The 57,671-nt window shown below is 74.2% G+C and carries 45 protein-coding genes and 1 pseudogene (2 of these 46 running past the window's edge); 16 read left to right on the top strand and 30 right to left on the bottom strand.

What is annotated here, in order from left to right; translation table 11 throughout:
- A protein-coding gene (locus tag ABZX40_RS20615) for an L-threonylcarbamoyladenylate synthase (RefSeq protein ID WP_355733904.1) crosses the window boundary here: on the bottom strand, positions 1-107 show its start. Its footprint begins 514 nt before the window's first position; 107 of the gene's 621 nt are visible here — the first part of the coding sequence; it begins with the start codon at positions 105-107; its stop codon lies beyond the left edge, outside the window.
- A gap of 175 nt (positions 108-282) precedes the next feature.
- On the opposite strand from ABZX40_RS20615, the gene ABZX40_RS20610 reads away from it, so the two are divergent.
- Positions 283-1,953 (top strand): helix-turn-helix domain-containing protein, encoded by a 1,671-nt coding sequence (locus tag ABZX40_RS20610; protein ID WP_355733902.1) that lies wholly within the window; start codon positions 283-285, stop codon positions 1,951-1,953.
- A gap of 212 nt (positions 1,954-2,165) precedes the next feature.
- Here the strand turns inward: ABZX40_RS20610 and ABZX40_RS20605 are convergent, their stop codons facing one another.
- The 14 genes from ABZX40_RS20605 to ABZX40_RS20540 all read right to left on the bottom strand — a co-directional run bounded on the left by ABZX40_RS20605 (position 2,166) and on the right by ABZX40_RS20540 (position 19,809).
- On the bottom strand, positions 2,166-3,395 hold the full coding sequence (locus ABZX40_RS20605; protein WP_355733900.1) for a cytochrome P450: 1,230 nt from the start codon (positions 3,393-3,395) through the stop codon (positions 2,166-2,168).
- Between the two features lie 8 nt (positions 3,396-3,403).
- Entirely contained in the window at positions 3,404-4,636 is a 1,233-nt protein-coding gene (locus ABZX40_RS20600; protein ID WP_355733897.1) for a cytochrome P450, read from the bottom strand.
- Positions 4,633-5,256, bottom strand: a complete 624-nt coding sequence (locus ABZX40_RS20595; protein ID WP_355733895.1) for an ATP/GTP-binding protein — start codon at positions 5,254-5,256, stop codon at positions 4,633-4,635. The genes ABZX40_RS20600 and ABZX40_RS20595 overlap by 4 nt, the downstream gene beginning before the upstream one ends.
- The gene (locus ABZX40_RS20590; RefSeq protein ID WP_355733893.1) at positions 5,231-5,590 is read right to left on the bottom strand and encodes a DUF742 domain-containing protein; all 360 of its coding nucleotides are present in this window, start codon (positions 5,588-5,590) and stop codon (positions 5,231-5,233) included. The genes ABZX40_RS20595 and ABZX40_RS20590 overlap by 26 nt, the downstream gene beginning before the upstream one ends.
- Complete coding sequence (locus tag ABZX40_RS20585; RefSeq protein ID WP_355733891.1) at positions 5,587-6,009, bottom strand: roadblock/LC7 domain-containing protein; 423 nt, start codon at positions 6,007-6,009, stop codon at positions 5,587-5,589. The genes ABZX40_RS20590 and ABZX40_RS20585 overlap by 4 nt, the downstream gene beginning before the upstream one ends.
- Positions 6,006-7,451, bottom strand: coding sequence for an ATP-binding protein (locus tag ABZX40_RS20580; protein ID WP_355733888.1), 1,446 nt, complete (start codon positions 7,449-7,451; stop codon positions 6,006-6,008). The genes ABZX40_RS20585 and ABZX40_RS20580 overlap by 4 nt, the downstream gene beginning before the upstream one ends.
- Before the next feature lie 324 nt (positions 7,452-7,775).
- Positions 7,776-8,366, bottom strand: a complete 591-nt coding sequence (locus ABZX40_RS20575; RefSeq protein WP_355733885.1) for a TetR/AcrR family transcriptional regulator C-terminal domain-containing protein — start codon at positions 8,364-8,366, stop codon at positions 7,776-7,778.
- Between the two features lie 67 nt (positions 8,367-8,433).
- A complete protein-coding gene (locus ABZX40_RS20570) occupies positions 8,434-9,474 on the bottom strand; it encodes an NAD(P)-dependent alcohol dehydrogenase (RefSeq protein ID WP_355733882.1) in 1,041 nt (346 codons plus the stop codon).
- A gap of 32 nt (positions 9,475-9,506) precedes the next feature.
- Entirely contained in the window at positions 9,507-10,286 is a 780-nt protein-coding gene (locus tag ABZX40_RS20565; RefSeq protein WP_355733879.1) for an SDR family NAD(P)-dependent oxidoreductase, read from the bottom strand.
- A complete protein-coding gene (locus tag ABZX40_RS20560) occupies positions 10,283-10,966 on the bottom strand; it encodes a TetR family transcriptional regulator (protein ID WP_355733876.1) in 684 nt (227 codons plus the stop codon). The genes ABZX40_RS20565 and ABZX40_RS20560 overlap by 4 nt, the downstream gene beginning before the upstream one ends.
- Before the next feature lie 93 nt (positions 10,967-11,059).
- Positions 11,060-12,736, bottom strand: a complete 1,677-nt coding sequence (locus ABZX40_RS20555; protein ID WP_355733873.1) for an ABC-F family ATP-binding cassette domain-containing protein — start codon at positions 12,734-12,736, stop codon at positions 11,060-11,062.
- A gap of 247 nt (positions 12,737-12,983) precedes the next feature.
- Positions 12,984-15,785, bottom strand: coding sequence for a SpoIIE family protein phosphatase (locus tag ABZX40_RS20550; RefSeq protein ID WP_355733871.1), 2,802 nt, complete (start codon positions 15,783-15,785; stop codon positions 12,984-12,986).
- 169 nt (positions 15,786-15,954) lie between these two features.
- Positions 15,955-18,441: a SpoIIE family protein phosphatase gene (locus ABZX40_RS20545; protein ID WP_355733869.1), complete on the bottom strand. Its 2,487-nt coding sequence runs from the start codon at positions 18,439-18,441 to the stop codon at positions 15,955-15,957.
- A gap of 501 nt (positions 18,442-18,942) precedes the next feature.
- Complete coding sequence (locus tag ABZX40_RS20540; protein WP_355733867.1) at positions 18,943-19,809, bottom strand: fructosamine kinase family protein; 867 nt, start codon at positions 19,807-19,809, stop codon at positions 18,943-18,945.
- A 718-nt stretch (positions 19,810-20,527) separates the two neighbouring features.
- Here ABZX40_RS20540 and ABZX40_RS20535 point away from each other — a divergent pair.
- From ABZX40_RS20535 to ABZX40_RS20525, 3 genes are all read left to right on the top strand, one after another.
- Positions 20,528-22,978: a discoidin domain-containing protein gene (locus ABZX40_RS20535; protein WP_355733865.1), complete on the top strand. Its 2,451-nt coding sequence runs from the start codon at positions 20,528-20,530 to the stop codon at positions 22,976-22,978.
- Between the two features lie 228 nt (positions 22,979-23,206).
- Positions 23,207-24,778, top strand: a complete 1,572-nt coding sequence (locus ABZX40_RS20530) for an amidohydrolase (protein WP_355733862.1) — start codon at positions 23,207-23,209, stop codon at positions 24,776-24,778.
- A gap of 198 nt (positions 24,779-24,976) precedes the next feature.
- The gene (locus ABZX40_RS20525) at positions 24,977-26,200 is read left to right on the top strand and encodes a phytase (protein ID WP_355733941.1); all 1,224 of its coding nucleotides are present in this window, start codon (positions 24,977-24,979) and stop codon (positions 26,198-26,200) included.
- A gap of 117 nt (positions 26,201-26,317) precedes the next feature.
- On the opposite strand, the gene ABZX40_RS20520 is transcribed toward ABZX40_RS20525, so the two are convergent.
- Positions 26,318-27,367, bottom strand: coding sequence for a medium chain dehydrogenase/reductase family protein (locus ABZX40_RS20520; RefSeq protein WP_355733859.1), 1,050 nt, complete (start codon positions 27,365-27,367; stop codon positions 26,318-26,320).
- A 112-nt stretch (positions 27,368-27,479) separates the two neighbouring features.
- Positions 27,480-28,046: a TetR/AcrR family transcriptional regulator gene (locus tag ABZX40_RS20515; RefSeq protein ID WP_355733856.1), complete on the bottom strand. Its 567-nt coding sequence runs from the start codon at positions 28,044-28,046 to the stop codon at positions 27,480-27,482.
- Positions 28,047-28,164: 118 nt separating this feature from the next.
- On the opposite strand from ABZX40_RS20515, the gene ABZX40_RS20510 reads away from it, so the two are divergent.
- The 5 genes from ABZX40_RS20510 (at position 28,165) to ABZX40_RS20490 (ending at position 32,878) form a co-directional block, all read left to right on the top strand.
- Entirely contained in the window at positions 28,165-28,572 is a 408-nt protein-coding gene (locus tag ABZX40_RS20510) for a VOC family protein (RefSeq protein WP_355733854.1), read from the top strand.
- A gap of 231 nt (positions 28,573-28,803) precedes the next feature.
- Positions 28,804-29,814 carry an alpha/beta hydrolase gene (locus ABZX40_RS20505; RefSeq protein WP_355733851.1) on the top strand — a complete coding sequence of 337 codons (1,011 nt, stop codon included), beginning with the start codon at positions 28,804-28,806 and terminating at the stop codon, positions 29,812-29,814.
- Positions 29,815-29,924: 110 nt separating this feature from the next.
- A complete protein-coding gene (locus tag ABZX40_RS20500) occupies positions 29,925-31,373 on the top strand; it encodes a glyceraldehyde-3-phosphate dehydrogenase (RefSeq protein WP_355733938.1) in 1,449 nt (482 codons plus the stop codon).
- Positions 31,374-31,444: 71 nt separating this feature from the next.
- Positions 31,445-31,867: an MFS transporter gene (locus tag ABZX40_RS20495; protein WP_355733848.1), complete on the top strand. Its 423-nt coding sequence runs from the start codon at positions 31,445-31,447 to the stop codon at positions 31,865-31,867.
- A gap of 93 nt (positions 31,868-31,960) precedes the next feature.
- Positions 31,961-32,878 carry an MFS transporter gene (locus ABZX40_RS20490; protein ID WP_356162608.1) on the top strand — a complete coding sequence of 306 codons (918 nt, stop codon included), beginning with the start codon at positions 31,961-31,963 and terminating at the stop codon, positions 32,876-32,878.
- Between the two features lie 7 nt (positions 32,879-32,885).
- Here ABZX40_RS20490 and ABZX40_RS20485 read toward each other — a convergent pair whose 3' ends face one another.
- Together ABZX40_RS20485 and ABZX40_RS20480 are read right to left on the bottom strand one after the other, a co-directional pair.
- On the bottom strand, positions 32,886-34,241 hold the full coding sequence (locus ABZX40_RS20485) for a hypothetical protein (protein ID WP_355733843.1): 1,356 nt from the start codon (positions 34,239-34,241) through the stop codon (positions 32,886-32,888).
- Positions 34,238-34,954 carry a hypothetical protein gene (locus ABZX40_RS20480; RefSeq protein ID WP_355733840.1) on the bottom strand — a complete coding sequence of 239 codons (717 nt, stop codon included), beginning with the start codon at positions 34,952-34,954 and terminating at the stop codon, positions 34,238-34,240. The genes ABZX40_RS20485 and ABZX40_RS20480 overlap by 4 nt, the downstream gene beginning before the upstream one ends.
- Positions 34,955-35,125: 171 nt before the next feature.
- Between ABZX40_RS20480 and ABZX40_RS20475 the strand changes: the two genes are divergently transcribed.
- Both ABZX40_RS20475 and ABZX40_RS20470 read left to right on the top strand, forming a co-directional pair.
- Positions 35,126-35,722, top strand: coding sequence for a WHG domain-containing protein (locus ABZX40_RS20475; RefSeq protein ID WP_355733837.1), 597 nt, complete (start codon positions 35,126-35,128; stop codon positions 35,720-35,722).
- Positions 35,719-36,906 (top strand): GDSL-type esterase/lipase family protein, encoded by a 1,188-nt coding sequence (locus tag ABZX40_RS20470; RefSeq protein ID WP_355733834.1) that lies wholly within the window; start codon positions 35,719-35,721, stop codon positions 36,904-36,906. Before ABZX40_RS20475 ends, ABZX40_RS20470 begins: the two co-directional genes overlap by 4 nt.
- Before the next feature lie 7 nt (positions 36,907-36,913).
- On the opposite strand, the gene ABZX40_RS20465 is transcribed toward ABZX40_RS20470, so the two are convergent.
- From ABZX40_RS20465 to ABZX40_RS20450, 4 genes are all read right to left on the bottom strand, one after another.
- Positions 36,914-38,503 carry a HEAT repeat domain-containing protein gene (locus tag ABZX40_RS20465; RefSeq protein ID WP_355733831.1) on the bottom strand — a complete coding sequence of 530 codons (1,590 nt, stop codon included), beginning with the start codon at positions 38,501-38,503 and terminating at the stop codon, positions 36,914-36,916.
- A 91-nt stretch (positions 38,504-38,594) separates the two neighbouring features.
- Positions 38,595-39,467: a F510_1955 family glycosylhydrolase gene (locus ABZX40_RS20460; protein ID WP_355733829.1), complete on the bottom strand. Its 873-nt coding sequence runs from the start codon at positions 39,465-39,467 to the stop codon at positions 38,595-38,597.
- Positions 39,468-39,700: 233 nt separating this feature from the next.
- The gene (locus ABZX40_RS20455) at positions 39,701-40,387 is read right to left on the bottom strand and encodes a DUF3105 domain-containing protein (protein ID WP_355733826.1); all 687 of its coding nucleotides are present in this window, start codon (positions 40,385-40,387) and stop codon (positions 39,701-39,703) included.
- A gap of 90 nt (positions 40,388-40,477) precedes the next feature.
- Positions 40,478-40,900, bottom strand: coding sequence for a hypothetical protein (locus tag ABZX40_RS20450; RefSeq protein ID WP_355733823.1), 423 nt, complete (start codon positions 40,898-40,900; stop codon positions 40,478-40,480).
- Between the two features lie 514 nt (positions 40,901-41,414).
- Here ABZX40_RS20450 and ABZX40_RS20445 point away from each other — a divergent pair.
- Positions 41,415-41,948: a DUF2269 domain-containing protein gene (locus tag ABZX40_RS20445; RefSeq protein ID WP_355733820.1), complete on the top strand. Its 534-nt coding sequence runs from the start codon at positions 41,415-41,417 to the stop codon at positions 41,946-41,948.
- Between the two features lie 177 nt (positions 41,949-42,125).
- Here ABZX40_RS20445 and ABZX40_RS20440 read toward each other — a convergent pair whose 3' ends face one another.
- From ABZX40_RS20440 to ABZX40_RS20430, 3 genes are all read right to left on the bottom strand, one after another.
- Positions 42,126-43,409 (bottom strand): VWA-like domain-containing protein, encoded by a 1,284-nt coding sequence (locus ABZX40_RS20440; protein WP_355733817.1) that lies wholly within the window; start codon positions 43,407-43,409, stop codon positions 42,126-42,128.
- Entirely contained in the window at positions 43,406-44,632 is a 1,227-nt protein-coding gene (locus tag ABZX40_RS20435; RefSeq protein WP_355733815.1) for a MoxR family ATPase, read from the bottom strand. The genes ABZX40_RS20440 and ABZX40_RS20435 overlap by 4 nt, the downstream gene beginning before the upstream one ends.
- A 96-nt stretch (positions 44,633-44,728) precedes the next feature.
- Entirely contained in the window at positions 44,729-46,093 is a 1,365-nt protein-coding gene (locus ABZX40_RS20430; protein ID WP_355733812.1) for a hypothetical protein, read from the bottom strand.
- Positions 46,094-46,270: 177 nt separating this feature from the next.
- On the opposite strand from ABZX40_RS20430, the gene ABZX40_RS20425 reads away from it, so the two are divergent.
- The 4 genes from ABZX40_RS20425 to ABZX40_RS20410 all read left to right on the top strand — a co-directional run bounded on the left by ABZX40_RS20425 (position 46,271) and on the right by ABZX40_RS20410 (position 51,121).
- Positions 46,271-47,044: a PIG-L family deacetylase gene (locus tag ABZX40_RS20425; protein ID WP_355733810.1), complete on the top strand. Its 774-nt coding sequence runs from the start codon at positions 46,271-46,273 to the stop codon at positions 47,042-47,044.
- Positions 47,045-47,519: 475 nt separating this feature from the next.
- Positions 47,520-47,963 (top strand): helix-turn-helix transcriptional regulator, encoded by a 444-nt coding sequence (locus ABZX40_RS20420; protein WP_355733807.1) that lies wholly within the window; start codon positions 47,520-47,522, stop codon positions 47,961-47,963.
- Positions 47,964-47,973: 10 nt separating this feature from the next.
- Positions 47,974-48,381, top strand: a complete 408-nt coding sequence (locus ABZX40_RS20415; protein WP_355733805.1) for a VOC family protein — start codon at positions 47,974-47,976, stop codon at positions 48,379-48,381.
- Between the two features lie 352 nt (positions 48,382-48,733).
- The gene (locus ABZX40_RS20410; protein WP_355733803.1) at positions 48,734-51,121 is read left to right on the top strand and encodes an excinuclease ABC subunit UvrA; all 2,388 of its coding nucleotides are present in this window, start codon (positions 48,734-48,736) and stop codon (positions 51,119-51,121) included.
- 59 nt (positions 51,122-51,180) lie between these two features.
- Here ABZX40_RS20410 and ABZX40_RS20405 read toward each other — a convergent pair whose 3' ends face one another.
- The 4 genes and pseudogenes from ABZX40_RS20405 to ABZX40_RS20390 form a co-directional block, all read right to left on the bottom strand.
- A complete protein-coding gene (locus ABZX40_RS20405; protein ID WP_355733800.1) occupies positions 51,181-52,710 on the bottom strand; it encodes an alpha/beta fold hydrolase in 1,530 nt (509 codons plus the stop codon).
- 117 nt (positions 52,711-52,827) lie between these two features.
- A complete protein-coding gene (locus ABZX40_RS20400) occupies positions 52,828-54,930 on the bottom strand; it encodes an ABC transporter substrate-binding protein (RefSeq protein WP_355733935.1) in 2,103 nt (700 codons plus the stop codon).
- Positions 54,925-55,722 (bottom strand): annotated as a pseudogene (locus ABZX40_RS20395) (serine/threonine-protein kinase); the annotation flags it as partial. The pseudogene ABZX40_RS20395 and the gene ABZX40_RS20400, both read right to left, overlap by 6 nt.
- A 66-nt stretch (positions 55,723-55,788) precedes the next feature.
- Positions 55,789-57,671: the 3' portion of a bifunctional serine/threonine-protein kinase/ABC transporter substrate-binding protein gene (locus ABZX40_RS20390; protein WP_355733797.1), read on the bottom strand. It continues 250 nt past the right edge of the window; the window shows 1,883 of its 2,133 coding nt (coding positions 251-2,133); its start codon lies off the right edge, out of view — the gene reads right to left on this strand; it ends in the stop codon at positions 55,789-55,791.

Genomic DNA, 57,671 nt, shown 5'->3' with positions numbered 1-57,671 from the left:
GAGTCCGTCGGGTACGCGATCAACGCGTCCGCGCGGATGCTGTCGGCGATCTGGCCGATGGTCCGCGGCTGGGGGTTGTCGGGGTGCACGTCGTAGTACTTCGCCATTGGCCGAGCTTATGCGGTACCGGGGAGCCGGACGGTACGGGCCGTGCCGGTACCCCCGCGACGCCGCTCCGGCACGGCACTGCCGTGGTCCGCACCACAGCACCCGTCCCGGAGCCGTGAGGTACCGTCCCTGGGCAGGACCGGGCCGACACCAGGGACGAGGAGTGGGATATTCATGGCCGGCCAGGAGGACGGCGGCGTCACCGACGGCGACAGAGGCGACCACGACAGAGGCGACGGCAGATTCAGCCACAGCGGAGACAGCCGCGGCTGGGACAGCCACAGCGGGGACGACCGCGGCAGAGTCAGCCACAGCCGGGACGACCGCGGCGGAGACAGCAACAGCCAGGACGGCCGCCGCACGGACAGCCGCGACGGGGACCGCCGCGCCGTGGACTGGGCCGGGGAACTCCTCGACCAGCTGCGGCCCTCCGGCCGTGACCCCGGGCGGGTCGCCGCCTGGCTCGCGGACGCGGTGGACGGCACGGTCTGCGTCCAGGACGCCTCCGGCACCCTGCTCGCGGGCCGCCGTATCCCGCTCGAACCCGGTCTGACCAGGGCGATCGTCGACGGCCGGATCGCCTCGGCCGCCCTGGAGGACGCCGGACGCCATCTGCGGCTGGTCCACGTCGACCTGCCCCCGCCCCTCGGCGGCGGGGTGCTGGCCGTCGCCCGGACCGCCCCCTTCGACCGGCGTGCCTCCGAGGTCGTCACCCACACCGCGTCCGTCCTGGAACTGCTGCTCCGGGCCAGGGAGTCGACCGTCGCCGGACGCCGGCTCCAGCGCGCCGCCGCCGATCTGCGGCTCGCCATCCTTCAGCTGCTGATGGTGCAGGACATCGTCGCCGCCCGCCGTGTCGCCGCCGGTCTGTGGCCCGGCCTCCTCGACACCGACTCGGCCTTCGTCTATGTCGCCGAGAGCACCCCCGAGGAACGCGACCGGCTCGCCGAGGCCTGTCTGGACGCCACCGGCGAACGGGCCCTGGTGGTGCGCTGCCCCGCCGTCGACGAGCATGTGATCGTCGTCCTCCCCGGCGACGACGAGGTCCGCGAACTGCGCGCCCTGGTCGGCTCCCGGCCCGGCACCTTCCTCGGCGGCAGCGTCCGCCAGGACCTCGCCCGCACCGCCACCGCCTACAGCCAGGCCGTCAGCGCCCTGGCCGTCGCCCGCTTCCGCCCCGAACAGGCCGCGGTGTACGCCGAGCGCTCCCACCCCGAACGCCTGATGGACCCGGCCGCCCTGCACGCCTGGTCCACCCGGGTCCTCAGACCGCTGGACACCCTGCCCCACCACACCCGCGCCGAACTCCTCGCCACCACCCGGCTGGGCCTGGAGTTCACCGCCGTCAGCGCCGCGAAGGTGCTCGGCGTCAGCCGCAACACCGTCCGCGCCCGGATGGACCGGGTCGAACAACTCCTAGGCACGGACTTCTCCGACCTGTCCGTACGGGCCGCCGTCCATCTCGCGCTGAACACCCACGAAGGGCAGCGCGAGGGACATCCGCGGACCCCGGCGCCCGACCCCCGGCCCGACCGCCCGGAGCTGGGCGAACTGCTCGCCGGTCCCGCGCTGCGCTCCTGGTCCCGGGATCTGCTGGCCCGGCTCGACTCCGACGGCCGTGATCTGCGCCGCACGGTCCGCACCTGGCTCGCCGCCGGGGCCAACGCCGAGCGCGCCGCCCAGCTCCTCGGGGTGCACGCCCAGACCGTCCGCGAACGCGTCCGGGGCGCCGAACCCGTACTGGAGCGGCAACTGCTGGCCTCGGGCAGTGATCTGTACGAGGTGGTGCTGTCGCATCTGGCGCTCGGGGAGCTGACCCCGCCGGATCTCGACCAGGCGATCTGAGCCCCGGTGACAACCCGGGTAGCTGCAAACTAAAACAAACCGGACTCACCTGTGCACGGTTGAGTGTTCCGGCCCGTCGATCGGGCATCGACACGGTTCACAATCAGCCGGTTGTCGACGTAAGTTCAACGAGCCGTGGGCGCAACGACCGGCACGGGGGACCGGTCGGGCGCCCACGGCCCGTATACGGCGGCCTCGCGGCGGCCCGGGTCTCAGCCGTGCAGCCGGACCGGTACTTCCTGCCAGCCGAACGCTATGAACGACGGCACCTGCCGCAGCTCCCCGGCCTCCACCGCCAGCCGCATCCCCGGGAACCGCTCGAACAGCGCCGGCAGCGCGGTGAGCGCCTCCAGCCGGGCCAGCGGCGCCCCGATGCAGCGGTGCACGCCGATCCCGAACGACAGATGGTCCTCCGCCCCGCGCCCCGCGTCGAACACCCCCGCGTCCGCCCCGTAGTGCGCCGGGTCCAGTCCCGCGGCGGCGTAGGTGGTGATGATCGCGTCCCCGGCGGGCACGGTCACGTCCCCGACCTCCAGGTCCTCCACCGCGAACCGCAGCGGCAGCGAGGCGATCGACGGATGCACCCGCAGCGTCTCGTCGATCACCGCGTCCCAGCCCGTCCCGCCCGACCGCACCGCCGCGAGCTGCGCCGGATCCCGCAGCAGCGCCACCACCGCGTTGCCGATCAGATTCACCGTGGTCTCGAAGCCCGCCCCTATGACCAGCAGCAGGGTGTAGAGCAGTTCCTCGTCGCTGAGCCGGTCGCCGTCCTCGTCATGGACCCGGATCAGCTCGCTGGTGAGGTCGTCGCCGGGGTGCTCGGTGCGGTACCCGATCAGCGCGGGCAGCACCTCACCGATCCGCCGCTGCACGAACGCCGCGTGCTCCGGGCTCGGATCGGAGGTGTCCATGATCGCGGCGATCAGCGTCCCGGTCGCGTCCCACAGCTCGTCCGGGACCCCGAACAGCTCGCAGATCAGCCGCATCGGCAGCGGATGCGCCAGCCCCGCCCGCACATCCACCGTCCCCCCGCCCTCCGCCGCCCGCGCCTCCAGCGCGTCCAGCAGCTCCGCGGTGATCGCCTCCACCCGGGGCCGCAGCGTCTCCGTCCGGCGCAGGGTGAAACTCGGGGCGATCAGCTTGCGCAGCCGCGCGTGGTCCGCGCCGTACGTCGAGAGCATGTTGACCACGCCGACCCAGCCGAGCACCCACCCCCACGACGGGTGCTCACCGACCTCGGGCCACAGCTTCCAGTGCAGCCGAGGGTCCCGGCTGACCCGCGGGTCGAGGATCAGCTCCTTGAGGACGTCGTGGCCGGTGGGCGCCCAGGCGGGGATGCCGCCGGGCAGATTCACCGGCACGATCGGGCCGCGCGCCCGCAGCCGGGCGCTCTCGGCGGCTATGTCGGCGCCGAACGGGTCGAGGTCGATGCGATCGGTCACGGAGACGGCTACCCTCCGGGCTGGTCGGGCGAGCGGGGGCTGAAGCGGACGGGCAGCGTGGTGAGCGAGCGGACGAACGGGCCGGGACGCCAGGTCAGCCGCTCGCGGGGCAGAACCGGCCGGAGATCGGGCAGCCACTGGGTGAGCCGCTCGATCGCCTCGGTGGTGATCAGCAGGGCGTGCTGCTTGACCGGGCAGGCGTGCGGCCCGGCCGACCAGGACATGTGCGAGGCGTCCCGGGGCCGGCCGTCCTTGAGATCCGTCTGCTCGGCGAAGTGCGCCATCGCCCCGTACGAGACGACGACCGGCACCGAGGCGCGGATCCAGGTGCCGTGGAAGGTGAGCGCCTTGCGGGCGTAGTGGATGCCGTAGTTGGCGAGCGGCGTCTCATGGTGCAGCACCTCCACCACCGCCTCCATCACCGGCAGGGCGCCATTGGTGAGCGTCGAGTAGTAGAGCGGGTTGCCGAGGATCCGCGACAGGGCGTTGGAGATCAGGTTGGTGGTCGGCTCGTGCCCGGCGCTCAGGGTGAGGAACACCTGGTGGGTGACCTCCTCCGGCGTCAGCCCCGCCGGATGGTCCAGCAGCGCGCTCGGCATGTCCTTACCGCGCCGCTGCACCTTCCCGGCGATCAGCTCCAGCACATACCCGCCGAACTCCTGCTCGCCCTCGGTCGCCTGCGCACCACCCTCCATCATCTTGCCGAGCGCTCCGTTGAGCCGGTCGCTCTGGCTCTCCGGCAGCCCGAACAGGCTGTTGAAGACCAGCGCCATCAGCGGCCGGGCGAAGTCACCCACCAGATCGGCCTCACCGCGCGGCCCGAACCGGCTCACCAGCACCCGCACCGCCCGGTGCACCCGGTCCCGCAGATCGTGCGGCTCCATCAGATCGAACGAGTCGATCAGCGCCGTCCGGTAGCGGACATGCTCGGCGCCGTCCGCGAACAGGGTGTTGGGCCGCCAGCGCATCATGCCGAGCACCGGCGAGTCGTCGGCGACCGTCGACTCCCACGGCCTCGGATCGTGCGAGAACGTCTCCGTGTCGTGCAGCAGATCCAGCGCCGCCCGCCGCCCCGTCACCACATACGCCGGCACCCCCGGCGCCAGCTCCGCCCAGCCCACCGCACCCTGCTTGGCCAGCGCGGCGTAGTAGCGGTACGGGTCGAGGGCGAAGCCGTCCTCCCACAGCCGGACCGGCGCGGACCGGGAGAAGGCGTCCTGGGCGGGGGGATAGGTGGTCACCGGTGCTCCGCTGGATTGCTGTCGATGAGGTGCTGGACCAGGGAGAGCAGCGCGTCGACCGAGGAGTTCTGGTCGCGGGCGTCGCAGATCACCATCGGCGTGTCGATCTCCAGATCCAGCGCCTCGCGCAACTGGTCCCCGGAGTAGTGCCGGGGCGCGTCCGGGAAGGAGTTGAAGGCCACCGCGTACGGCAGTCCGCTCTCCTCCACCAGACCCAGCACATCGAACGAGGCGTCGATCCGGCGGCTGTCCACCAGGACCAGCGCGCCCAGCGCTCCATAGGCGATGTCGTCCCACAGCGAGCGGAACCGCTCCTGGCCCGGGGTGCCGAACAGATAGAGGACGATGCCGCCCGCCAGACTGATCCGCCCGAAATCGATGGCGACCGTCGTCGTCGACTTCTCCCGCACCCCGTCGAGATCGTCGACCTGTGCGGACGCCTCGGTGAGCTGCTCCTCGGTGTGCAGCGGGCGGATCTCCGAGACGGAGTCGATCAGGGTCGTCTTGCCCACCCCGAACGGGCCGGTGACCAGGATCTTGACCAGGTCGCGTGCGGTGTCCGGGAGATGGATGCCGCCGTTGTGGGCGGTGTCGCTAGTGCTTGAGGGCGCGGAGGCCATCGGCCACTCTCTTCAGCAGATCGGGGGCGAACCGTTCGGCGGGCGGGATCGGCGCACGGGCCAGGACCAGGCCCCGGTCGACCAGACAGGCGGCCAGCACCCGTACGGCGGAGACCGGCAGCCGCAGCAGGGCCGCCGCCTCCACCACGGTGAGTGAGCCCTCGTCCAGTACGTCCAGCAGGGCGAGTTGGGCGGCGGGCAGATCCTCGGGAAGATCCGCTCCGCTGCCCGTGAGCACGGACAGCCGCTCCAGATGCGGGCGGCTGGGCCGCGCCACACCTCCCGTCGACAGATACGCGGGAACCAGGGGACGGCCGCCGGGGCGGCCCGTCATGCCGGAGTGCCGCCGTCGGTCCCTCGGGGCGCCGCGGCCATGGCCTTCTCGCCGAGCCGGGCCACCTGCGAGTGGACCCGGTGGGCGAGCAGGTCGAGCCGTACCTCGGCGTCCCCGTAGCCGGCGACGACCGTGCCGTGGTCGGTCGGCACGATCAGCACATAGCCGTGCTCCGACTCGATCACGATCTGCCGTACCTCGGCCCGGTCACGGTCGGCGAAGGCCGCCGCCGCCGTCCGGGCCGCGCCCTGGACGGTACTGATGATGGCGGCCACCCGGTCGGCCGAGGGCCGGGAGAGCGCGTCCGTGTAGCCGGTCACCAGTCCGTCCCGGGTGAGCAGCACGGCCGCCACCACATGCGGCACTTCCAGGATCGGATCCAGCACCCAAGCGGTGTCGCCCGCATCGCGACTGGTCATCGGGGTCCGCCCCCTTCATGGTCGGAATGATCGGTGTCCTGCCCGGCCGATGCGTCGGTGTCATCGGCCGGCTCGCCCTGGGCCGAGGCGCGCGCCGCCGCCGTGCCGGACTGCAGCGCGCCGAGCGCGGCGGCTGCGTCCTCCGGACGGGGCGCGGGCCGTATCGGTGCGGCCGGCGTACGCCGTGGTGAGCCCTGCGGGGGGACGGCGGGCCGGGAGCGGCGCCGGCGCCGGGGCAGTGCGTCCGAGACGGGTCCGCTGTCATGGCCCGGGGCGGACAGGTCCAGGTCATCGCCGTAGCCGTGCGGGGCGCTGTCCGCGGCGGGCGGTTCGGTGTCCCGGATCTCCAGCGGCGGCCGTTCGGTGCCGTTGCGGGTGGAGCGGGGGGCGCTGGCCGCCGGGGGCTTCTGCTCCGGGTCGATCCGGGTCAGCAGATGGCTGTCCACCCGCAGCACGGCCCGGACGCCCCCGTAGGGCGAGGGCGAGGACAGATCGACTCCCAGGTCGAACTGCCGGGTGAGCTGGCCGATCGCGGCCAGTCCCATTCGGGGCGGATCACCGAGGTCGGTGAGGAGGATGGGATCGGTTCCGGCCACCAGCCGCTGGGCGCGGACCCGCTCGTCCTGGGTCATCCCGAGCCCGGCGTCGTCCACGGTGATACAGGCCCCGTGGTGGACGTGCTCCAGATTGACGGTGACCTCGGTGTCGGGCGCGGAGTGCCGCAGCGCGTTGTCGAGCAGTTCCGCCAGGATGATGGCGACCGGCTCCACGGCGTGCGAGACCAGAGCCGTGCCGGCCTCCAGATGGTTGTTCACCCGCACCCGGTGGTAGCCCGCCAGCCGGGACTGCCCGCCCGTGACGGCGTCCACCAGATGGGACTCCTCGCGGGCCAGCCCCACCCACGCCCCGCACACCACCGCCGCCACCTGCGCCCGGCGCAGCGACTGCTCGTTCTCGTGGTCGAGGGCGAAGAGGGTCTGGGTCAGCTCGGGGTCGTCGTAGCGCTGCTGGAGGCCGCGCAGCGCGTCCTGGAGGCGGTACAGCGCGGCCTGGATCTCCCGGGTGGCGCCGCGCATCCCGGCCTGGGCCGCGGCGTCGATCCGGGTGCGCTGGGCCTGGAGCTCGATACGGAGCCCGTTGAGGACGTCCTCCAGGGCGATGCCGAGCGGGGTGCCGGCGGTCTGGGGCCGGGCCGGGCCGGGCACGGCGATATGGGGATGGGTCAGCTGCCGCGCGGCGGACGGCATGCGGTGGTCGGCCAGCTGTTCGAGTTCGGCGATGAACGAGGCCAAGGTGTCGTCGAGCCGTCCCCGTAAGGCGGCGATCTCCGCCCGTTGCCGGGCCTGTCTCTTCCGGGACCGCAGCAGGCCGCCGCCGAGGGCGAAGGCGGACAGGGTGCCGGCGGCGAGGGAGCCGACGGCAAGCTCCGGTAGTTCGATCATCGAGTGCGTTCCAGGGAGGTCGGCGCGAACAACGGGCAGGAGCAGGCCGGGGGTTGGGACGTTCCGCAACCCCTGTCACGTGATGCTCGCAGCACAGTACACATTGTCATCGGCCGGTATGGCCCGTCAGGACGCGACGTCCCCCCGGAATGCCCCCACCGCAGGGCCGGTCCGCGGCAACTGGCGTGCATGGCGGGGAAGTTGAGTGATCGGGTGTGAAGGAGTGACAGCGGCTCACTGACGGGCGCGTTGGCCTGGAACGCACCGGTGGGACGGCTGGGGCGGACCCGGGCCCGCACCGGTGCGGCACCGCTGATGGGGAGGTCAGTCGCCGCGCAGCAGCCTGGTCAGGCCGAACGCGAAGCGGGTGTCGAACGGGTCCTGGGCCATCAGCCGGATCCCGACCTTCGCGAGCGCCGGATAGTCCTCGGCGGGCAGGTCCTCGGCCGGGAAGGGGGTGCCCTCCGGAGGGAAGCTCTGCTCCTCCTGGGTGAGACCGAGCGTGAAGTAGACCAGCGCCCAGCACAGCCGCGCCGCGTCCTCCTCCGAGTAGCCCGCCTCCAGCAGCGCGGCCACCACCACCTCGGCCACCCGCAGGGTGCGGCCGGTCCCGGCGAACGTCCCGGCGACCAGCCGGCCGCCGTCCCGGCGGGCGAGCATCGCCGCCCGGTACCGGCCGATCACCACCCGGACCCGCTCCACCGGATCGGCCGGGAGGCCGTCCGTCGCGACCGTGCCCACCACGGTGTCCGCCATCGTCTCGATCAGGCTCCGCTTGGTCTTCACGTACCAGCTCACCGAATTGAGATGGGCCCCCAGTTCGCGGGCCACCCCCCGGAGCGTCAGCTTGTCGAGCCCCTCCCGCTCCAGAACGGTGAACGCGGCGGCGATGACGTCGTCCTTGGTCCAGCGCATCCGGTCATTTTACAAGTCCGGACACCCCTGGCCCGATCATTTCGATCTTGCGTACGGTACGGAAGGGTCAGCCGTTCGGCACGATCACCGCGCGGCCGTTGATCAGCCCGTGGTGCAGCCGCTCGTACGCCTGGGGCGCCTCGTCCAGCGAGAACGTCTCGGTGTGCACCGACACCGCCCCGGAGCGGGCCAGCGCCAGCACCTCGATCAGTTCGCCGCGGCTGCCCCAGTAGGGCGCCGACACCGACACCTCGAACGCCTGCCGCCCGAAGCCCACCGGCAGCGCGCCGCCGCCGATGCCGATCAGCGTCACATCCGCCTCCACGGCGGCCACCGCGCCCGCCGTGGCGACCGTCGGTCCGGCGCCCACGAAGTCGAACACGGCCTGCGCGCCCAGTCCGCCGGTCAGATCGCGGACCGCGTCCGCCGCCGCGGCGTCCGACAGCACCGTCTCGTGCGCTCCGACCTGCCGCGCCAGCCGCAGCTTGTCCTCGCTGACATCCAGCGCGATCACCCGCGCCGGGGTCAGTACCCGCAGCAACTGGATCGCCACATGCCCCAGTCCGCCGGTGCCGATCACCACCGCCGTCGACCCGGCCGTCAGCTTGGGCAGCGAGCGCTTGATCGCGTGGTACGGCGTCAGGCCCGCGTCGGTCAGCGGCACCGCCGCCACCGGGTCCAGACCGTCCAGCGGCACCAGATGCCGGGCATCGTCCACCAGCAGATATTCGGCCATCGAACCCGGCGCCCCCAGCCCCGGCGGGTGGATGCCCAGCTCGCCGGCGCGCAGACAGTAGTTCTCCTTGCCCTCCGCGCACTTGGCGCAGGTCCCGCAGCCCCAGGGCCCGTACACCGCGACCGCGTCGCCCTCCCGGACGCCGGTCACCCCGGCGCCGGTCGCCGCGACCGTGCCCACCCCCTCATGGCCGAGGGTGAGGGGAAGGGCGTACGGGAACTGGTCGGCGGGCCAGTTCATCACGGCGATGTCGGAGTGGCAGACGCCGGCCGCCGTGACCTTCAGGAGCACCTGGCCGGGGCCGGGCTCGGGGTCGGGGACGGTGACCACCTCGGGGGCGGCGCCGATCGCGCGGTACTGAAGTGCCTTCATGAAAATCTCCTTCCGGGGCTCGTGAGGCCCGCTCAGACGGCCGTGTAGCCGCCGTCGACCAGGTGGTAGCTGCCGTGCACGAACGAGGCCCGGTCCGACAGCAGGAAGACGATCAGCTCGGCGACCTCCTCGGACCGCCCGAGCCGGGCCACCGGATGCAGCCCGACCAGCCCGTCGTACGCCGCCCGGTCCATGTTCTTGAGGAGGGGGGTGTCGATGAAGCCGGGGCCGACGGCGTTGATCCGGATGCCCTTCGGCGCGTACTCGGCGCCGGCCGCCCGGGTCAGCCCGACGACGCCGTGCTTGGCGGCGGTGTAGGCGGGGGACCCGGGGAAGGCGACCGAGCCCAGGATGGACGCCACATTGACGATCGCGCCGCCCCTGCCGCCCGCCTCGATCGCCGGGAGTTCATGGCGCAGGGAGTAGAAGACGCCGTCCAGGTTGGTGCGGACCACCCGGTCGTACTCCGCGATGTCGTAGGCGCCGGTCGGGGCGCTCGGGCCGCCGATGCCCGCGTTGTTCACGGCCAGGTCCAGGCCGCCGAAGGTGTCGGTGGTGAAGCGGACGGCCGCCTCCACCGACTCGGGGCGGGTCACGTCCAGATCGGTCGCGGCGGCCTCGACGCCCTGGTCCTTCAGGTCGGCGGCGGCCTTCCGGGCGCCCTCGGCGTTGTGGTCGGCGATCACCAGCCGGGCGCCGCCGGCGCCGAGGCGGCGGGCGGTGGCCAGGCCGATGCCGGAGGCGGCGCCGGTGACCAGGGCGGTCCGGCCGGCGAACTCGGTGGCGTAGTCGGAGACGGGCAGGGTGCTCATGGTGCCTCTCGGTGTGCGGTGCGGGCCGCGGCGGCGGCCTCGGCGGTCAGGGCGTCATAGGCCCGCTCCACCAGCGCGGCCAGATCAGCGGCGCCGGTGTCGTGGTCGTAGGGGCCGCGCACCCACAGGCGCAGCGCGGCCGTCAGGACCCCGGCGGCGGCGTCGGCGAGGACGGCGGGGCGCAGGTCGTCGGCGCGCTCGCCGCCGAGGCGCTCGGCGAGGATGCGGGCCGACTCCTCCTGGGCGTCCACCCGGATGCGCTCGTACGCGGTGAACAGCGCGGGCTCGGTGTCGACCAGGGCCAGCAGCCGCCGGGTCACCGGGCGGACGTGCCAGGCCGGGTCGGTGCCGTCGGCGAGCCAGTCGGCGACGGCCCGGCGGTAGGCCAGCAGCGGGGGCTCGGCGGCGGGGCGGGCGCGCAGCCGGTCGTTGATCCGCCGGCCGTCGGCCCGGACGAAGTCCAGCGCCGCGTCCTCCTTGCCGGTGAAGTACCGGCTGAAGGTGCGGCGGGTGACATCGGCCCGGTCGGCGACGGCCTCCACGGTGGTCGCCGCGAGGCCGCGCTCCAGTATCAGCTCCAGCGCGGCCGACGCCAGCGCGTCCCGGGTCCGCCGCGCCTTGCGGCGACGGCGGTCCGCCTCCGCGGGGGACGCGGGCGGGACGGGCTCCAGTGCCTTCATACGGCCGAGGCTACATGCCAAATGTCCCGAGGGGACATATGTCCCGGTGAGACTTCTGTCCCACCGGGACATACGATGCCCTCGCCCGGTCGTTCAGCCGGTCCGGTGGCCGTCGCCGGTCGGGTCACCCGCGATGTCCAGCCGGGGCCAGTGCGCGAGGTCCGTCAGCAACTGGCGGTCGTGCGTCGCCACCACCACCGCCGCGCTCGTGACCCGCAGCGCCCGCGTCAACTCGTCGACCAGCGACGCCGACAGATGGTTCGTCGGCTCGTCCAGCAGCAGCAGGCCGGGGCGCCCGGCCAGGGTCAGCGCCAGGTCCAGGCGTCGCCGCTGGCCCTGGGACAGCCGGGACACCGGGGTGCGCAGCGCCTCCGCGTCCAGCAGACCGAGCGCGCCCGCCCCGAGGGCCTCCGGGTCCCGCAGCGCCCCGGCCGCGACCAGACGCCCCACCCGCCGGGCGTACACCTCGTACGCGGTGCTGTCCGGGTGCCGCCCGGCGGCGTCGGCGGTCTCCTGCGTCAGCCGTGCCACCCGGGCGCCCCGCGCGAGCCGCACATACCCCCCGGTCGGGGGCAGCGCGCCGGACAGGACGGCCAGCAGCGTCGACTTCCCGGCCCCGTTCGGGCCGGTGACCAGCAGCCGGTCGCCCGCGTCGAGGGTGAGGTCGACGGGACTGTCGAGCCGTCCCCCGACCAGGACGCCGTGGGCCCGCACCTGCGGCGCGCCCGCCCGGACACCGGGGTCGGGCCAGCGCGGCACGGGCGGCGGGGGCGGCACATCGACGGGGTGGGCCGCCAGAGCCTCCTGCTGCCGCCGCAGCGCCTGGACGACGCCGGGGGCCCTGGACTGGCGCTGGTGCTTCCCGGTGCCCTTCTCCGGCCGCCAGCCGGTGGAGAGCCGGTCCCGGGCCTGCGCCACGGCGTCCGTCAGCCGCCGGTGCTCGGCCCGCTGCTCCTCGTGGTCCTGCTCCCAGCGCTCCCGTTCCCGCCGCCTCGCCAGGCGCCAGGCGTCATAGCCGCCCGGGTACAGACGGGGTCTGCCGTCCCGGCTCGGGTCCAGGTCGAGGAACCGGTCCGCCACCGCGCGCAGCAGCGCCCGGTCATGGCTGACCAGGACCAGCCCACCGGGGTGGGCGCGCAGCCGGTGGGTGAGGAAGTCCAGCCCGCCCGCGTCGAGATGGTTGGTCGGTTCGTCCAGCAGCAGGAAGTCGTGCCGGGCGCCGAGCAGACAGGCCAGCCGGACCCGGTAGCGCTGTCCCACCGACAGGGTGGCCAGCGGGCGGGCGCGGTCCGTGCAGGCGCCCAGCGCCTCCAGGGCCACATCGACCCGGCGTTCCGCGTCCCACGCGTCCAGCAGGGTGGCCGCCTCCAGCGCGGCGGCGTAGCGGTCGTCGGCGGCCGGGTCGCCGTCGGCCAGGGCGCCGGTCGCCTCGTCCAGCGCGGCGAGGGCGGCGCGGGGGGCGGTGAGCGCGGCGGAGGTCAGCGTGCCGACCGTCTCCGCGTCGCGCACGGTGAGTTCCTGCCGAGCCAGGCCGATCGTGCCGGACCGGCGCACGGTCCCGGCGTCGGGCGCGATCAGCCCCGCGAGGACATGCAGCAGGGTCGTCTTGCCCCGGCCGTTCTCGCCGACGACGGCGATCCGCGCCCGCGCGGACACGGTCACCGACACATCGTCCAGCACACGCCGGGCGCCGCGCAGGGCGGTGACGCCCTCGGCCCGCAGGTGGGCGCCGGTGGAAGGGAGGGCAGGGGAAGAAGGGGTGTGGCTCAAGGGTGCTCCGCAGCTCGCAGGGGAGCCGGGCAGCGGAAGAGGCCGCCCGGCGGGAACCGGGACGGCGAGCGCGTACACCGCAGAAGCGAGAGAGGGGCGCCGCCGTCAGCGGGCGGAACGCACCTTCTGGGACCAGATACCTCGTGCCATGCGGGCGAGGCTAACAGGGGGAGAACGCCGATTCGAACGATTTACGGCCCGGCGGCCGGGTGGCCGGGCCCGGGTTCCGTCGCGGCACCGGGCGGCCTCACAGCAGTGGCTGTTCCGCCCAGATCACCTTGCCCGTCGGGAGGTAGCGCGTCCCCCAGCGGTCGGCGAGCTGGGCCACCAGGAACAGGCCCCGGCCGCCCTCGTCGGTCATGGCCGCGTACCGCAGATGGGGGGCGGTGCTGCTGGCGTCGAAGACCTCGCAGATCAGGCTGCGGTCGCGCAGCACCCGGACGCGGATGGGGGAGCCGCCGTAGCGGATGGCGTTGGTGACCAGTTCGCTGAGGATCAGTTCGGTGGTGAACGCGGACTCGTCCAGGCCCCACGCGCTCAGCTGCCGCATGACCGCCGCGCGGACCTCGCCGACCGCCGCCGGGTCGGCCCGCACCACCCACTCGGCGACCCGGTCGGCGCCCAGCGCGCGGGTGCGGGCCACGATGAGGGCGATGTCGTCGCTCGGGCGCTCCGGCAGCCGGGCGTCGACCACCGTGCGGCAGGTGTCCTCCGGGGTGGGCCCGGCCCGCTCCAGCGTGGTGCGCAGGATCTCCAGGCCCTCGTCGATGTCCCGGCTGCGGTCCTCGACCAGGCCGTCGGTGTACAGCACCAGCCGGGCGCCCTCGGGGAGTTCGACGTCCGCCGTCTCGAACGGCAGCCCGCCCAGGCCCAGGGGCGGCCCCGCCGGCAGCTCCACGAACTCGACCGTGCCGTCCGGGCGGATCAGCGCGGGCGGGGGATGCCCCGCGCGGGCCATCGTGCAGATCCGCGACACCGGGTCGTACACCGCGTACAGACAGGTCGCCCCGGTGACCGCCGCCGAGCCGTCGGCCCGCTCGTCCTGGTCGATACGGCTGACGGATTCGTCCAGGAGGTGGAGGAGTTCGTCCGGGGCGAGGTCCAGCGCCGAGAAGTTGTGGACGGCCGTCCGCAGCCGGCCCATGGTGGCCGCCGCGTGCAGCCCGTGCCCGACGACGTCCCCGACGACCAGCGCGACCCGGGCGCCGGACAGCGGCAGCACATCGAACCAGTCGCCGCCGACCCCGGACTGCGCGGGCAGATAGCGGTAGGCGATGTCCAGGGCGTTCTGCTCGGGCAGGGTGCGCGGCAGCAGACTGCGCTGGAGGGTGACCGCCATGGTGTGCTCACGGGTGTAGCGGCGGGCGTTGTCGATGGACACCGCCGCCCGCGCCACCAGCTCCTCCGCCAGCGCCCGGTCCTCCGCGTCGAACGGCTCGGGCGCCGAGGACCGCCAGAAGTTGACCAGCCCCAAGATCAGCGCACCCGCCCGCAGCGGCGCGGTGATCAGCGAGTGGATGCCGTACTCCAGGATCCGCGCGGTCAGTTCCAGGTCCTGGGCCCGCCAGCCGGGCGCGTCCTCCAGCCGGGGTTCCACCACCGCAAGCCCCGTGGCCAGCGCGTACGCCTGCGGGGACGACGGCACGAAGCGGATGGTGCTGCCCACCGGGTACAGCGGCACGTCCTCGCGCACCCCGTTGAACGCGGTCCGGCGCAGCTCGGTGCCCGAGTCGGGCGCGTCCCCGCCGATCACCGCGTCGAACAGGTCGACGGAGACGAAGTCCGCGAACCGGGGCACGGCGACCTCGGTCAGCTCCTCGGCGGTACGGCTGACGTCCAGGCCGGTGCCGATGGCGACCCCGGCGTCGTAGAGCATGTCCAGGCGCTCGCGGGCGATGTCGGCGCGGCCGGACAGGGCGCGCAGCTCGGTGGAGTCGCGCAGGGTGGCGACGCTGCCGGCGGGGCCGCCGCGCAGATCGGTGGGGCGCTGGTTGATGGCGAGCAGCCGGTCGCCGACATGATGCACCTCGTCCGTCGCGACCCGGCCCGAGGCCAGCAGCTCGGCGGTGCCGGGGTCCAGGCCCAGGGCGCTGACATGGCGGCCCTCGGCGTCGGCGGGCAGATCCAGGAGCCGCTGCGCCTCGTCGTTGGCGAGCAGCAGCTCGCCCTCGCCGTCCACGATGGTGACGCCCTCGCGCACCGCGTGCAGCACGGCGTCGTGGTGTTCGTACATCCGGGTCATCTCGCGCGGGCCCAGGCCGTGCGTCTGGCGCAGCAGCCGTCTGCTGACCAGCGCGGTCCCGCCGGTCGCCAGGGCCACCGCGACCGCCGCGGCGAACAGCACCAGCGGCAATTGCTCATTGGCGGCGCCGCCGACGTTCTCGGTGGTGATCCCGGCCGAGACCAGGCCGACGACCCGGCCGTCCGGCCCCTCGATCGGCACCACGGCCTGCACCAGCGGCCCGATCGTCCCGTTGATCTCCTCGGTCACCGGGTGCCCGGCCAGCGCCGGGGCCAGGCTGCCGACGAACTTCTTCCCGATCCGGTCCGGCTTGGGATGGGTGTAGCGGATGCCGTCGGTGTTCATGACGACGATGAAGTCGACCCTGGCCGCCTTGCGGGCCGCCTCCGCGCGCGGCTGGAGGATCGCCGTCGGGTCGGGGGCGCGCAGCGCCGCGCGGGTGCCGGGCGCGTTGGCGAAGGTCTGGGCCACGGCCAGGGAGCGGTCGGTGGCCTCGCGGGCGCTGTCCAGCCTGCCCTGGAGCAGCAGCGCCACCACCGCCGCCGCCACCAGCACCAGCACGATCAGGACCTGGAAGAGAAAGACCTGACCGGCGACGCTGCGTCCGCTCAGCGCCGAGCGCAGCGACGCCAGCGGACCGGGCGGCGCGCTCCGGCCGGGGGCGGGCCGCCGCGGCGGCGGGGAGGGGGTACGGCTCACGGGCGGATCACCGGCTTCCCGGGCCCGGCCGCGCGAACGCTGCGGGTGCACTCCGCCGGGGCGACGGGGCGGCCGGGTCTTCGCGGTACGCCCCAAAAGCCGGACCATGTGCCCTGTTTACACTCCCTCGCCTCCTGAGGCGAGGGGTGTCACGGAAGGTCACCACGCGGGCACCGGTTCCGGTGGTCCCAGGGGTCCCAGGGGCCTCGGTGGTCCCACGGGTGCGGGCGGCTGGAGGGGCGTGGACGGTCTCATAGGCGGTCCGTACGGTCCGTGCTCATGGGCGGGGCCGGTCCTCCCGGCGGCGAGCCGCCAGGAGGAGGGCGATGTCGTCGGGGCGGTCGGCGGTGTGCCGGGTCGCCGCGGTGAGCCGGTCGGCGACCGCCGCCAGCCAGCGGGTCCCGGGGCGGCTCGCCGGGGTGCCGCCACGGGCGAGGGCGATCCGCAGCGCCCCGATGCCGTCGTCGATGTCCAGGCCGGGCCGTTCCACCAGCCCGTCGGTGTAGAGCGCGAGAATCGCGCCGGGCTCCATCGTCACCTCCTCGACCGGATAGCGCGCGTCGCTGAGCACCCCGAGGACCACCCCGGCCGGGGTGTCCAGCCGGTGGGTACGGCCGTCCGGGTGGCGCAGCAGGGGCGGCGGATGACCCGCGCGCGCGATCCGGGCCCGCCCGGTCGCCGGATCCAGCCGTACGTAGCAGCAGCTCGCGAACTGGCCCGGGTCCAGGTCGATGAGGAGCCGGTTGGTGCCCTGGAGCACCTCGTCGGGCGGCCGGTCGTCCAGCGCGAACGCCCGCACCGCGCTGCGCAGCTGCCCCATCGTGGCCGCCGCCTGCACCCCGTGCCCCTGGACGTCGCCGATCACCAGCGCGACCCCGTCACCCGCCTCCACCGCGTCGTACCAGTCGCCGCCCACGTCCATGCCCTGGGTGCCCGGCAGATAGCGGCCCGCCGTCTCCACCCCGGGGTGGGCGGACAGCCGGCGGGGGAGCAGCGCCTGCTGGAGGCCCCGGGCGAGGGCGGCCTCCGTCTCGTAGCGCTGGGCCTTCTCCATGGCGTGGGCGATCAGTCCGGCGAGCGCGGTGAGCACCGTGCGCTCCTCGGTGCTGAAGCGGCGCTCGCGGTCGAAGCCGAGGATGCAGGAGCCGACCCGGCGGCCGGAGGCGATCAGCGGGAGGAAGGCGCGGGCGCCGTCCATGGTGTCCAGGGGGATGCCGGGGTAGGCGGCGGCGAGTTCCCGCATCGAGTCGAAGAACATCGGCTTGCCGGTGGTGAGGGTCTCCACGCCCGGCAGCCGGACGTCCAGGCCCACCCCGTCGAACTGGTCGAGGAACCCCTGGGGGAAGCCCGCCTCCCAGGCCAGGTACAGATGCCGGTCCTGGAGGAGGTAGATCGCCAGCCGGCGCCCGCCGAACGCGGGCAGCAGCTCCTGCATCACCACCGCCGACACCTGCCGGGCCGTCGCCGCCTCGGACAGCGCGATGGCCAGCACGATCGGCCGGTACACGGGCACGGCCGGGACGGGGGAGCGGGCCGGGTCGGCGGCCGGTTCGCCCGGTGGCCCGGCCGGGCTCCCGGCCACCCGGTTGGACGGTACGACGGTGCAGGTCAGCAGCTCCCGGTCGGGGTGGACGGCGAAGGCCAGCCAGTCGCCCTCGGCGCCCTCACCGCCCGGTGCGGGGGGCCGTTCGGCGTGGAAGTGCACCGGGTCGGGCGAGAGCAGGGCGGTGCGCAGATGGTCCTCGCAGACCGGCTGGGCGAGCCACGGGACCGCCTCCCACAGACAGCGGCCGGTGAGCCCGCCGGGGGCGACTCCGAGCAGTTCCTCGGCGCGCGGGTTGGCATAGCCGACCGACCCGAGGCGGTCGACGCAGAAGACGCCCTGCGGCAGCCGGTCGGCGGCCTGCCCCGCCACCGAGCCGCCGTCGACCACCAGCCCGTGCACCAGCCGTGAGCCGTCCGGGGGCCAGAGGTCGACCAGGCGTAAGGAGCCGCCCGCCAGGCGTACCGGCAGCGGTTCGGCGGGCGGCTTGCCGTGCGCCGCGTCCCGCAGCACGGCCGCCAGCCGCCGCGCGTCCGGTCCGGCGAGGACGGCGAGCAGCGCCTCCTCCGTCTCCGGCGGCGGCCCGGCCGCCGGCCCCAGCAGCGCGCGCACGGCGTCGTCCACCGTGACCGCGCCGGTGACGGGGTCCCAGGTGAACCGGCCGATCCGCGCGGCACCGGGCGGCGCGGTCGGCGGCCGGGTGCTCAGCGGCCGGGCGTCCCAGACGGGAGGCGTCCCGGCGCGGGCCAGGGCGCGCAGCCGTCCGCCCAGCTCCTCGGCCAGCCGGGACAGCCGGTCCCGCTCGGCCAGCAGCCCCGTCGCGTCCGTCACGGGGGGCAGCAGGGCGGTGAACGCGCCGCAGACCTCGCCCGCCCCCGGCACCGGCACGCTGAGCACCCCGAAGGGGAACGGCAGGGCCGCCGCGAACTGCGGATAGCGCCGCATCGTCTCCGTCGCGTTCGGCAGCACGATCTGGACGCCGAGCCGGAACGTGTCCGCGATCGGCACCGGGCGGTTGGCGTGCACCTGCCACCAGGGGCGGAACAGGGGACCGGGGACGCCGGTCAGCGCCGCCAACCGCAGTATCTGGGGATCGGCGGAGCGCAGATACAGGCCCACGACACGCGCGCCCACCACGCCCGCCGCCTCCGCCGCGGTCTCCATCAGCAGCGCGGCCAGCCGGTCAGGCGTCCCGTGCGGGTCCTCGGCGCTCGCAGTCATCCGGCCCTACCTCGTCCCTGCGCCGCGCAGGCGACACAGCAAGAATGCGCCACCCGCCGCCGGCTCCGCACCCTGACGCGCATCCACGCCCCCTGCCCCCTCGGCGCACAGCGCCGCTTCCCCGCCCGCCGCGCGGACGGTCAGGCAGGCATCCTGTAGCACCGACGCCGGGGGCGGAAGCCCTCGGACGGGGGGAGTGAGATCAATCCGGGGAGCGTGGGGCTGGGGCGGGGGGTGGGGGTGCGTTGGGTGGGGTGGGGTGGGGTGGGTGGATGTGGGGGGTGTTGGGTGGGGGTGTGCCGGGTGGGGTGTGGGTGTTGCTGCGGGGGCGGGAGGGTGGCGTTGCCGGGGGACGCGCCCGGGGTGCTGACGGGAACGCCGCTCACCTGGGGCGACCCGCCCGGGGGTGCGGCAGCCCTGCACGCGACACGCCGGGGATGTCGGTTAGGGCCCGGTCCTGGGGCCCCCTCAGCCCCGGGTCCCTCTCGGCCTCGGGTCCCCTCAGCCGCCCAGCGCCGCCCGCGCCGCCGCCATCGTCCGTCCCGCGTACGCCCGTCCGAACAGCACCACATGGACCAGCAGCGGGAAGAGCTGGTGCAGGGGGACGCGGGCGGGCCAGCCGTCGGCCAGTGGGGCCCGCTCCTGGTAGCCGTCCAGTACGGCGTCCAGATGGGGGCAGCCGAAGAGGTCCAGCATCGCGAGATCCGTCTCGCGGTGACCGCCGTGCGCCGCCGGGTCGATCACCCACGCATGGCCGTCGGCGCCCCAGAGCACATTGCCGTTCCACAGATCGCCGTGCAGCCGCGCGGGCGGCTCCGCGGGTCCCGCCAGCTCCGGCAGCCGCGCGCAGACCCGCTCCACCACCCGTCCCTCGGCCGCGCTGAGCGTCCCCCGGTCCACCGCGCTGCGCAGATACGGCAGCACCCGCTCGGCGGCGTACCAATCCGGCCACGCCCCGGCCGGGCTGTTCCGCATCGGCGCCAGCCCGATGTAGGCCGCGCCCGGCCCGCCCGGCGGTGCCGCCCCGAACGCGGGCGCCCCGGCGTCGTGCAGCGCGGCCAGCTCCCGCCCGAACCGCAGGGCCGCCGCGACGCCGGGCGGGCCGGAGTCGACCCGCTCGGTCACCAGCCACTCCCCGTCCAGCCCCAGCACCGCCGGCACCCGTACGGTCCCGGCGTCCGCCAGCCATCGCAGCCCCGCCGCCTCGGCGCGGACCGCGTCCGGGCCCGAACCCCGCTTGGCCATCACCGACCGGCCGTCGTCGAGACCGGCCTCGGCGACCGCCCCGGACACCCCGCGCACCCGCTCGACCCGGCGTCCGGTCAGCCGCCGTACCGCTTCCGCGGCATCCTCGTCCGTGCTGCTCAAGGTCCCGAGGCCCTCCTCGCTCGGCGCCGTCCGCCTCAGCCTAGGCAGCCCCGGGTGCCCTGTTCCATGAACAGCTCTCCCACGCCTTCCGCGTCGGGGTGAACCGGGGTGAATCGGGGTGAGAGGTGCCGGGGTGGTGCGCGGGGAGGCGCCCGGCGCACACGAATCGCTGCGAATCCGTACCAAGGGCTTGCCGGATGGTTGCGTCATCACTTAAATCACGTCCTGAAGTAAGCCGCGTGGGTGAGGCGTTCGGACGATGCCGGGACGCCGTGGCCCGCTGTCCGGCGTGCCGTGAACCCTGCCGCACGCCCCGCACGCGCAGAGCGCTCGGCTCCGCCGGGGTGGCTCTGGTTGTTGCGTCCGTGTCCGGCCGACTGCGGCGCAGCACGGGAGCTGTGCCCGTTCAGCCCGCGCACGGCCACCAGCACCACGGCAGCACCCCCGTACCGCCCGCGTTTGGCCACCCCGCACCACAGCCAGCCGCTCAGCCCGCGGACGGCCACGAGTACCACCGCACCGCAGCTCCGCCTGTTCCGCCCGCGCGAGCCACCCGCACCACCGCACGGCACCACAGCCCCGCCCGAGCACATCGCGTGCCCGGCGGGGCCGACCCCGCACACCCGAGTGTCACCTCACGCCCCATCAGAGGAGCCGCATGAGACGCCGTACGAGAGACCAGGCGAGAAACCGGACCGGAAGCCGGACGGGAAGCCGGATGGGAGACCGGACCGCAAGCCGGGCGGGAAGCGCGGCCGGAGACCGGACCGGAGGCCGGACCGCAAGCCGGGCGGAAGGCGCGACCGGAAGCCCGACCGGAGACCGGACCGGAAGTCGGACGGAAGGCGCGACCGGAAGCCCGACCGGAACCCCGACCGGAGACCGGACGGGAACTCGGACGGGAGGCGCGACCGGAACCCCGACCGGAAGCGCGGCCGGAGACAGGACCGGAGGCCGGACGGGAAGCCGGACCGGAAGCCGCACCGGAAGTCGGACGGGACGTCGGACCCGGCTCGGGTGTCTGGGGGCCGTCCTCGTCGCCACCGCCGCGCTGCTCACCCTGCCCTCCTCCACCGCCACCGCCACCGCGGCGGTCCCCGCCGACGCCGCCGTCGCCTGTGACAGCGCCGACGCCGCCCGGGGGCGGCCCGCCACCGCCTCCTCCGTCGAGCACGCGGGCACCCCCGCGTCCGCCGCGTTCGACGGGGACGCCGGGACCCGCTGGTCCAGCCAGTTCAGCGACCCGCAGTGGGTCCAGGTCGACCTGGGGTCGGTCAAGGAACTGTGCCGGATCGACCTGACCTGGGAGACCGCCCACGCCCGGGACTTCACCCTCCAGACCTCCACCGACGGACAGGGCTGGACGACCCTGCGGACCGTCACCGGCGGGACCGGCGGGCAGGTGTCGTACGACGTGGCCGGATCGGGCCGCTATCTCCGGGTGCACGGCACCGCCCGCGCCACCGGCTGGGGTTACTCCCTGTGGGACGTGGCCGTGCACACCACCACCGGCGGCACCGGGCCCATCCAGGGCGGCGGCGACCTCGGGCCGAACGTGATCGTCATGGATCCCTCCACCCCGGGGATCCAGCAGAAGTTCGACGAGGTCTTCGCCCGGCAGGAGTCCGACCAGTTCGGCTCCGGCCGCTACCAGTTCCTGCTGAAGCCGGGCACCTACCACGGCATCAACGCCCAGCTCGGCTTCTACACCTCGGTCTCCGGTCTCGGACTCAACCCCGACGACACCCAGATCAACGGTGACATCACCGTCGACGCGGGCTGGTTCAACGGCAACGCCACCCAGAACTTCTGGCGCTCCGCCGAGAACCTCGCCCTCACCCCGGTCAACGGCACCGACCGCTGGGCCGTCGCCCAGGCCGCGCCCTTCCGCCGGATGCACGTCAAGGGCGGCCTCAACCTCGCCCCCAACGGCTACGGCTGGGCCTCCGGCGGCTATATCGCCGACTCGAAGATCGACGGCACGGTGGGCCCGTACTCCCAGCAGCAGTGGTACACCCGCGACAGCTCCGTGGGCGGCTGGACCAACGGCGTCTGGAACCACACCTTCACCGGCGTCGAGGGCGCCCCGGCCACCAACTTCGACACCGGCCCGTACACCACCATGGACACCACCCCGATCTCCCGCGAGAAGCCGTTCCTGTACCTGGACGGCGGTGAGTACAAGGTGCGGGTGCCCGCCAAACGCACCAACGCGCGCGGGGTGTCCTGGCCGGCCAACGCGGGCGGCACCTCGCTGCCGCTGGACCAGTTCTACGTGGTCAAGCCCGGCGCCACCGCCGCCACCATCAACGCCGCCCTCGCCCAGGGCCTCCATCTGCTCTTCACCCCGGGCGTCTACCACCTCGACCGGACCATCCAGGTCAACCGGGCCGACACCGTCGTCCTCGGCCTCGGTCTCGCCACCCTCGTCCCGGACAACGGCATCGACGCCCTGCATGTGGCCGACGTGGACGGCGTGCGGCTCGCCGGGTTCCTCATCGACGCCGGGCCGGTCAGGTCCGACACCCTGCTGAGGGTCGGCGAACCGGGCTCCTCCGCCGACCACGCCGCCAACCCCACCACCATCCAGGATGTCTTCATCCGCATCGGCGGCGCCGGACCCGGCCTCGCCACCGACTCCATGGTGATCAACAGCGACGACGTCCTCATCGACCACACCTGGATCTGGCGCGCGGACCACGGCGCCGGCGTCGGCTGGGAGACCAACCGCGCCGACTACGGCCTGCGGGTCAACGGCGACGACGTCCTCGCCACCGGCCTGTTCGTCGAACACTTCAACAAATACGACGTCTACTGGAGCGGCGAACGCGGCCGGACCGTCTTCTTCCAGAACGAGAAGGCGTACGACGCCCCGAACGCCGCCGCCATCACCCATGACGGCATCGTCGGGTACGCGGCCTACAAGGTCGCCGACAGTGTCACCACCCATGAGGCGTGGGCGCTGGGCAGCTACTCCAACTACACCTCGGATCCGAGCATCGTCCAGCACCACGGCTTCCAGGTCCCGGTCAGACCTGGGGTCCGGATGAACCATCTGATGGTGATCTCCCTGGGCGGCATGGGTCAGTACGCCCATGTCATCAATGACACCGGGGCGCCGACCTCGGGCACCAACACGATCCCGTCGAAGGTGACGCGCTTCCCCTGACCCGCGCCCACCCTGCCGCCGTGCCGCCCCGCCGCCGTGCCCCGGATCCGTCTCCATGACAGGTCCGGGGTACGGCCCTGCTCCGCCGTGGGTGGGCCCACCAGGCATGCTGGGACCGCCGGCCAGCATCAGCCGCAGCTGTTCCACCACACCGCCACACCGTCGTACCGCCACACCGACATACCGCCACACCGCCGTTCCGCCGCACCGCGCAAGGGAGTCCACCGCATGCCCACCGCCGACCTGATCCTCGCCGGCGCCCGAGTCCGTACCCTCGACCCCGCCCGGCCCGCCGCCACCGCCGTCGCCGTCACCGGCGGTCTGATCAGCGCGGTCGGCGACGAGGCGGACGTACGCGACCTGCGCGGACCCGGCACCGAGATGATCAGGCTGGACGGCGCCCACCTCGTCCCCGGACTGACCGACGCGCACAGCCACCCGGTGTGGGGCCTGGAGATGGCGACCGGCACCGATCTGTCCGGGGTCACCGACCTCGCCGCCCTGCGCTCCGCGCTCGCCGGGGCGGTCCGGACCGGCGGCTGGGTCCTCGGGTACGGCCTGGACCACAACGCCTTCGAGGGGCGGCCCGTCCACCGCGACCTGATCGAGGACGTCCTCGGCGACACCCCGGCCTTCCTCCGCCTCTACGACGCCCACTCGGCCCTCGCCACCGGCGCCGCCCTCGCCGCCGCGGGCGTCACCGGGCCCCGTGACTTCGCCCAGCGCTCCGAGATCGTCTGCGACAGCGCCGGACGCCCCACCGGCCAATTGGTGGAGCACGCGGCGATGGACCTGGTCACCGCCGTGCTGCCGCGCCCGTCCTACGCCGAGCGCCGCACCCGCCTGCTCGATCTGCTCACCGGGATGGCCGCGACCGGCCTGACCGGCGCCCATGTCATGGACGGCGGCGATCTCGATCTGGTCACCGCCGTGGCCGAGGAGACGGTTCTGCCGCTGCGGCTGCGGTTCGCCCCCTGGTGCATGCCCGGCACCGACCAGGACGGCCTGGAGGAACTGATCGCCCTCCAGGGCCGCGGCGGGCGCCACTGGACCGTCGACGGCGTCAAGCTCTTCATGGACGGCACCGTCGAGGGCGGCACCGCCTGGCTGGAGCACGCCGACTGCCACGGCGAGGGCACCGACGCCTTCTGGCCCGACCCCGAGGCGTACTCGGCGGCCGTACGGCGGCTGCACGAGGCCGGGGTGCGCACCGCCACCCACGCCATCGGCGACGCGGCGGTGCGCAACGTCCTGGACGTGGTGGCCGGGCTCGGGCCCAGCGGGCGCGGCGCCCACCGGATCGAGCACATCGAGACCGCGCCGGACGAGCTGCTGCCGCGCTTCGCCGCGCTGGACGTGGCCGCCTCCATGCAGCCGCCGCACGCCGCGTACACCCGCGCCGACGGCACAGACGAATGGTCCCGGCGGCTCGGCGGGTCCCGCGCCGGGCGCGCCTGGCGGCTGCGGGACCTGCGGGACGCGGGCGCCACGGTCGCCCTCGGCTCGGACTGGCCCATCGCCCCCTACGACCCCCGTACCGTCCTCGCCGCCGCCCTCGCCCCCCGGGGCGCCGCCGCCCGCAGTGCCGGGCTGACCGGCCTGGAGGCGCTGGAGGGCCTCACCACCCACGCGGCCCGCGCGGCGGGCGAGTCGGCGGTCGCCGGCCGGATCGCCGTCGGCCACCGCGCCGACCTCACCGCGCTCGGACTCGACCCGGTCCACGCCCCCGCCGACGAGATCACCGAGGCGGAGATCCGGCTGACGGTGACCGGGGGACGGGTGACGCACCGGGCGGGGTGAACCGGGGCGTGCGAGAGGCCCGTTGGAGGAGGCTTCGCCGGGCGTTCACCGTCCGTTCGGAACCCGGTTCGCGTGCGTCGGCCGCCCACCGAGAGGGTCGTCGCCGTCCGTCCACCATCCCAGAAGGGACCGACTGTGACGATGCGTCAGACGCTGCGAGGCACCTGGCCGGCACTCGGCGCGGTGCTGGCCGTGGCCATGGCCTGGGCGACGCCCGCCGGGGCCGCCGGACCACCCACCGTCCTGCCCCGCGCCGAGACGGCCGCCCTGTACGACGACGAGGCAGGCGGCAACGCCAACGCGGACGACCCCGCGATCTGGCGCAACGTCGCCGACCCGGACCGCAGCCTGGTCGTCGCCACCGCCAAGGAGGGCGGCCTGCGCGTCTATGACCTCGCCGCCCGCGAGGTCCAGTCCATAGCCGCCCCGCCCGCGCCCGGCGCGGACGACGCTCCCGGCCGCTTCAACAACGTCGATCTCGTCCTCGGCACCCGGCTGACCGGCGCCCGCGCCGATCTCGCCGTGGTGAGCGACCGGGGCCGCGACCGGCTGCGGATCTACCGCGTCGACGGCGACCGCCCCGGCGCCCCGCTCAGGGATGTCACCGACCCGGCCGCCGAGCCCGTCTTCAACACCACCCAGGACGAGATCGACGACCAGCACACCGTCTACGGCCTCGCCACCTGGACCGACCCCCGTACCGGCCGCTCCTACGCGCTGGTCAGCCAGCGCAGCGGCACCCGGCTCGCGCTCCTGGAGCTGACCCCGGCCGAGGGCGGGAAGGTCGGTTACCGCACCGTCCGCACCCTGACCCTCCCCGCCGCCTTCCCCCTCCCCGACGGCACCACCTGGACGCCCTGCGGCGAGCCCGACGAACTCCCGCAGGTCGAGGGCATGGTCGTCGACCCCACGAACGGCACGCTGTACGCCGGTCAGGAGGACGTCGGCATCTGGCGGCTGCGCGCCGACCTGACGGGCCGTCCCGTCCTCATGGACAAGGTCCGGGAGTTCGGCGTGCCCGGCACCTACGACGAGGAGACCGAGGAGTGCGTCCCCGGCGCGGACCCCGGCTTCGGCGGTGACCATCTGGCCGCCGATGTCGAGGGCCTGACCCTCCTGGACCGCCCCGGCCGACTGCTCGCCTCCGGCCAGGGCGACAACACCTTCATCGCCTACGACCGCGAGCCGAGCACGGGCAACGCCTACCGGGCCGCCTTCCGGATCACCGCGGCCTCGGCCACCCTGGACGGCTCGGAGGTCTGCGACGGCGCCGCGATCCTCGACGCCCCCCTCGGCAAGCGCTATCCGAAGGGCCTGCTCGTCGTCCAGGACGGTCAGGAGACCCCGACGGACGGCGACCGCGAGTCCACGGGCTTCAAGTACGTCGATCTGCGGGATGTGAAGGGGGTGGTGAACGGCTGACGCCGGGGCCTTGAGGGGCGGGCGGGGTGGTGCGCTGCCGATGCCGGGCACCGAGGTGGCGGTCGGCCCCCCCCGCACCGGGGTGGCGGTCGCCCCCCCCGCCTCACGCCCCCCACCTCACTCCTCCCCCCTGATCACCACCTTCCCCACCACCGCCCCCGACTCCGCGTACCGCAGGGCCTCGGCCGCCTCGCTCAGGGGGAACGCGCGGTCCACCTTCGCCGCGATCCCGCCGGAGCGCAGCAGCGCGAACACCTGCTCAAGGTCCGCCCGCAGTTCGGCCCGGTAGCGTTCGGGGCGGCGGGCCTTCCCGGCCCACAGATTGAAGAAGTGCGCCCCGCGCCCGTTCGGCAGCGCGTTCCACAGCGCCAGCTTCGCCACCAGCCCGAGCACGGTCAGCGTGCCGTTGCCCGCCCGGTCGCGGGTGGAGGCACTGCCGTAGGAGACGAGCGTGCCGCCCGGGGCCAGCATCCGCCAGGAGTCCTTGATGCCCTTGCCGCCCACATGGTCGAAGACCGCGGCCACTCCGCCCGGGGCCAGCGCGCGCACCCCGGCGGGGACATCGCCCCGGTAGTCGAGGGGCTCGGCGCCCATCGCGGCCACCGCCTCCTGGTTGCGGGCGGACGCGGTGCCGATCACCCGGACGCCGTGCGCGCGGGCCAGCTGCACCAGCACACTGCCCACCCCGCCGTTCGCCCCGTGCACCACCACCGTGTCGCCGGAACGGACCTGGGCCGTGCGGAACAGCATCCGCCAGGCCGTCGCCCCGTTGGTCACCAGCGACTCGGCGTCGACAGCGCTGACCCCGTCCGGCACCGGCACCAGATCGCGGCTGTCCAGCAGCATCCGGTCCGCCCAGCCGCCGGTCTTGGTCAGCGCGGCGACCCGCGCGCCCACCGCGATCCCGGGCTGCCCCGGCACCGGCGGGCCCAGTTCCTCGACCACGCCGACGACGTCGTAGCCCGGGACGAAGGGGAAGGCCGGCATGTCGTAGTACTTCCCTCGGCGCATCTGCTGCTCGGCGAAGGAGACCCCGCTCGCCTCCATCCGCACCAGCGCCTGCCCCGGGCCGGGCTGCGGCAGCTCCCGGACCCGCGTGACGAGCGACTCGGGCTCCCCGACGGCCGGCAGCACGATCTCGGTGGCCTGGGTGGTGGTGTTGTTCATGATGTCCTCCTGCATGGCTCGGAGAGGGAAAGTGGTCGATCACTCACTCTCTTGTCCTGAGAGAGGGCGACGGTCGACAGGGTCGACCGATCGCCCGGGGTGGCGGAAGGTGTCAGTAGTGGGTGATGCCCGCCGCCAGGGTGCGGATCCATGGGCCGTCCATCTCGTCGGCGCCGATCGCCACGATGAGATGGCAGAGCATGCCCGTCGCGAAGAACCGCTGGACCTGCTCGGCGCTGCCGCCGGACGCGCCCCGCACATACTCCACCGCCCGCGCGTACCCGGCCCGGACCGCCTCGCGCACCGCGGGCTCGGAGACCGCCGCCGCCTGGGCGTGCAACTGGACCATCAGCAGGTCCTTGTCGCTGATCAGCCGGGCGTAGGAGTCGCCCATCGAGTCGAGCACCGCCTCCGGCGCACCGCTCGTCGCCCGCGCCGCGCCCTCCTCGAAGGCCGCCCGCACCCGTACGAAGCAGTGCTCGACGACCGCCGTGAACAGCGCCTCCTTGTTCGGGAAGAGCCGGTAGACATACGCCTGCGAGATACCGGCCGCCTTCGCCACCTCCGAGGTCGTGGTGCCGAAGTAGCCCCGCGCCGCGAACGCCCCGATGGCGGTCCGCAGCACGGTCTCCCGGCGTTCCTCGGCGGTGGAGAGTCGACGCTGTTCCGTGGTGGCCATGTGAGTACTCAATCACTCACACTTGCCCCTGTCAACGGCAGGCCGTGCCCGGGACACGGTCCGGAGCGCTGCGTACGGTGGGAGCAGCACCGGCCCGACCCTCGCCAGGAGGCATGCGATGACGGGTGAACCGAGCTTCTTCGAGATCGGCGTGGACGACCCCGAGCGGGGGCGGGCCTTCTACGGGCCGCTCTTCGGCTGGGACCTCCGGCCCGGCCCGAGCGGACACGGGTATGCGATCGGCACCCCGGGGCTCCCCGGCGGGATGCACGGCGGGGACGCGGGTGCCTCGCCGTATCTCTTCTTCCGGGTGGACGACCTGGACGCGGCCGTCGCCCGGGTGCTCGCCCTCGGCGGCACCATCGAGGAACTCGGCGACGAAAGCGGGGAGGTCGGGGAGGGCGCGGAGGGCGGGGAGGAGGGCGGGGGAGACTCCGGCTCCGCCGCCCGGTTCGGGTGCTTCAAGCTCTGCCGTGACGACCAGGGCTCGGCCTTCGGCCTCCACGAGCCGCCCGCGCCCCGCTGAGCCCCCCGACTCCCGGGCCAGGCTCGCCTCCCACGCCGCCCCAAACCCGGCCCACGCCGCCGACTCCTGCGCTTCCCCGCCCCACCCCACCCCACCGACTCCCGCCGCGCGGCCCCCCCGCTGCCGACTTGCCGGAACGGCAACCCCCTTCGCGTGGCCGCCGCCCTCCCCCGCAGGATCGACCCCGTCGGCACCCACCGCACCGCCCGAGCCCGGCCCCGGAGGAGCACCATGCCCGCAGCCCCCGTCCCCACTCCCGCCCCCACCCACCGTCTCCTCCCCACCCCCGCCGGACGGACCCACCTGGTGGAGCAGGGCGGCGGCCCCCTCGTGCTGCTCGTCCACGGGTTCCCCGAGGGCTGGTACTCCTGGCGGCATCAGCTCCCCGCCCTCGCCGGGGCCGGATACCGCGCCGCCGCCCTCGACGTACGCGGCTACGGTCGTTCCTCGCGCCCCGCCGACCCCGCCGCGTACCGGATGCTGGACCTGGTGGCGGACGCCGTCGCCGTGGTCGAGGGGCTCGGAGAGCGCTCCGCGGTGATCGTCGGCCACGACTGGGGCGCGAACATCGCCGCGACCGCCGCCCTGCTGCGCCCGGACCTCTTCCGCGCGGTCGGCCTGTTGAGCGTCCCGTACAGCCCGCCCGGTGGCCCCCGGCCCGGTGAGATCTTCGCGGCGATGGGCGGGGAGAGGGAGGGGGAGGGCGGCGAGGAGTTCTATGTCTCCTATTTCCAGGCCCCCGGCCGTGCCGAGCGTGAGATCGAACCCGATGTGCGGGGCTGGCTCGCCGGGTTCTACGCGGCCCTGTCCGCCGGGACCATGCCCGCCCCGGACGCCCCCTCCCCGTACTTCGTCGCCCCGGGCGGCACCCTGCGCGACCGCTTCCCGTCGTCCGGGCCCCGCCCCGCCTGGCTCGGGGACGCGGAGCTGGATGTCTTCGCCGCCGAGTTCGAGCGCACCGGGCTGACCGGCGCCCTCAACCGCTACCGGAACATGGACCGGGACTGGGCCGACCTCACCGCCCACGCCGGTGCGCCGATCACCCAGCCGTCCCTGTTCATCGGGGGCGCCCTCGACGCCTCCCTGACCTGGCTCGCCCCCGCGATCGAGGCGTACCCGCACACCCTGCCCGCACTGGCCGGGTCGCACATCCTGGACGGCGCCGGGCACTTCGTCCAGCAGGAGCGGCCTGACGAGGTCAACGGGCTGCTGGTGCGCTGGCTGGCGGAGCTGAAGCACTGAGGTCGCGGGCCGGGCTGCGGGCCGGGCGGCGGCCCCTCGCGGCACCCGGAACCGGCCCGGTTACCATATGAGCGCCTCCTAGCTCGAAAGATACGCCTGTGACTGCGCCTGTGACCGTCAATGACGAGTCGTTCACCAACTGGAAGACCCGCGAGGAGATCGCGGAGTCGATGATCCCGATCATCGGGAAGCTGCAACGCGAGCGGGACGTGACCGTCCTGCTGCACAGCCGCTCCTTGGTGAACAAATCGGTGGTGAGCATCCTCAAGACCCACCGATTCGCCCGCCAGATAGCCGGTGAGGAACTGTCGGTCACCGACACCATGCCGTTCCTCCAGGCGCTCACCACGCTCGACCTCGGCCCCTCCCAGATCGACCTCGGCATGCTCGCCGCGACCTACCGCGCCGACAGCCGGGGTCTGAGCGTCGCGGAGTTCACCGCCGAGGAGGTCGCCGGGGCCACCGGCGACGACAAGATCGCCTGCCGCGAGCCCCGCGATGTCGTCCTCTACGGCTTCGGACGGATCGGCCGACTCGTCGCCCGGCTCCTCATCGAGAAGACCGGCTCCGGCAACGGGCTGCGGCTGCGCGCCATCGTCGTCCGCGACAGCGGCGGCCAGGACCTGGTCAAGCGCGCCTCACTGCTGCGCCGCGACTCCATCCACGGCCCGTTCCACGGCACCATCACCGTCGACGAGGCCACCAGCACCATCGTCGCCAACGGCAATGAGATCAAGGTCATCTACGCCGACAGCCCGGCCGAGATCGACTACACGGCGTACGGCATCAAGAACGCCATCCTGATCGACAACACCGGCAAGTGGCGCGACCGCGAGGGCCTCTCGAACCATCTGCGCCCCGGCATCGAGAAGGTCGTCCTCACCGCCCCCGGCAAGGGCGATGTCCCGAACATCGTGCACGGCGTCAACCACGACACGATCAAGCCGGACGAGCGGATCCTGTCCTGCGCCTCCTGCACCACCAACGCGATCGTGCCCCCGCTGAAGGCGATGGACGACGAGTACGGCGTGCTGCGCGGGCATGTGGAGACCGTCCACTCGTTCACCAACGACCAGAACCTGCTGGACAACTACCACAAGTCCGACCGCCGGGGCCGCTCCGCGCCGCTCAACATGGTCATCACCGAGACCGGCGCCGCCTCCGCCGTCAGCAAGGCGCTGCCCGACCTCAAGGCCCGGATCACCGGCAGCTCGATCCGCGTCCCCGTCCCGGACGTCTCCATCGCCATCCTCAATCTCCAGCTCGCCCGGGAGACCACCCGCGAGGACGTCCTCGACCATCTCCGCGAGATCTCGCTCACCTCGCCGCTCAAGCGCCAGATCGACTTCATCACCGCCCCCGACGCCGTCTCCAGCGACTTCATCGGCTCCCGCCACGCCTCCGTGGTCGACGCGGGCGCCACCAAGGTCGAGGGCGACAACGCGATCCTCTACCTCTGGTACGACAACGAGTTCGGCTACTCCTGCCAGGTCATCCGGGTCGTCCAGCATGTCTCGGGCGTCGAGTACCCGACGTTTCCGGCGGCCGTCACCGCCTAGTTCCGGGCCCGCCGTACGAGGTGGCCGATAGCCGACCCGCCCGGTCCGGCCGCCTCGTACAGTCCCGGTCCGTGACCTCTGCGACCCCGGCGGACCGTACGGCCCTGTGGCGCGACGGGCAGTTTCTGCTGCTCGCCGCCGCCCGCTCCATCTCCGTCCTCGGCAACGGCTTCGCCCGGGTGGCCCTCGGCTTCGCCGTGCTCGCCCTCCCGGACGCCACCCCCGGCAGACTCTCGCTGGTCCTCGCCTGCCAGGCGCTGCCCCAGCTGCTGTTCATCCTGCTCGGCGGGGTCGTCGCCGACCGGATGTCCCGGGCCCGGCTGATGGTGGTCGCCGATGTGATCGGCGCGGCGGCCTACGCCGGACTCGCGGCGCTCACCCTGACGGGACACGCCCCGCTGCTCGCCCTGTGCGCGCTGGCGGTGGTCGCCGGGACCGCGACCGCGCTGTTCTCCCCGGCGATGGACGGACTCGTCCCCCGAGGGCGTGTCTGACGGATCTCCGCGGCGTCGCGACGCCCGGCACCCTCCCCCAGAGGGGGGACCCCCAGTCGCCGCACGGTGCGAAGGGCCAGGTGGCTCCGCCACATGACCCTCCACACCGCACACCGAGAGCACGCACCGAACGCCGCTCCTTCCCCACGGATATCCGTCAGACACGCCCTGGTGGTGCAGGGGGAGCGGCTCCAGGAGGCCAACGGGCTGCTGCGGGTCGCCACCAACAGCTCGCTCCTGCTCGGCCTCGCCCTGTCAGGGGTCACGGTCGCCCTGATCGGCGCGGGCTGGGCGCTCGCCCTGAACGCGGCCTCGTTCGTCGTCAGCGCCCTGCTCACCGCCCGGCTGCGGATCGCCGGGCGCCCGCCGAAACAGACCTCGGGCTGGGCCGATCTGAAGGAGGGCCGGCGGGAGTTCGCCTCCCGGCAGTGGCTGTGGGTGGTCGTCGCCCAGTACGCGATCGTCGTCGCCGCCCTCAACGCCAACGTCGGTGTCCTCGGGCCCCTCATCGCCGAGGAGGAACTCGGGGGCGCCCGCGCCTGGTCCGTCGTGGTGGCCGGACAGGCGCTCGGCACCATCGCGGGGGCGGGGCTGGCCGCGCGGGTGCGGGTGCGGCGGCCGGTGCTGGTGGCGGTTCTCGCCACCTTCCCGGCCGCCGCACCCCTCTTTCTGCTCGCCGGGCCCGCCCCGGTCTGGACGATCGTCGTCGCGATGTTCTGCGCGGGGGTCGCCGGTGATGTCTTCGGTGTGCTGTGGGCGACCACCATCCAGCGCGAGATCCCGGAGGAGGCCCTCTCCCGGGTCAGCTCCTACGAATGGTTCGGCTCCCTCGCCTTCGCCCCGCTCGGCCTGCTCGCGGCGGGCCCCGCCGCCGACGTCCTCGGCACCGGAACGGCCCTCGTCTGCTGTGCCGTCCTGGTGGTCGCCGCGACGGGCGCCGCCCTGCTCTCCCCGGCGGTCCGCACCCTGCGCGCCCCGGCCCCGGCCCCGGAACCGGTCCCCAAGGGCTGACCCGGCCTCACCACCGCAGCAGCCGGGCCACCGCCTCCATCATGATCGCGTCGCTCTCACAGCCGTTGGTGTACGCGATCCGCGCGCCGACCGTCCAGAACCGCACCATCTCCGGCATCAGCACCAGCGCCGGCATGATCGCTTCGAGGGCGTCCGCGTGGCGGCCGGAGTTGTCGTGGGCGATGGCGATCAGGGCGTGCACCTGGGCCGCGTAGGGGAACTGCTCGCGCAGCGGGAGGAGCACGCCCAGGGCCTCGTCATAGCGGTGCCCGGCGAGGAGGGGGTCGAGCGGGGCCAGGGCGGTGGTGAGGTCGGGGCGGCCTTCCTTCGGGTACAAGCTGTCGGCGGCGATACCGAAGTAGCTGCCGGGCAGTTCGGCCACGGTCCTGCCGGGGTGGAAGCGGGTGATCCAGGGGGTGACGGTCCTCCAGGTCAGCCTCGACCAGCGGGCGCGGATCGCCCCGATCCCGGCCGGGTCCTGGTGGGCGATCCCCCGGTACACCTCCTCGGGCACCGCCGACCGCTCGGTGAACCCGCGCTCGTCCCACTCCTCGCCCGCCGCGGCCCGCCCGGCCGAGACCCCGACCAGGACACTGCCGATGACGGTCGGCAGACCGAGGCCGTGCCGGTGCATGAGGAGCCACGGCACATCGCAGACGATCTCCTCCAACTGGTCGCGGGCCGCGCGGACCGCGACGGCGGATTCGCCCGCCTTGAGCAGGGCGCACAGGGTGTGCAGCGCGGGTACGGCGGCCTGCGTCCGCCCGGCCCACTCGTCCAGGTCGGCGCACGCCCGCAGCGCCGCCACCTCGGCCCAGCCGCGCTGGATCAGCACATCCGGCCGTCCGGCGTCGCGGGCGAGGACATCGGCGAGGGTGTGCAGGGCACCCGCGCCCAGATAGCCCGACTGGTTGAGGTCGAAGAGGCAGTCCACCGCCGCCGCGAAGCCATGCTTGTCCGCGTGGGTGCGCAGGGCTGTCAGGGCCTGGATCGGTGGCTTGCCCAACTGGGCCTGGACGTGCCAGCTCGCCATCAGGGACTTCACGGCCTCGCTGGGCAGCGGCCCGTCCCCGTCGGCCCCGCAGCGGGTGAGGGTGCCCGTCTCGGTATCGGTGATCCGGAAGTACGCCACCTCCGCGGCGGGGGAGAACCGCAGGCCGAGGCTGTGCTCCAGCGCCTGGAGCACCTTCAGGATGACCGAGGTGCGGGGGCCGAGAAGGGGCTCCAGCGCCGCGGCACCGCCGGAGTGGGGCACACCGAGGCGGCCGTGGAGCTGGATCTCGCGGAACAGATGCTCGGCGAGGCCGCGCACCAGCACGGACGGGACCTCGGTGGTGAACAGCCTGGCAGGCGTCGGGGTCATGGCTTGCCCACCCCCAGGTTCACGGCCGTCACCAGGTCGCCCTTGTGCCGGGAGACCACCCGGAACGCCCGGATCAGAAACTCCCGGGTCGCCCCGCGCCCCGACCGGACATACGGGATCCGGGCGCGCAGCAGCGCCGCGGCGAGATCGTCGGCGAATCGTTTGCGCCGCAGCTCCTGTCCCACCGCCGCGTCCGCGACGGCCAGCGCCCCGGCGATCCGGTCGCGGGCGCCGGGACCGTCCTGGAGTCCGGGGAGGGGGACGTAGACCGACTCCTCGTCGATGTCGAGGCCGCTCAGGAAGACGATCCCGGGCAGCGCGGGCGGTGCCCCGGGGGCGAACAGGGTCCGCAGGATCGCGTACGCCGGATGCCGGTCCACCTCCAGCTCCAGCCAGGGATCGCGGGCGGCGGCGGGGAGCGGGACGGGGGCGCGGGCCGGGACGCCGAGGGTGAAGAACACCATGATTCTCGGCCCGCTGTCCGCCGCCAGCGCACCGCTCGCGGTGACGTACTCGGCGATCGGGGCGTCGGCCACCGGGTGGAACAGCAGCAGCGCGTAGACGCCCGGGTGCTGGAAGTCGAGCTGGGCGACCGCGTCCGGCTGGAAGAGCCGGTCGAACCGCTGCACATGCCCGGAGGCGTTCTTGGCGGCGGGTTCGATCGCGTATTCGAGGAGGGTGGTGAGGGAGATGACGAGAGAGGGTCCGGCCATGGCGGTGACGCTAGCCACAACAGGCAGACGCACCGGGCGACTTGGGGATGCCGCACTCCATCGGGGGCTTCGGCGGGGCCGGGGTGGGCTTTCTGTATTTGCCTAAAGGTATTAGGCAGATGCATAGTGATGCTCGGTTTTCGGCTAGTGGTGTTCGGGAGGGGGAGAGTCATGGCGCGTGCGGGACTCACGGCGGAACGGCTGACCGAGGCCGGTGCGGAGCTGGCCGACGAGGTCGGCTTCGCCGAGGTCACCCTGTCCGCGCTGGCCAGACGCTTCGACGTCAAGGTCGCCAGCCTCTACTCGCATGTCCGCAACTCCCAGGACCTCAAGGTCAGGATCGCGCTGTACGCCCTCCAGGAGCTGGCCGACCGGGGCGCCGACGCCCTTGCGGGCCGGGCCGGCAAGGACGCCCTCGCCGCCTTCGCCGACGTCTACCGCGACTACGCCCGCGCCCACCCCGGCCGCTACGCCGCCGCCCGGCTCCGGCTCGGCCCCGAGGAGGCCGCCGCGAGCGCCGGGGGCCGCCACGCCCAGATGATGCGGGCCGTCCTGCGCGGCTACGACCTCACCGGCCCCGACCAGACCCACGCCGTCCGGCTGCTCGGCAGCGTCTTCCACGGCTACGTCAGCCTGGAACTCGCCGGTGGCTTCAGCCACAGCGCCCCCGACTCCCAGGAATCCTGGGAACGGATCATCGACGCCCTCGACGCCCTGCTGCGCACCTGGCCCGCCCCCACCCCCACCGAGCGAGGCACCCGCCCATGAACGCCGCCCCCACCGACCCCGCCTGGATCACCACCCCCCTCACCGCCGACCTCGTGCGCGGCGCCCTCGAACTGGAGCGGACCCCGCGCGGTCTGCTGCCGCACCGGCTGCCCGCCGCCGCCCGCGCCCAGAGCCCCGACGGCCAGATCGCGCTCGCCGAGTCCCAGCCCTCCGGCGTACGGCTCGCCCTGCGCACCGACGCCACCGCCCTCGCCCTCGACACCCTCCCCACCAAACGCGCCTACACCGGCGTCCCGCCCCGCCCCGACGGCCGGTACGACCTGGTCGTCGACGGCCGCCTCACCGCCCAGGCCACCGCCACCGGCGGCAACACCCTCACCCTCGACATGACCACCGGCGCCACCGAGATCACCCCCGGCCCGCCCGGCACCGTCCACCTCACCGGGCTGCCCCCCGGACCCAAGGACATCGAGATCTGGCTGCCGTACAACGAGGTCACCGAGCTGCTCGCGCTGCGCTCCGACGCGCCCGTGGCACCCCTGCCGGACCGGGGCCGCCGGGTGTGGCTGCACCACGGCAGCTCGATCAGCCATGGCTCCGACGCCGCGAGCCCCACCTCCACCTGGCCCGCCCTCGCCGCCTCCCTCGCCGGGGTGGACCTCGTCAACCTCGGGCTGAGCGGCGGGGCCCTGCTCGACCCCTTCACCGCCCGCGCCCTGCGGGACACCCCCGCCGATCTGCTCAGCGTCAAGATCGGTATCAATGTGGTCAACCTGGATCTGATGCGGCTGCGGGCGTTCGTCCCGGCGGTGCACGGATTCCTCGACACCCTGCGCGAGGGCCACCCCACCGCACCCCTCCTGGTGATCTCACCCCTCCTCTGCCCCCTCCACGAGACCACCCCCGGCCCCACCGCCCCCGACCTCGACGCCCTCGCCACCGGCCGGGCCCGTTTCATCGCCGCGGGCGACCCGGCCGAGGTCCCGCTCGGCAAGCTCACCCTGACCGTCGTCCGCGACGCCCTCGCCCGGATCGTCGCCCAGCGCGCCGCCGACGACCCCCGGCTCCACTACCTCGACGGCCGCGCCCTCTACGGCCCCTCCGACACCGCCGAACTCCCGCTCCCCGACCAGCTCCACCCGGACGCGGCCACCCACCGCCGGATCGGTGAACGCTTCGCCGCCCTCGCCTTCGCGGCCGACGGCCCCTTCCCACCCGACTGAGCCCGCGTCACCGGCAGTCGTCCAGCGCCCGCAGCGCCGCCCCGGCCGCCGCCCGCACCCCCGGCGAGGCGTCCGACCCGAGCCCCGTCAGCCGCTCCCGCACCCGGTCCGCGTCCGGCGGCGGCGTCCGTGTCCGTGCCACCGTGTGCGCCAGCCCCTCCGCCGCGGCCTCGCGCACCGGGGCGTCCGGATCGGCCAGGGCCCGTACGAACCGCGCCAGATCATGCCCGGAGTCCGCGTCGGTGGCGTTGTCCGGGTCGAGCAGGGCGAGGGCGGCGGCCCGGATGTCCGCGGGCGCCGCGGCAGCCGCCCCCCGGTCCACCAAGGCCCGCAGCCCCGGCAGCGCCTCCGCCAGCCCCAGCAGCGCGTTGTACGTCCGCCAGGACGCGACCCGCCCCGACCCCAGGCATGCCACCAGCGCCCGCGCCACCGGCCCCCGCTCCCAGGGCCGGGCTCCCGCCTCCACCAGCGCCCCGAGCCCGTCCACCGCCCCCGCCCGCACCTCGCCGTCCCCCTCCGCCAGCAGCCCCAGCAGCAGCGGCACGGCGTCCCGGCGCCCTGTACCGCCGTACGCCCCGGCCGCCGCCGCGCGGGTCCGGCCGTCCAGCGTCCGGTCGGTGAGAGCGGTCCGCAGCGCGGAGGCGGCGGCCCGGGTGCCGAGGACGCCGAGCGCGTGGACGGCCGACGGACCCGAGCGGGGGTCGCCGAGGCGGTGCCGGGCCGGGGCGAGGAGGCGCTCCTCACCGGGGCGGGCGAGCCCGTGCAGCAGGCGGGCGGCCACGCGCGGGTGGGGCTCGGCCGCGAGGGCGGCGAAGAGCGCGTCCGTCACGGCGCCGGGCGGGGCCGTTCCGTCCCGCACCGAGGACAGCAGCCGCTCGACGACCGCCGTCCGCACCTCGGGCGAGGGGTCGCCGAGCCCGGTCAGCAGCGAGCCGAGAAGCCGCCCGGTCCGCTCCGACGGCAGCAGCTCCAGCGCCCGTACCCGGACCAGCTCCGGTCCCCACCGGGCGGCGTCCAGCAGAGCCTTGTCGACGGCGGGGTCGTCCCGGTGGTCGTGGAGCAGGCTCCGCGCGCGGCCCCTCACCTCGGGCACCGGGTCGCCGAGCAGTTGGACGACCCCGGCCGCGTCCCCCGGCACGCCGAACGGGCCCCACACCTCGGGCACCGGGTCGCCGAGCAGCCGGACGACCCCCGCCGCGTCCCCCGGCACACCGAACGCCCGCAGCCCGTCCAGGGCGTTGATCCGCAGATGGTGATCGGGGTCCTGGAGCAGAGCGGTGAAGGCGTCCCGGACGCGCGGGCCGCGCAGACCGAGGCGGGCCGCGGAGAGGGAGGCCCGCCGCCGTACCCAGGGGTCCCGGTCGGCCATCAGGCCCGGCAGCACCGCGTACCCGGCCTCCGGCACGCCCAGCCGGGCCAGTCCGGCCGCCGCCCCCTCGCGCACCTCCGGGGCCGGGTCGGCGGCCGAGGCGACCAGCACCGGCGCGTGCTCGGGCCGCCCGAGCGCGCCGAGGCCCTTCGCCGCCGCGGCCCGCTGCCAGCGGTCGCCGGTCGCCAGCGCCCGCAGAAAGTGGGCCAGTTGCTTCTCGACGCTCATACGCACCCCCCGGGATCGGATCCGTTCCCGGGATCCCCTCCCGGGAAGTAGGACGTGCGGGGCGGAGGGAGGTTGTGCGGGGCCGGGTGGGTCAGTGGGCCGTGCCGGAGACCGGGAGGCGTGCGGTGAAGGTCCTGCCGCCGTCGCGGGACTCGTAGACCCCGTCCTGGGTGGCGGCCAGGATCCGGTCGGCGTCCACGGCGGTCAGTGCCTGCGGGGGGCCGCCGGGGACCGTGCCGGACGGGGTCCAGTTCGCGCCGCCGTCGGCGCTGCGGTGCAGGGCGCCGGACTGGTCGAGGCCGTACAGGACGGTGGCGCGGGGCCAGGAGAGGAAGCCCATGACGGGGGCGGAGCCCTCGGTGAAGGTGCGTCCGCCGTCGGTGCTGCGGGCGATCCCGGACTCCGTGGTGGCCAGGACGAGTTCCGGGTCCGCGGGGCTGACCGCGATGTCCAGGGCGGCGAGTTCGGCCCGGGTGTCCCAGGTGGTGCGGTCGGCGCTGACCCGCAGGACACCGTTGGTGCTGTCGTAGCCGTACACCGTGTCGTGGGCGTATTCGAGGGCGTGGAAGTCGGTGGTGCCGGCCAGGGAGCGGGTGCGCCAGGTCGTGCCGGAGTCGGTGGACTCGATCAGCCCCCGGTTGCCGGGGCCGTCGCCGCCCGGCGCCGGATGGCCGCTGCCCAGGAAGGTGCCCGCCCCGGCGACGGTGAAGCCCATGTAGTCGGCCTTGTCGCTCACCCGGCGGGCCCCGCCGCCCTCGTCGACGGCCACCACCCCCTCGTGCGTCGCCACGTACAGCAGCCCGTCGGCCGGGTCGATGCCCAGGCCGTGCACATGGCTGACGGTGACCTCGGCGGGGTCCGCGTCCGCCCCGGTGCCGGTGCCGGACGAGCAGGCGGTGAGGGTGACCGCGAGGGCGACCCCGGTGGCGGCAGCGGCGGCGAGGGAGCGGAGCGGGGTGCGCATGGGGCGTTCTTTCGCTGGACGGCGGGCCGGACTCCGCCATGGTATGTCCTAAGTAGATTAGGAGATGGGGTGGGGGTGGGCGTGGGGGCGGGGGGGCGGCACGGACGGGACAGGCCCCGGCGGCCGGGCGCGGGGCCTGGCTGCCGGGGCCTGTTCGGCCGGTCGGGGTCTGTCGGGGTCTGTCGAAGGTGTTGCCGCCGTCGGGGCCTGTCGGCGTGTTCTCGCCGCCTGGGTCAGGCGCCGATGCCGCCCGTGCAGGCGGCGCCCGGCTCCGGGGTCTGGGCGCCCTGGACGTACTTCTCCAGGAACTCGTCGATCCGCGGGTCGGACGCCTCCGTCACCCCCAGCTGGATGCCCCAGGCGGACAGCGTGATCGGTGACTCGGTGCCCTCGTACGGGCTGATCATCGTGTAAGGGGTGCTCTGCACCGTCTCGGTCAGCGACTCGACGTCGGCGTCCGCGACATCGGCGTTGTACGTGATCCAGACCGCGCCGTGCTCCAGGGAGTGCACCGCGTTCTCGTTGGCGATGGCCTCGGTGTAGACATCGCTGTTGCAGTTCTGCCAGACCGCGTTGTGGTCGCCGCCGACCGGCGGGGTCATCGGGTAGTCGACCTCGTTCTCCACATGGTTCTGGCTGAGGTCGTCCCAGGTCTGCTCGCCCTCGACCGGGGCGGCCTGCTCCTGCTCCTGCTGATTGGCGGTGTCGAGCAGATACCAGCCACCACCGATCAGGCTGAGCACGATCACGGTGGACACGGCGATGGTGATGATGCGTCCGCGCCGCTCGCGGGCCTTCTCGGCGCGGCGCTGCTCCTCTATTCGGGCACGCCGCGACGCGGCCTTGGCCGCCTTGCTGCCGGGCTTGCCCTGGCCCGGGTTCTTGCCGTCGTTCGAGTTCTTGGATGTGGCCGAGGCCATGGTGAAGTCCTTTGTGTGCAGCGGAAGGTGACGGATGCCGGAGCGGGATCCGGTCGAACAGTCGGAACCGTGGAAGGACGGTGTCCGGTATCAGGTGCGCAGCACTTGCAGGACATGGAGATCGGGCGGGCGCGGCGGGGGCGCGTACCGGGTGGCGGGCGGGGCGGCCCCGGCCTCGCCGGGCGCCACCCGGGCGGGCAGCCCCAGCGGCTGCGGCTGGGGGACCGGGCCCGTGGTCGGGGTGTCCACCGCCGGTGTTCCGTCACACTGCTGGTGACCTGGGGAGAGACAGGCCAGATCGAGTACCTGGCCGTTCGCCCCGAGCACGAAACCCTGGGGGCCCTGGCCGCCGTCGGCGAGGGTGGCGAGGTCGGCGGACCGGGCCTGCGTGACACCGGCGTGCGGGCCCTTCGGCGCGCTCGTACTGGCGCACAGACAGGCCACGCCGAAGAGCGTGGCGAGGGCCACGAGCAGGCCCAGTACCACGGATCCGGATCGCCGCCGCACGCTCATGGCCGGGCGGCCCCACGGGGGCGGGAGGGACGGAAGGAACGGTTGACCACCCAGGCATCATAGGAGCAGGTGGGGGCTGGTGGTTACCGGCTGGGGGAACAACTGTCCTGTGGGTGGACGGATCGGGCGCGGCGCGCGGTGAGGGGGAGGGGCCGCCTGGCGACGCGTCGGACGGGGCCGCGTGCTGGGAGTGGGTCGTTTCTGGCTTGGGCGGGCCGGTCGCGTCTGCCTGCTGGGGTGGGCTGTCTGTGGCTTGGGCGGGCCGATCGTGTTCGCGTGCTGGGGGTGGGCCGGTTGCGGCTCCGGCGGGCTGATCGTGTCCGTCTGTTGCGGGTGGGCCGTCTGCGGCTCCGGCCAGCCGACCGGGTCCGCCTGCTGGGAGTGGGCGGCCTACGGCTCTGGCGAACCGATCGCGTCCGCCTTCCCGGAGCCCGCCGCGTACGCCCACGCCAGTACGGGCGCTTACTCCCGCCGTCGGATGCCCCGCGCCCCCGGTGGCGGGCACGGTGGGCCCGTGAAACTCAGCCGCCCCGCACGCCGGGCCTCCCTCGTCGTCCATGTCGTCGCCTCGGCCGGCTGGCTCGGGCTCTCGCTCGGGCTGCTCGCCCTCGGCGTCACCGCGGCCACCACCGGGAATGCGGCGACGGTGGAGGCGTCCGTCCGGGCCATGAAGCTGTTCGCCGACTGGCTGCTGCTGCCCGTCGCGTTCCTCACCCTGCTCAGCGGGCTGCTGCTGGCGCTCGGCACCCCCTGGGGACTGGCCCGGCACCGCTGGGTCCTCACCAAGTTCTGGCTGACCCTCGCCACCGTCACGGCGACCGCGTTCGCGCTGCGTCCCGGCGTGAACGACGCGGTCGTCGCCGTGGCGGCGGGACACCCCCTCCCCGACACCGGCGAGGTCCTCTTCGGCCCGGTCGTCTCCCTGTCCGCCTACCTCTTCATGACCGGCGTATCGATTCTGAAGCCCTGGGGCCCGACCCGCAGAGGGCGTCGGCTGCGGGCGGGTGCGGGGGGCCGCAGGGAGGGACGGGTGGCGGAGAAGGTGTGACGCGCGCGGGGCCCAGGGCTGATGGGGGCGGCACCGGCACCCTGCGGGTCGTCCGCGCCCGTCGCGGGTGGGGCGGCGTCGAGCACGCCCACGGCCCAGGGCACAGGGCGCAGGGCACGGGGCGGTTGGCGGGCGGCACCGGCGCCTCAAGTGCCGCCCTTGCCCCGGCCGGTGTCGCTACCCCGCCGATTCGATCTCCACCACCCGCGCCCACTCCGGCGGCCCCGTCGGCACAAAGTCCGGGTCGGACTCGTCCACGGGCCGCCGCCGGGACCGGGGGAACAGCCCGACGACCGTGCGGCACGGCGGGCGCGCGCCCGGCCAGCGGGTCTGCCCGTCGGTCAGCGCCACCACCACCTCCGGCCGGGGCCGCACCCCCAACGCCCTGGTGAACCCCGCCCGCAGATCGGTCCCGCCACCGCCCACCAGCGGGATCCCCTCCGCCGCGCACAGCGAGTGCGCCACCCGCGCCGCCGCGTCGCACGGCACCACACTCACCAGGTCCCGCCGTCCCCCCACGGCCCGGCAGATCTCGGCCACCTCGCGCAGCGCGCTGCCGAGTTCGCTGTCGCTGACCGACCCGGAGGTGTCGATCACCACGGACACCCGGGGCGGTCTGCGCCGCAGACTCGGCAGGACCACCCCGGGCAGCCCGGCCGACCGCCGGGAGGGACGCCCGTACGAGTAGTCCTGCCCGGCGCCGCCGCCGGAGGCCGCCGACCGGATCGCCGCCCCCAGCAACTCCCGCCAGGGCTGCGGCTGCTGGAACGCCTCCTCGGCCCACCGCCGCCAGGACTTCGGGGTGTTCCCGGGGCGGCCCGTGATGCCCTGCGCCACCCGGAACCGCACCGCGTCCCGCTCCTGGGCGCTGAGCCCGTGCGCCCCGTCCGGCCCGAGTTCCCACCCCCGGGCCCGGCCGTCGGCACCGCTGCCGCAGTCCAGCCAGACGAAGTCCTGCGCCATCCGCCCCAGCCGGAACCGCCGCAGATAGTCCTCCATCAGCAGTCCCTCGACGAGCGCCAGCGACCTCGGTACGACCGCCCCCTCGGGCTGGGCCAGCCCGTCGCCGTAGATGTCGTCGTTGATCTCCAGATCCGCCGCGATGTTCATCCGCAGCCGCTCGCCGTCACCGGTCAGTCCCCGTTGCCGGGCGTAGCGGTCGCTGCGGCCGTGGTGGTCGCGCAGCAGATGGGACACCTCGTGCACCCACACCCCGGCCAGTTCCTCCACTGGCGTCCGGTCCACGAACCGAGGGGACACATAGCAGCGCCAGTGGCGGTCGACACCCATCGTCGGCACCTCCCAGGAGGGGACCACATGGAGGGCGAAGAGCGCGGTGGCGAGGTAGGGGCGGACGCGGGCGGCGTGGAGCCGGGCGGTGTAGAGCTTGTCGAGATCGAGCGCGATCCCGTCGGAACCGGCCCCAGGGCTCCCGGCGGGGTGGGCCGCTACCCCCGTCATCGGCCCGCCGCCCCGGTCCGTGCCCGGACCTCGTCCGCCCGCCGGGACAGGGTGACCACGCCCGCCAGCCGGTCGATCTCCGGCGGCACGTCCCAGTCCTGCTCCCGCAGCGAGGCGAGCGTGGACGCCGGGACGACCAGCAGATCCGGGGCGCCGGTCTCCAGGGCGCGCAGCAGCAGCGCCCAGGCGGCGTCCCAGCGCTCGCGGGTGGGCCGGTTGCGCACGGCCTGGACGACGGCGTCCAGCGCGGCCTGCCGCAGATCGCCGCGCTCGGGCAGTTCGGCGGCGCCCGGGTCGGCGAGCAGGGTCTCGGGGTCGGGGAGGTCCATCCGGTCGACGGCGGCCAGCAGTTCCAGCCCTGGGCCGTCGCCCACCGTGCCCCGCACCAGCAGGGAGAGCACCTCGCGGGAGGAACCGGCGGCGGTGGCGAAGGCGATCAGCCGCACGGTCATGTCCCAGCTGCGCGGCGAGGGCCAGGCGCCGCCCCGGCGGGTCTCGGTGCCGGGCAGCCGGTGCACCAGCGCGGGCCGCGCGGCCAGCAACCCGCACACCGCGCGCCGGGCGAAACCGACGGCGTCGGACAGCCGTCCGGGGTCGAGCCGGGGCAGGGTGGCGCGGGGCCAGACACCGCCCAGGCCCCGGACGACGACCTCATGGTCATGGACCCACGGGAGGTGCACGAACCGGTTGGCCAGCGGAGGGCTGAGTTCCCAGCCGTCGGCGGCCGAGGCGCGCGGGTTGGCGGCGGCCACGATCCGGATGCCGGGCGGCAGCCGCAGCGCGCCCACCCGCCGCTCCAGCACCAGGCGCAGCAGCGCGGCCTGCACGGCGGGCGGCGCGGTGGACAGCTCGTCCAGGAAGAGCAGCCCCCGGCCCTCCCGGACCAGCCGGACCGCCCAGTCCGGCGGGGCCATCGGGACACCCTGCACCGCCGGGTCGTCGCCCACGACGGGCAGCCCGGAGAAGTCCGACGGCTCGTGCACACTGGCGATCACGGTGGTCAGCGGCAGCTCCAGGGACGCGGCGAGCTGATGCAGGGCGGCGGTCTTCCCGATCCCCGGCTCCCCCCACAGCAGAACCGGCAGATCGGCGGCCACGGCCAGGGTCAGGGCCTCCAACTGGAGATCGGGGCGGGTTTCGGTGGTCGTGTCGCCCAGCAGGGCCAGCAGTTCTTGGGCCACGTCGAGCTGAGCGGTGGTCGAGGGCGGGGCGGAGGCAGACATGGGGCATCACCAGGAGGAGTCGGGCCGGTGCGCCTGCGGGCACACCGGGGTGGAAAGGGGATGGTTTCGGTGGGATGGGTTTGGGCGGGTTTGGTGTCAGTGGGATTGCGCGAGGCGCGGGCGGCTGCGGCGATCGTCCCGGGCCGGAGTCCGGGGCCGCCGCGGCGGGCGTGACGACTCCGGGGGATCACTGAGGCCCGCCCGGAACAGCCCGTAGGCGATCCGCTGCCGTGCCGCCGACTCCAGCGCCTCGCGCAGTGCCCCGTCCCGCAGGGAGGCGGCCCGGCCGAGCAGGTCCTCCACGACGGTCAGCGCCCCGTCGAGATCCCCGTGACGCAGCCGCTCCCGTACGTCGTCCAGACAGTCGGGGTGGCGATGGGCCCGGTCGATGGCCTGGAGGCAGGGCAGGGGGGTGCCGGTCAGCTCGGCGAGCAGTTCCTCGCGCCGGATCTCGTCCGGACCGTGGTCGAGCGGTACGAGTACCCCGTCGACCTGCGCGAGCCGATGCGACGCGCCCCGGCACTCCACCCGCCGGGGCCCGGCGTCCCGGCCGGGCGGCCCGGTCGACCGCACCCGCCCGGGGGCGAGGGCGGCGGCGACCAGCGGATGCAGCCGCCCGGCGTCGATCACGCCCGCGCGCAGCAACTCCGCGTCGGGCGGCACCCAGACCGCGGCGTCCGGCAGCACCGGGACGTCCACGCCGCCCCGCACCGACCCGACGGGATCGACCCGGCCGCCGGTGTCCACGAGGAACCGGTGCCGGCCACCGGCCCGCACCAGCACCGCCTCGTCGTCCCGCCGCCCTTCAGCCCGGAGCAGCAGCCGGGCCTCGGCGGCCCACCGGCCAACCGCCAGCCGGTGCGCCCCGGGTACGCCCCGCAGCGCTTCGGCGTATCCGGCGCCGGTCACCCCCTGCGCCGACCGGACGGCCAGCTCACCGGCCCTGCGGGCATCCCAGAGATGCCGGTGCAGATCCAGCCGGAACCGCGGGTGCGGGCGGGGGTGAGGGTGGGCGTGGTGCGGGGCTCCTCCGGCGACGCCGTCATCGGCGCCGGAAGAGTCCCACACCGCGAGACTGATCCGCTGACCGGAGTCGGCCCAGGCGGGCACGGTACGCGCCACGAGATACAGCGGGGTGGGTGCGTAGCGCGCGAGGGCGACGGTCAGTCCGGGGCGGAGCACCCCGTCGGGCGCGATCCTCGGCATGTGCCAGCGCAGCAGATCGGGCGCCAAGTGCCGTAGATCGTCCCGGAGTCGGGCGGTGAAGTCCCGCCCGTGGGAACGGGTGAGGGAGCGGACATGGAGATCGGCATCGACCCGCGCGGCGGCACACGCCCCCGCCCAGTCCCCGGCCAGCCGCCGGGCGGTCGCTGTCTCGATCATGGAAGGCGGCACGGCGAACTCGCGCACGCGCGGCCAGAAGGAGTTCCGGGAATCCTCGTCCCTGCGGTCGGTGAGCATCAGCACTCACCTTGCGTGGACGGGACCCCCAATCTGATACGGGAGAGAGTCATCATCGCGGGCGAGCATAGCCTGTTGACCGGGGCATGGCGAGGCATATTCAGAGGAGAGCGCGCGGCCGGGCCCGTACGGGTGGCCGGTTGCAGCGCCCCCGCCGTCCCCGGAAGGACCCCGCCCATGCCGCTGCCCAGCCTGCTCGCGGTCTTCGCCCACCCCGACGACGAGTCCCTGTCGGCGGGCGGAGTGCTGGCCCGGCACGCCGACTCCGGCGCGCGCACCGCCGTCGTGACCGCCACCTGGGCGCCCGGCACCCGCCGCGCCGCCGAACTGGCCGATGCCCTGCGGCACTTGGGCGCGGGCGAGCCCCGTCTCCTCGGCTACGCCGACGCCCGGGTCCCGGAGTCGTCACCCGGCGCGGCCCGCCTTCTGGACGCCCCGCTCGACGACGTCGTACGGCGGCTGGTGGCCCATATCCGCGCGGTGCGCCCCGAGATCGTCGTCACCCATGACGCCTATGGAGGGCTGCCAGGTCACCCCGACCACGTGCACACCCACCGGGTCACCGTGCTGGCCGCCCAGGCCGCGGGTCTGCCGGGGCTCTACGCGGACGCCGGTGAGCCCTGGCGGCCCGATGCCCTCTACTGCGCCACCCACCCGCACTCCGCCGTCCCCGCCGTGCGGGCGGCCCTGGGGGAGCGCAAGTCGCGCCACAGCGTGCCCGACGAGCAGGTCACGGCGGCCGTCGATGTCACCCCCTGGCTGTCCCGGAAGACCGCGGCGATCCTGTCCCACCGCAGCGAGGTCGCCCGCGGCGCCTTTCCGGGCGTCGTCGCCGCGCAGCCGCCCGAGGGGCGACGGCGGTTGCTGGGGACGGAGTGGTTCATCCGGTACGGGGTGGGGGGTGGGAGGCGCGCGGGGGTGGAGCCGGAGGGAGGGCTGACCGGGGGTTGACCCGGGGGTGACCGGGCGGGCGACATTACTCGCCGCCTGGAGCCGGATTCGGTGAGGGCCGGTCGAGTCACCGAGGTGTGCGGTCGCTGCCGCGAGGCTCCGGGAGAGGGTGTCATCGGCGGCTGATCGGGACACCGCCGCACACGGCACTCCCGCGCATGGGACGGACCGGCGCCAGGGAGGGGGACTCAGCCGCACACGGCACTCCCGCGCCCGGGACGGACCGGCGTCAGGGAGGGGACTCAGCCGCTGCCGACCGGTCGGCCGGGGACTCATGCCGCCGCTCCCGGGATCACCAGGTGCGGCGACCCCCGGGGCGGGGTCCGGCGCCGCGTCGTGCCCCGGCCCGGATCCCGCCCCGCAGCTCCGCCGGGCGGGCGGCCGGGGTCGGGGTCGAGGCCGGGGGTCATGGTGGGCCCCGGAGGGGAAGTCGCAGGTCAGGGCGGATGTCAGTGCGCGGTCGTAGTATTTCGGCATGACCAGTCGACCCGCCCCCGATCAGTCCCTGCGGGACCTCGCTCGGCTGCGGTGCGTCAAGGACCGGATAGACCGGGAGTACGCGCAGCCGCTGGATGTCGAGGCCCTCGCGCGCGGCGCGCACATGTCCGCCGGGCATCTGAGCCGTGCGTTCCGCCGGGCCTACGGCGAGTCGCCGTACAGCTACCTCATGACCCGCCGGATCGAGCGGGCGATGTCGCTGCTGCGCCGCGGTGACCTCAGTGTCACCGAGGTCTGCTTCGCCGTCGGCTGCTCCTCGCTCGGCACGTTCAGTACGCGCTTCACGGAGCTGGTCGGCGTGCCGCCCAGCGTGTACCGGCGGCGGACGGAGAGCGCGACCGAGGGCATCCCGTCCTGTGTCGCCAAGCAGGTCACCAGACCGGTCAGGAATCGAGAAGCGCCGGTCCCGGCCCGCGGTTAGCGTGAACGGCATGGACATCAGCATTCACGCCACGTTCCTGCCGCACGACGACCCGGAGGCGGCCCTCGCCTTCTACCGGGACACCCTCGGTTTCGAGGTCCGCAACGACGTCGGATACGAGGGCATGCGGTGGATCACCGTCGGCCCCACCGGACAGCCCGAGATCAACATCGTGCTCTTCCCGCCGGGCGCCGACCCGGGCGTCACCGAGGACGAGAAGCGCACCATCACCGAGATGATGGCCAAGGGCACCTTCGCCAGCCTCGTCCTCGCCACCCATGACGTGGACGGCACCTTCGACCAGCTCCAGGCCGGAGCCGAGGTCGTCCAGGAGCCGACCGACCAGCCCTACGGCGTCCGCGACTGCGCGTTCCGCGACCCGGCGGGCAACATGATCCGCATCCAGCAGAAGCAGTGAGGGGAGAGTGAGGGGAGCGGGGGGAGTGGGCGAGCAGGGAGGAGGGGGCGACGGTACCGGCAGGTAGGGGCACCCCGGGGCACAGCACACGACCTGGTGACCGGCTGCGGTTACCCTGGCCTACCGATCGGAGTCGGCCGGAACCAGACAGACGGCGCCGGAGGGGGACGGCGAAGGCGACGTCAGGCCGGGCACCACCGATCAGACCGTGCGGGACGGGGCCGTACGGCGGGGAGACACCGCGCCCGGCCATGTCCGGCCACTCCCGCGAACAAGGACCATCCGCGACCGCGCCCGCGCCGCACCCGACCGCGCGGGCCGCTCGCGTCGACAGTTGGAGACACGAAAGACCATGGCCAAGACGACGGACTCGCAGTCGCCCGAGTCGCATGCCGCCGACAGCCACGACCTGATCCGGGTCCACGGCGCGCGGGAGAACAATCTGAAGGACGTCACGATCGAGATCCCCAAGCGCCGGCTGACGGTGTTCACGGGAGTCTCCGGATCGGGCAAGAGCTCCCTGGTGTTCGACACCATCGCCGCCGAGTCGCAGCGGCTGATCAACGAGACCTACAGCGCCTTCGTCCAGGGCTTCATGCCCAATATGGCCCGGCCCGAGGTCGATGTCCTCGACGGTCTGACCACCGCGATCACCGTCGACCAGCAGCGCATGGGCGGTGACCCGCGCTCCACGGTCGGCACCGCCACCGACGCCAACGCCATGCTGCGCATCCTCTTCAGCCGGCTCGGCACCCCGCACATCGGCGGGCCCGGCGCCTTCGCCTTCAATGTGCCCTCGGTCCGGGCCAGCGGCGCCATCACCGTCGAGCGCGGCGGCAAGGCCAAGGCGGAGAAGGCCACCTTCTCCCGCACCGGCGGCATGTGCCCGAACTGCGAGGGCCGCGGCAAGGTCTCCGACATCGATCTCACCCAGCTCTACGACGACTCCAAGTCGATCGCCGAGGGCGCCTTCACCATCCCCGGCTGGAAGTCGGACAACGTCTGGACGGTCGGCGTCTACGCCGAGTCCGGATTCCTCGACCCGAACAAGCCGATCCGTGACTTCACCCCGCAGGAGATGCAGGACTTCCTGTACCGCGAGGCCACCAAGGTCAAGGTCAACGGGGTCAACCTCACTTACGAGGGCCTGATCCCCAAGATCCAGAAGTCCTTTCTGTCCAAGGACAAGGAGGCGATGCAGCCCCATATCCGGGCCTTCGTGGAGCGCGCGGTCACCTTCACCGACTGCCCCGAGTGCGGCGGCACCCGGCTCGCCGAGGCGGCCCGCTCCTCGAAGATCAAGGGCATCAACATCGCCGACGCCTGCGCGATGGAGATCCGCGATCTCGCCCGGTGGATCCGCGGCCTGGACGAGCCGTCGGTCGCCCCGCTGCTCGCCAAGCTCCAGCACACCCTGGACTCCTTCGAGGAGATCGGCCTCGGCTATCTCTCCCTGGAGCGGCCCTCCGGCACGCTGTCCGGCGGTGAGGCCCAGCGCGTCAAGATGATCCGCCACCTCGGCTCCTCCCTCACCGATGTCACCTATGTCTTCGACGAGCCCACCATCGGACTGCACCCGCACGACATCCAGCGGATGAACGACCTGCTGCTGCGGCTGCGCGACAAGGGCAACACCGTGCTGGTGGTGGAGCACAAGCCGGAGGCCATCGCCATCGCCGACCATGTCGTGGACCTCGGCCCCGGCGCCGGTACGGGCGGCGGCACGGTCTGCTTCGAGGGCTCGGTCGAGGGCCTGCGCGCCAGTGGCACGGTCACCGGCCGCCACCTCGACGACCGGGCCACACTCAAGGAGACCCTGCGCGCGCCCAAGGGCACCCTGGAGATCCGCGGCGCGGGCGCCAACAACCTCCAGGACGTCGATGTCGACATCCCGCTCGGCGTGCTCTGTGTGGTCACCGGGGTCGCCGGGTCCGGCAAGAGTTCGCTGATCCACGGCTCGATCCCGGCCGGCGAGGGCGTGGTCTCCGTCGACCAGAGCGCCATCCGCGGCTCCCGGCGCAGCAACCCGGCGACCTACACCGGGCTCCTGGAGCCCATCCGCAAGGCGTTCGCCAAGGCCAACGGTGTCAAGCCCGCCCTGTTCAGCGCCAACTCCGAGGGCGCCTGCCCGACCTGCAACGGCGCCGGGGTGATCTACACCGACCTGGCCATCATGCAGAGCGTGGCCTCCACCTGCGAGGACTGCGAGGGCAAGCGGTTCCAGGCGGCCGTGCTGGAGTACCACCTCGGCGGCAAGGACATCAGCGAGGTGCTGGGGATGCCGGTCGCCGAGGCCGAGCGGTTCTTCGCCGACGGCGAGGCCCGGACGCCCGCCGCGCACAAGATCCTGGAGCGGCTGGTCGATGTCGGTCTCGGCTATCTCACCCTCGGCCAGCCGCTGACCACCCTCTCCGGCGGTGAGCGGCAGCGGCTGAAGCTGGCCGTGCACATGGCGGAGAAGGGCGGTGTCTATGTCCTGGACGAGCCGACCACCGGTCTGCATCTCGCCGATGTCGACCATCTCCTCGGGCTGCTGGACCGGCTGGTGGAGTCCGGGAAGTCCGTCATCGTCATCGAGCACCACCAGGCGGTCATGGCCCACGCCGACTGGATCATCGACCTCGGCCCCGGCGCCGGACACGACGGCGGGAAGATCGTCTTCGAGGGCACCCCGGCCGAACTGATCACCCGCCGCGACACCCTCACGGGCGAGCACCTGGCCCGGTACGTCGGAGGCTGACGGACGAGGGGGAGGGGGGAGCGGCCCCCTCCCCTTCCCCCCCGCCTCCGATCCGGTCGCTACTTCCGGCAGGTCACATCCCCGGACGGCAGCCTGCCGGTGTCCAGATAGGTGTTGACCTGCCGGTCGGCGCAGGCGTTGCCGTACTCGCCGAAGATCCCGTGCTGCCGGGCACCGGCCACGGTGACCAGCCGGGACGAGGGCCACTGGGCCCTCACCTGCTGGGCGCTCTCGTAGCGGGTACGGGTGTCACCCGTGGCGTTGACCAGCAGCGCGGGCACATCGTTGGAGATCACCGTCGGCTTCTCCACCGGGGTGTCCCAGAACTCGCACGCCGAGATGTTGTTGGCGATCGGCCCGACCACGGGGGAGACGGCGCGGGCGGAACGGACGGCCTTCCAGTAGCTGTTGATCCCGCGCCGCTCGGCGACATCCCCGCAGATGACGGCGGTCTGGACACTGGCCTGTTGCGCCGCCTGATCGGTCAGCAGGAAGGTGAGTATCTCCTCCAGCACCGGGTCCGGCCGCACATCGGGCTCCCCGTCGGCGGCCTTCGCCAGGGTCACCGCCATCTCGGCCAGCACGGCCCGGTTCTCCTCCAGATCGCTGCCCAGCGGGATGAAGAACACCAGCGGCGCGAAGTGCTCGTCCACGGTGAAGTCACCGATCCGCAGCGGTTCCTCGGCCGCCGCGTCCAGCACCCGGTCCACCGTGGCCAGCACCTGGGCCCGGGTGGCGCCCAGACCGTAGACGGCATCGCGCTCGGCGGCCCAGGAGGCCCAGGCGCGCAGGGCGTCCTGTGCCGCCCGCTCATTGCCCGACAGCAGCGTCTGGCTGTACTGGGCGGGCGACGGCACCCCGTCCAGCACCATCCGGTCGGTCCGGCCCGGGAACAGTTGGGTGTAGACCTGGCCGAGGTAACTGCCGTACGAATAGCCGAGATAGGAGATCTTCCGCTCGCCCAGCGCGCCCCGCAGCACATCCATGTCCCGGGCGGTGTTGCGGGTGGTCACATACGGCAGGACAGCCCCGTTGGTGCGTTCGCAGCGGTCGGCCAGCTCGCGCTGGATCGCCACCGACTCCTTGAACGCGGCCCGGTCCGCGCCCGCCGAGAACACCGACGTACCGATGTCCCAGCCGCAGTCGAGCGGGGTGGAGCGTCCGACGAACCTCGGGTCCACACCGATCAGGTCGTACTTGTCCGCCACCTTGCCCATCGCCCGGCCGACGGTCAGCGGCATGTCCAGACCGGCTCCGCCGGGTCCCCCGTTGTTGAGCAGCAGCGGGCCCACCCGCTCCCCGGGGTCGGAGGCGGCCAGCCGGGAGACGGCGACGGTGAGGGTGCGCCCCTCGGGGTCGGCGTAGTCCAGCGGCACCGTGAGGTCGGCGCACCGGGCGCCCGCCGCGTCGAGTTCCTGTCCCGTGGTGTCGTCGGGGCCGAGGGCACAGCTGTGCCAGTCGATGGTCTGGGAGTAGTACCGGTCCAGGCCGTCCGCCGGTCCGGCGGCCGAGGCGGGCAGGGCCGCAGCACCGCACACCAGGGCCGCGGCCCCGGCGACGGCCAGGTGCATTCGCTTTGTCGTCCGCATACGCGCACGCTAGGCCGTCGGGGCATTCCCCCACTTTGCGGGCATCCCCCGGATTTCGCCGGGGGTTAACCCCACCCCGGCGATCACGGGACGACGGCAAGTCCCGCTCGCCGCCGCCTACTTGGGGTCCTTCATCACCTGGTCGACGCGGCCCAGGAAGCGGAAGCGGCCGTCCTCCGCCCGGTACAGGAACCCCGACTGCTGCAACTGGAGCAGATGCGTGCCGTCGCTGGTGAACCGCAACGGCTTGGCCACTCCCTCGTGCGACGACACGAAGATCCGCTCCGCCACCTCGCTCGGCCGCACCGTCGCCCGGGAGCCGAACGGGCCCAGCGCCCGGGTCAGCAGCCCCACCGCGTCGTACGCCTCGGCCGCCCAGCGGCCCGGCGTCGCGTCATAGCGCTCGCGGAAGGCGGCGGTGAACGCCCGCGCCGCCGGAGAGCCCATCGACGGCGCGTCGGTGTAGGACGCCCCGAACACCCAGCCCTCGCCCGCGTCCCCGGCCTCCTCCAGGAACTTCGGCCGCAGCACGGCCTCGTACGCCACCCGCGCCCCCGTGAACCCGGCCCCCGCGACCGCGCGGGCACAGGCCGCCGCCCGCTCCGGTGACGTACCGGCGTAGACCACGGCGTCCGCCCGCGCCGCGAGCGCCTCGCGCACGGCGGGCCCGAAGTCGTCGGTGCCGGCGGCGACCGGGTACACGGTGACCGTGCCGCCGACGTCCCCGTTCGGCACCGCCTCTCGAAGGCCCCGGCTCATCTCCAGGGCCAGGGCGCCCCCGGCCTCGTCCTCCACCACGGCCGTGCGGCGACTGTTCCGCGCGTTGGTGAGATAACTGATCAACGGGACCGCGCGGTACGACGACGGCGCCCTGGCCAGCACCAGGGTGCGGCTTGTCGCCGGCGACAGATCGGACGCGTCGGGGTCCGCCGAGACCAGCACGAACGGCTTGGACGCCCCGTCGAACAGCGGCGCCGCGACCCGTACCGCCTCGTCGGCGGTCGGGCCGATCACCGCGCACACCTCGTCGGCGTCCGCCAGTTCCCGCGCGATCGTCGCGGCCCGCCCGGGCTCGCCCTTGTCGTCGTGCACGGCGAGCGCCAGTCGGAAGGCGATGTCCTTACCGGCGTTGTGCTCGGCGACCGCGAGCCGCGCCCCGCGCTCCTGGGCCCTGCCGATGGCCTTCTGGGCGCCCGACAGATCGCCCTGGAACCCGATCGTCCGGGTCGGCGGCTCGGCGGCGGCTTTCTCGGCCGACGGTTCGCCGCGCAGCAGCAGTACGGCGGCGGCCGTCCCGGAGGCGGCGACCGCGGCGAGCGCCGACCCGCCGATCAGCAGCGCCCGGCGCCGGGTGGGCGGCCGGTCGGGGTCGTCGCCCCCGGGAGGTGCATCCGGCGTGACGGCCGGGGGACGCGGCGGCGGGTCGAGCGCCCGCGCGGACCGGTCGGCGACCAGACGGACGACCTCGGGGGGCAGCCAGTGCCCGGCGGCGGTGGGGGGTGCCTCCTCGGCCGGGGGTGCGTGAGGGGTGGGGCGAGGGGGAGGCGCTGGTCGGGGCTCCCCTGCGGGGGCGGAGCCGCGCGCCGGGGCCGAGTCGGGGGACGGGGCCGAGTCGCGCGCCGGGGCCGCACCGGGCGACGGCCAGCCTGCGGCGCGGGGGTCGGGGGTGCGGGGGTTCGGGGTACGGGGGTTGGGCGTACGAGGGTCTGGTGTGCGGGGATCTCGGGCGCGGGGGTCCGGGGTGCTCCGGGGTGCGGGGGGCGTACCGGTGCCGGGGCCGCCGCCCGCACCGCCGCCGTCCGCACTGCCACCATCCGCATCGCCGCCTGCACCGCCGCCGCCCGCACCGACGCCGCCGCCCGCCGGGGAGGCCGACCCCCCGAGTCGATCCGCATCCGCGCCTGACCTCGCATCCGCGCGGGACCCGGCGTTCGCGCCGGGCGCCGCACCGATACCGGGCCCGGCATCCCCGCTGGAGGCGCCATCCGCGCCGAGCCCGCCATCCGCGCCGGGCGCCGCACCGACACCGGACCCGCCACCGGCGCTCGACCCAGCACCGGCACCGCCACCGGCACCGGACCCGGCACCGCCACCGGCACCGGACCCGGCACCGGCACCGGCGCTCGACCCGGCCCCCGCCCCGGACCCGGCCCCCGCCCCGGACCCGGCCCCCGTCCCGAACCCCCCACCCCCCTCCGCCCCTTCACAGACCTCTGCCAGCCGTTCAGCCGTTGGTCTGCGGGACGGCTCCTTCGCCAGGCATGCCGTGATCGTGGCCGCCAGTTCCGGTGGGACGGCCGAGTCCAGGCCCTCCAGGTCCGGCGGCTCATGGACCGTGCGGTACAGCACCGCGCTGGTGTCACCCGTGCCGAACGGGCGCCGCCCGGTCGCCGCGTACGCCAGCACGCAGCCCAGGGCGAAGACATCGCTCGGCGCGGCCACCTCGCCCGCCGAGGCGCGGGCCTGCTCCGGGGCGAGGTAGCCGGGCGTGCCGACCACCATGTCCGGCGCGGTGAGCACGGTCACGCCCGCGCCCTGGGCGATGCCGAAGTCGATGAGCCGGGGCCCGTCCAGGGCGAGCAGGATGTTGCCGGGTTTGACATCCCGGTGCACCAGGCCCGCCCGGTGCACCTCGGCCAGCGCCCGCGCCAGCCGGGCCCCGAGGACGGCGACCGTGCGGCCCGGCAGCGCGCCGACCACCGCCACCGCCTCCCCGAGCGCGGGCCCGGCGACGAACGCCGTCGCCAGCCAGGGCGAGGTCGCCTCGGTGTCGGCCGCCGTCACCGGCACCACCCACCGCCCGGAGAGCCCGCTCGCGAGCCGCACCTCGCGGCGGAAACGGGCCCGGAACGCCGGGTCGGCGGCGAACTCGGCCCGGATCACCTTCAGGGCGACGGGCGCCCCGTCGGCGGCGCGGGCCAGATAGACGGTGCCCATGCCGCCGGTGCCCAGCCGGGCGAGCAGCCGGTGCCCGCCCAGGGTCTCGGGGTCCTCGGGCCTGAGTGCGCGCATTCCTCGATCCTCGCCGTGCGTTCGCGAATCCGTCGTGAAGGAGACCCGCACCGGGGCGGGCGCCGGTCAGGTCGGCAGTTCGACCAGGCGGACATGGCGGAACCGGCCGCCCTCGACCGCGTAGAGCGGGACCTGCGCGGCGTCGAGGTAGTGGTACTCGTCGAACACCAGCAGCGCGGTCAGCCCCTGGTAGCGGGACGCGGACAGCGCGCTGCCCAGTTCGTCCCGGCCGCCGTCGGGGTCGAGCGAGGTGAGCCGGTTGGCGATCAGCCGGACGGCGTCGTACGCCTCGGCCCCGGTGTGCGCGGGCGCGCCGCCGTAGCGCTCGCGGTAGGCGGTGGTGAAGGACTTCACCCGCTCGTCGCCCGGGTCGGCGAACGAGAGGAGCGCCTGCCAGCCGTCGGCGGCCGGGCCCGCCTCCTCGATGAAGGCGTCGGTGGCCGAGCCCATGTCGAGGAACCGGACCCCGTCGAAGTCCCGTTCGGCGAGGGCGCGGGCCACCGACGCGGCGCGCTCCGGTGTGCCGGTGTAGTACAGGGAGTCGATGCCGTTGCCGAACATGTCGTCCAGTACCGCCACCGGGTCGGCGAAGTCCGGGACGACCCGGGTGTAGAGGTCCATGGAGAGACCGGCGGCGGCGCCCCGGGCCAGGGAGGTCATCTCGTAGCCGGTGATGCCGCCCGCCCGGTCGATCAGCAGGCCGGGTGCCCGGCCTCCGGCGGCCTGGATCGCGAGCATCGTGGCGTAGGCGGTGTACGGCCCGATGGGCGCGGCCCGGTAGTACCACTTCGGGGACACGACCAGCGCGGACTGGGACGCGGCGAGGGACAGTTCGGACACCGTGACCACCGGCAGCCGGGCGCTCTCGTAGACCGCCATGGACGCCTTCGTCGACGCGAAGCCGGTGGGGCCGAGGACGGCGATCACCTCCTCGCGCCCGGCGAACCGGCGGGCCGCGGACTCGGCGCGGGCGGCCTCGCCCTTGTCGTCGACCACATCGAGGACCAGGGTGAACGGCTTGCTCTCGGCGGCGTTGAACTGCTCCACCGCCAGCCGGGCCGCCCGCTCCTGGGTGACGCCGAACGTCTTCTGGGGGCCGCTGAGGTCGGCGTGCACCCCGATGACCCGGGTCGGGCCGGTCTCCTGACCGGCGGTGTCGTCGCCGCTGTCGCGCCGGGCCGCCCACACGGCGGTGCCGCCTCCGGCGGCGAGCAGCGCGGCGGCGCCCCCGGCGAGGGCGAGGAACCGGCGCCGTCCGGGCCGTCGCCGCGGGCCGGGGCCGCCGGGGACCAGGGTGGGTTCGATGCCGGGCAGGGCCAGCAGCGCCTGTGAGCGCTCGGCGACCAGGGCCACCACCGGGTCGGGCAGCCAGTCGATGGCCCCCTCGGGCGCGTCCTCCACCAGGGCCGCGTCCACCTCGGCGGCGGTGGGCCGCTCGGCCGGGTCCTTGGCCAGACAGCGCCGGAGCAGATCCCCCAGCACCTCGTCCGTGATGCCCGACAGATCGGGCTCGTCATGGACCGTGCGGTACAGCAGGGCGTCCACCGCGCCGGTGCCGAACGGCGGGCGGGCGGTGGCCGAGTAGGCGAGGACGCAGGCCAGCGAGAACACATCGCTGGGCGCCCCGATGTCCCGGGCGCGCGCCTGCTCGGGGGAGAGGAAGCCGGGGGTGCCGACGACGACCCCGGCGGAGGTGAGTTCGGTGGCGCCGTCGGCGGTGGAGCGGGCGATGCCGAAGTCGATGAGCCGGGGCCCGTCCATCGCGAGCAGGACATTGCCGGGTTTGAGGTCCCGGTGCACCAGACCCGCCGCGTGCACCGCGGCCAGCGCCCGCGCCAGCACCTTGCCCAGCACCCGGACCGCCCGCGGCGGCAGCGCGCCGAAGGCCAGCACGGCCTCGGCCAGCGCCGGGCCGGGTACGAACGCCGTGGCCAGCCAGGGGGACTCGG

The organism is Streptomyces sp. NPDC004610, from assembly GCF_040609715.1.
GTDB lineage: Bacteria > Actinomycetota > Actinomycetes > Streptomycetales > Streptomycetaceae > Streptomyces.
Note: the sequence above shows the minus strand (reverse complement) of the source record. Positions and strands in the feature narration are given on the sequence as shown.

Excerpts from the sequence above, each read along its gene's own strand:
- ABZX40_RS20610 (WP_355733902.1), top strand. The coding sequence starts at position 283 with ATGGCCGGCCAGGAGGACGGCGGCGTCACCGACGGCGACAGAGGCGAC.
- ABZX40_RS20595 (WP_355733895.1), bottom strand. The coding sequence starts at position 5,256 with ATGGCCTCCGCGCCCTCAAGCACTAGCGACACCGCCCACAACGGCGGC.
- ABZX40_RS20590 (WP_355733893.1), bottom strand. The coding sequence starts at position 5,590 with ATGACGGGCCGCCCCGGCGGCCGTCCCCTGGTTCCCGCGTATCTGTCG.
- ABZX40_RS20585 (WP_355733891.1), bottom strand. The coding sequence starts at position 6,009 with ATGACCAGTCGCGATGCGGGCGACACCGCTTGGGTGCTGGATCCGATC.
- ABZX40_RS20580 (WP_355733888.1), bottom strand. The coding sequence starts at position 7,451 with ATGATCGAACTACCGGAGCTTGCCGTCGGCTCCCTCGCCGCCGGCACC.
- ABZX40_RS20575 (WP_355733885.1), bottom strand. The coding sequence starts at position 8,366 with ATGCGCTGGACCAAGGACGACGTCATCGCCGCCGCGTTCACCGTTCTG.
- ABZX40_RS20570 (WP_355733882.1), bottom strand. The coding sequence starts at position 9,474 with ATGAAGGCACTTCAGTACCGCGCGATCGGCGCCGCCCCCGAGGTGGTC.
- ABZX40_RS20565 (WP_355733879.1), bottom strand. The coding sequence starts at position 10,286 with ATGAGCACCCTGCCCGTCTCCGACTACGCCACCGAGTTCGCCGGCCGG.
- ABZX40_RS20560 (WP_355733876.1), bottom strand. The coding sequence starts at position 10,966 with ATGAAGGCACTGGAGCCCGTCCCGCCCGCGTCCCCCGCGGAGGCGGAC.
- ABZX40_RS20550 (WP_355733871.1), bottom strand. The coding sequence starts at position 15,785 with ATGGTCCGGCTTTTGGGGCGTACCGCGAAGACCCGGCCGCCCCGTCGC.
- ABZX40_RS20545 (WP_355733869.1), bottom strand. The coding sequence starts at position 18,441 with ATGACTGCGAGCGCCGAGGACCCGCACGGGACGCCTGACCGGCTGGCC.
- ABZX40_RS20535 (WP_355733865.1), top strand. The coding sequence starts at position 20,528 with ATGGGAGACCGGACCGCAAGCCGGGCGGGAAGCGCGGCCGGAGACCGG.
- ABZX40_RS20530 (WP_355733862.1), top strand. The coding sequence starts at position 23,207 with ATGCCCACCGCCGACCTGATCCTCGCCGGCGCCCGAGTCCGTACCCTC.
- ABZX40_RS20525 (WP_355733941.1), top strand. The coding sequence starts at position 24,977 with ATGGCCTGGGCGACGCCCGCCGGGGCCGCCGGACCACCCACCGTCCTG.
- ABZX40_RS20520 (WP_355733859.1), bottom strand. The coding sequence starts at position 27,367 with ATGAACAACACCACCACCCAGGCCACCGAGATCGTGCTGCCGGCCGTC.
- ABZX40_RS20515 (WP_355733856.1), bottom strand. The coding sequence starts at position 28,046 with ATGGCCACCACGGAACAGCGTCGACTCTCCACCGCCGAGGAACGCCGG.
- ABZX40_RS20510 (WP_355733854.1), top strand. The coding sequence starts at position 28,165 with ATGACGGGTGAACCGAGCTTCTTCGAGATCGGCGTGGACGACCCCGAG.
- ABZX40_RS20505 (WP_355733851.1), top strand. The coding sequence starts at position 28,804 with ATGCCCGCAGCCCCCGTCCCCACTCCCGCCCCCACCCACCGTCTCCTC.
- ABZX40_RS20490 (WP_356162608.1), top strand. The coding sequence starts at position 31,961 with ATGACCCTCCACACCGCACACCGAGAGCACGCACCGAACGCCGCTCCT.
- ABZX40_RS20485 (WP_355733843.1), bottom strand. The coding sequence starts at position 34,241 with ATGACCCCGACGCCTGCCAGGCTGTTCACCACCGAGGTCCCGTCCGTG.
- ABZX40_RS20480 (WP_355733840.1), bottom strand. The coding sequence starts at position 34,954 with ATGGCCGGACCCTCTCTCGTCATCTCCCTCACCACCCTCCTCGAATAC.
- ABZX40_RS20475 (WP_355733837.1), top strand. The coding sequence starts at position 35,126 with ATGGCGCGTGCGGGACTCACGGCGGAACGGCTGACCGAGGCCGGTGCG.
- ABZX40_RS20470 (WP_355733834.1), top strand. The coding sequence starts at position 35,719 with ATGAACGCCGCCCCCACCGACCCCGCCTGGATCACCACCCCCCTCACC.
- ABZX40_RS20465 (WP_355733831.1), bottom strand. The coding sequence starts at position 38,503 with ATGAGCGTCGAGAAGCAACTGGCCCACTTTCTGCGGGCGCTGGCGACC.
- ABZX40_RS20460 (WP_355733829.1), bottom strand. The coding sequence starts at position 39,467 with ATGCGCACCCCGCTCCGCTCCCTCGCCGCCGCTGCCGCCACCGGGGTC.
- ABZX40_RS20455 (WP_355733826.1), bottom strand. The coding sequence starts at position 40,387 with ATGGCCTCGGCCACATCCAAGAACTCGAACGACGGCAAGAACCCGGGC.
- ABZX40_RS20450 (WP_355733823.1), bottom strand. The coding sequence starts at position 40,900 with ATGAGCGTGCGGCGGCGATCCGGATCCGTGGTACTGGGCCTGCTCGTG.
- ABZX40_RS20440 (WP_355733817.1), bottom strand. The coding sequence starts at position 43,409 with ATGACGGGGGTAGCGGCCCACCCCGCCGGGAGCCCTGGGGCCGGTTCC.
- ABZX40_RS20435 (WP_355733815.1), bottom strand. The coding sequence starts at position 44,632 with ATGTCTGCCTCCGCCCCGCCCTCGACCACCGCTCAGCTCGACGTGGCC.
- ABZX40_RS20430 (WP_355733812.1), bottom strand. The coding sequence starts at position 46,093 with ATGCTCACCGACCGCAGGGACGAGGATTCCCGGAACTCCTTCTGGCCG.
- ABZX40_RS20425 (WP_355733810.1), top strand. The coding sequence starts at position 46,271 with ATGCCGCTGCCCAGCCTGCTCGCGGTCTTCGCCCACCCCGACGACGAG.
- ABZX40_RS20420 (WP_355733807.1), top strand. The coding sequence starts at position 47,520 with ATGACCAGTCGACCCGCCCCCGATCAGTCCCTGCGGGACCTCGCTCGG.
- ABZX40_RS20415 (WP_355733805.1), top strand. The coding sequence starts at position 47,974 with ATGGACATCAGCATTCACGCCACGTTCCTGCCGCACGACGACCCGGAG.
- ABZX40_RS20410 (WP_355733803.1), top strand. The coding sequence starts at position 48,734 with ATGGCCAAGACGACGGACTCGCAGTCGCCCGAGTCGCATGCCGCCGAC.
- ABZX40_RS20405 (WP_355733800.1), bottom strand. The coding sequence starts at position 52,710 with ATGCGGACGACAAAGCGAATGCACCTGGCCGTCGCCGGGGCCGCGGCC.